Origin of the sequence: Salmonella sp. 32010601201800023SM (genome assembly GCF_017572235.1) — a bacterium.
In the GTDB taxonomy this organism is placed as follows: Bacteria; Pseudomonadota; Gammaproteobacteria; order Enterobacterales; family Enterobacteriaceae; genus Salmonella; species Salmonella enterica.
Genome location: NZ_JAGEQS010000004.1, coordinates 340,809 through 398,479, shown reverse-complemented (window position 1 = coordinate 398,479; position 57,671 = coordinate 340,809). Strand labels below are relative to the sequence as shown.

Annotated in this window: 45 protein-coding genes and 1 pseudogene (2 of these 46 cut by a window edge); 32 read left to right on the top strand and 14 right to left on the bottom strand. The window is 54.8% G+C overall.

Going from position 1 to position 57,671, the window contains the following annotated elements; translation table 11 throughout:
- Nucleotides 1-7 (bottom strand): annotated as a pseudogene (locus J4617_RS15120) (hypothetical protein) (it extends 224 nt beyond the left edge of the window).
- A 24-nt stretch (nt 8-31) separates the two neighbouring features.
- Here J4617_RS15120 and purL point away from each other — a divergent pair.
- The 5 genes from purL (at nt 32) to glnB (ending at nt 8,514) form a co-directional block, all read left to right on the top strand.
- The gene (purL, locus tag J4617_RS15115) at nt 32-3,919 is read left to right on the top strand and encodes a phosphoribosylformylglycinamidine synthase (RefSeq protein WP_017465858.1); all 3,888 of its coding nucleotides are present in this window, start codon (nt 32-34) and stop codon (nt 3,917-3,919) included.
- Between the two features lie 649 nt (nt 3,920-4,568).
- Entirely contained in the window at nt 4,569-5,999 is a 1,431-nt protein-coding gene (gene qseE, locus J4617_RS15110; RefSeq protein ID WP_001670672.1) for a two component system sensor histidine kinase QseE/GlrK, read from the top strand.
- Nucleotide 6,000: 1 nt separating this feature from the next.
- Nucleotides 6,001-6,765 carry a two-component system QseEF-associated lipoprotein QseG gene (qseG, locus tag J4617_RS15105; protein ID WP_001054239.1) on the top strand — a complete coding sequence of 255 codons (765 nt, stop codon included), beginning with the start codon at nt 6,001-6,003 and terminating at the stop codon, nt 6,763-6,765.
- Nucleotides 6,765-8,099: a two-component system response regulator GlrR gene (gene glrR, locus J4617_RS15100; RefSeq protein WP_024131115.1), complete on the top strand. Its 1,335-nt coding sequence runs from the start codon at nt 6,765-6,767 to the stop codon at nt 8,097-8,099. The genes qseG and glrR overlap by 1 nt, the downstream gene beginning before the upstream one ends.
- 76 nt (nt 8,100-8,175) lie before the next feature.
- Nucleotides 8,176-8,514 (top strand): nitrogen regulatory protein P-II, encoded by a 339-nt coding sequence (gene glnB / locus J4617_RS15095; protein WP_000717694.1) that lies wholly within the window; start codon nt 8,176-8,178, stop codon nt 8,512-8,514.
- A gap of 48 nt (nt 8,515-8,562) precedes the next feature.
- On the opposite strand, the gene dtpD is transcribed toward glnB, so the two are convergent.
- The 5 genes from dtpD to hmpA all read right to left on the bottom strand — a co-directional run bounded on the left by dtpD (nt 8,563) and on the right by hmpA (nt 16,914).
- Nucleotides 8,563-10,023, bottom strand: a complete 1,461-nt coding sequence (dtpD, locus tag J4617_RS15090; protein ID WP_000856793.1) for a dipeptide permease DtpD — start codon at nt 10,021-10,023, stop codon at nt 8,563-8,565.
- Between the two features lie 55 nt (nt 10,024-10,078).
- Nucleotides 10,079-12,223 (bottom strand): lysine decarboxylase CadA, encoded by a 2,145-nt coding sequence (gene cadA, locus J4617_RS15085; protein WP_001100652.1) that lies wholly within the window; start codon nt 12,221-12,223, stop codon nt 10,079-10,081.
- 82 nt (nt 12,224-12,305) lie between these two features.
- The gene (cadB, locus tag J4617_RS15080) at nt 12,306-13,637 is read right to left on the bottom strand and encodes a cadaverine/lysine antiporter (RefSeq protein ID WP_017465859.1); all 1,332 of its coding nucleotides are present in this window, start codon (nt 13,635-13,637) and stop codon (nt 12,306-12,308) included.
- A gap of 360 nt (nt 13,638-13,997) precedes the next feature.
- The gene (gene cadC, locus J4617_RS15075) at nt 13,998-15,542 is read right to left on the bottom strand and encodes a lysine decarboxylation/transport transcriptional activator CadC (protein WP_001187150.1); all 1,545 of its coding nucleotides are present in this window, start codon (nt 15,540-15,542) and stop codon (nt 13,998-14,000) included.
- A 181-nt stretch (nt 15,543-15,723) separates the two neighbouring features.
- On the bottom strand, nt 15,724-16,914 hold the full coding sequence (gene hmpA, locus J4617_RS15070; RefSeq protein ID WP_017465860.1) for an NO-inducible flavohemoprotein: 1,191 nt from the start codon (nt 16,912-16,914) through the stop codon (nt 15,724-15,726).
- A 324-nt stretch (nt 16,915-17,238) separates the two neighbouring features.
- Between hmpA and glyA the strand changes: the two genes are divergently transcribed.
- Nucleotides 17,239-18,492 (top strand): serine hydroxymethyltransferase, encoded by a 1,254-nt coding sequence (glyA, locus tag J4617_RS15065; RefSeq protein WP_000919178.1) that lies wholly within the window; start codon nt 17,239-17,241, stop codon nt 18,490-18,492.
- Nucleotides 18,493-18,687: 195 nt separating this feature from the next.
- Nucleotides 18,688-19,827: a 3-phenylpropionate MFS transporter gene (locus J4617_RS15060; RefSeq protein WP_001173729.1), complete on the top strand. Its 1,140-nt coding sequence runs from the start codon at nt 18,688-18,690 to the stop codon at nt 19,825-19,827.
- Here the strand turns inward: J4617_RS15060 and csiE are convergent.
- Nucleotides 19,822-21,099 carry a stationary phase inducible protein CsiE gene (gene csiE / locus J4617_RS15055; protein ID WP_000982964.1) on the bottom strand — a complete coding sequence of 426 codons (1,278 nt, stop codon included), beginning with the start codon at nt 21,097-21,099 and terminating at the stop codon, nt 19,822-19,824. The genes J4617_RS15060 and csiE overlap by 6 nt on opposite strands.
- A gap of 125 nt (nt 21,100-21,224) precedes the next feature.
- On the opposite strand from csiE, the gene J4617_RS15050 reads away from it, so the two are divergent.
- Both J4617_RS15050 and J4617_RS15045 read left to right on the top strand, forming a co-directional pair.
- Nucleotides 21,225-21,863: a DUF1007 family protein gene (locus J4617_RS15050; protein WP_000805728.1), complete on the top strand. Its 639-nt coding sequence runs from the start codon at nt 21,225-21,227 to the stop codon at nt 21,861-21,863.
- Nucleotides 21,854-22,840 (top strand): nickel/cobalt transporter, encoded by a 987-nt coding sequence (locus J4617_RS15045; protein ID WP_000111028.1) that lies wholly within the window; start codon nt 21,854-21,856, stop codon nt 22,838-22,840. Before J4617_RS15050 ends, J4617_RS15045 begins: the two co-directional genes overlap by 10 nt.
- Here the strand turns inward: J4617_RS15045 and asrC are convergent, their stop codons facing one another.
- The 5 genes from asrC to suhB all read right to left on the bottom strand — a co-directional run bounded on the left by asrC (nt 22,841) and on the right by suhB (nt 27,738).
- Complete coding sequence (gene asrC / locus J4617_RS15040; RefSeq protein WP_017465861.1) at nt 22,841-23,854, bottom strand: sulfite reductase subunit C; 1,014 nt, start codon at nt 23,852-23,854, stop codon at nt 22,841-22,843. It lies immediately after the preceding gene.
- Nucleotides 23,855-23,864: 10 nt separating this feature from the next.
- A complete protein-coding gene (asrB, locus tag J4617_RS15035; protein ID WP_000017587.1) occupies nt 23,865-24,683 on the bottom strand; it encodes an anaerobic sulfite reductase subunit AsrB in 819 nt (272 codons plus the stop codon).
- A 3-nt stretch (nt 24,684-24,686) separates the two neighbouring features.
- Nucleotides 24,687-25,730, bottom strand: coding sequence for an anaerobic sulfite reductase subunit AsrA (gene asrA, locus J4617_RS15030; protein ID WP_017465862.1), 1,044 nt, complete (start codon nt 25,728-25,730; stop codon nt 24,687-24,689).
- Nucleotides 25,731-25,911: 181 nt separating this feature from the next.
- A complete protein-coding gene (locus tag J4617_RS15025) occupies nt 25,912-26,790 on the bottom strand; it encodes an alpha/beta hydrolase (protein ID WP_000174944.1) in 879 nt (292 codons plus the stop codon).
- Between the two features lie 144 nt (nt 26,791-26,934).
- Nucleotides 26,935-27,738: an inositol-1-monophosphatase gene (suhB, locus tag J4617_RS15020; protein ID WP_000553467.1), complete on the bottom strand. Its 804-nt coding sequence runs from the start codon at nt 27,736-27,738 to the stop codon at nt 26,935-26,937.
- Between the two features lie 118 nt (nt 27,739-27,856).
- Here suhB and trmJ point away from each other — a divergent pair, with 118 nt between their 5' ends.
- The 11 genes from trmJ (at nt 27,857) to sseB (ending at nt 36,749) form a co-directional block, all read left to right on the top strand.
- Nucleotides 27,857-28,588: a tRNA (cytosine(32)/uridine(32)-2'-O)-methyltransferase TrmJ gene (gene trmJ, locus J4617_RS15015; RefSeq protein ID WP_000940035.1), complete on the top strand. Its 732-nt coding sequence runs from the start codon at nt 27,857-27,859 to the stop codon at nt 28,586-28,588.
- A gap of 159 nt (nt 28,589-28,747) precedes the next feature.
- The gene (iscR, locus tag J4617_RS15010; RefSeq protein ID WP_001241346.1) at nt 28,748-29,242 is read left to right on the top strand and encodes a Fe-S cluster assembly transcriptional regulator IscR; all 495 of its coding nucleotides are present in this window, start codon (nt 28,748-28,750) and stop codon (nt 29,240-29,242) included.
- Nucleotides 29,243-29,422: 180 nt separating this feature from the next.
- Nucleotides 29,423-30,637, top strand: coding sequence for a cysteine desulfurase (gene iscS / locus J4617_RS15005; RefSeq protein WP_000775263.1), 1,215 nt, complete (start codon nt 29,423-29,425; stop codon nt 30,635-30,637).
- Nucleotides 30,638-30,664: 27 nt separating this feature from the next.
- On the top strand, nt 30,665-31,051 hold the full coding sequence (gene iscU / locus J4617_RS15000) for a Fe-S cluster assembly scaffold IscU (protein WP_000331704.1): 387 nt from the start codon (nt 30,665-30,667) through the stop codon (nt 31,049-31,051).
- Nucleotides 31,052-31,079: 28 nt separating this feature from the next.
- The gene (gene iscA / locus J4617_RS14995; RefSeq protein WP_000028952.1) at nt 31,080-31,403 is read left to right on the top strand and encodes an iron-sulfur cluster assembly protein IscA; all 324 of its coding nucleotides are present in this window, start codon (nt 31,080-31,082) and stop codon (nt 31,401-31,403) included.
- A gap of 195 nt (nt 31,404-31,598) precedes the next feature.
- Nucleotides 31,599-32,114, top strand: a complete 516-nt coding sequence (gene hscB / locus J4617_RS14990; RefSeq protein WP_000384398.1) for a co-chaperone HscB — start codon at nt 31,599-31,601, stop codon at nt 32,112-32,114.
- A gap of 12 nt (nt 32,115-32,126) precedes the next feature.
- Entirely contained in the window at nt 32,127-33,977 is a 1,851-nt protein-coding gene (hscA, locus tag J4617_RS14985; protein ID WP_001196653.1) for a Fe-S protein assembly chaperone HscA, read from the top strand.
- A 1-nt stretch (nt 33,978) separates the two neighbouring features.
- Nucleotides 33,979-34,314: an ISC system 2Fe-2S type ferredoxin gene (gene fdx, locus J4617_RS14980; protein WP_001124466.1), complete on the top strand. Its 336-nt coding sequence runs from the start codon at nt 33,979-33,981 to the stop codon at nt 34,312-34,314.
- Nucleotides 34,315-34,325: 11 nt separating this feature from the next.
- Nucleotides 34,326-34,526 carry a Fe-S cluster assembly protein IscX gene (iscX, locus tag J4617_RS14975; RefSeq protein ID WP_000523621.1) on the top strand — a complete coding sequence of 67 codons (201 nt, stop codon included), beginning with the start codon at nt 34,326-34,328 and terminating at the stop codon, nt 34,524-34,526.
- Nucleotides 34,527-34,579: 53 nt separating this feature from the next.
- A complete protein-coding gene (pepB, locus tag J4617_RS14970) occupies nt 34,580-35,863 on the top strand; it encodes an aminopeptidase PepB (RefSeq protein WP_000133541.1) in 1,284 nt (427 codons plus the stop codon).
- A 109-nt stretch (nt 35,864-35,972) separates the two neighbouring features.
- Nucleotides 35,973-36,749, top strand: a complete 777-nt coding sequence (gene sseB, locus J4617_RS14965) for an enhanced serine sensitivity protein SseB (RefSeq protein ID WP_023198585.1) — start codon at nt 35,973-35,975, stop codon at nt 36,747-36,749.
- Between the two features lie 568 nt (nt 36,750-37,317).
- On the opposite strand, the gene J4617_RS14960 is transcribed toward sseB, so the two are convergent.
- Both J4617_RS14960 and sseA read right to left on the bottom strand, forming a co-directional pair.
- Nucleotides 37,318-37,986, bottom strand: a complete 669-nt coding sequence (locus tag J4617_RS14960) for a DUF5066 family protein (RefSeq protein WP_017466009.1) — start codon at nt 37,984-37,986, stop codon at nt 37,318-37,320.
- A gap of 246 nt (nt 37,987-38,232) precedes the next feature.
- Nucleotides 38,233-39,075, bottom strand: coding sequence for a 3-mercaptopyruvate sulfurtransferase (sseA, locus tag J4617_RS14955; protein ID WP_000205241.1), 843 nt, complete (start codon nt 39,073-39,075; stop codon nt 38,233-38,235).
- Nucleotides 39,076-39,283: 208 nt separating this feature from the next.
- On the opposite strand from sseA, the gene J4617_RS14950 reads away from it, so the two are divergent.
- The 12 genes from J4617_RS14950 to J4617_RS14895 form a co-directional block, all read left to right on the top strand.
- Complete coding sequence (locus J4617_RS14950) at nt 39,284-44,218, top strand: alpha-2-macroglobulin (RefSeq protein ID WP_017466007.1); 4,935 nt, start codon at nt 39,284-39,286, stop codon at nt 44,216-44,218.
- Nucleotides 44,219-46,534: a peptidoglycan glycosyltransferase PbpC gene (pbpC, locus tag J4617_RS14945; RefSeq protein ID WP_017466006.1), complete on the top strand. Its 2,316-nt coding sequence runs from the start codon at nt 44,219-44,221 to the stop codon at nt 46,532-46,534.
- A 155-nt stretch (nt 46,535-46,689) separates the two neighbouring features.
- Nucleotides 46,690-49,068: a DMSO/selenate family reductase complex A subunit gene (locus J4617_RS14940; protein ID WP_023198693.1), complete on the top strand. Its 2,379-nt coding sequence runs from the start codon at nt 46,690-46,692 to the stop codon at nt 49,066-49,068.
- Nucleotides 49,065-49,694, top strand: coding sequence for a DMSO/selenate family reductase complex B subunit (locus J4617_RS14935; RefSeq protein WP_017466004.1), 630 nt, complete (start codon nt 49,065-49,067; stop codon nt 49,692-49,694). The genes J4617_RS14940 and J4617_RS14935 overlap by 4 nt, the downstream gene beginning before the upstream one ends.
- Nucleotides 49,687-50,496 carry a dimethyl sulfoxide reductase anchor subunit family protein gene (locus J4617_RS14930; RefSeq protein WP_001748975.1) on the top strand — a complete coding sequence of 270 codons (810 nt, stop codon included), beginning with the start codon at nt 49,687-49,689 and terminating at the stop codon, nt 50,494-50,496. Before J4617_RS14935 ends, J4617_RS14930 begins: the two co-directional genes overlap by 8 nt.
- Nucleotides 50,496-51,359, top strand: coding sequence for a 4Fe-4S binding protein (locus J4617_RS14925; protein ID WP_017466003.1), 864 nt, complete (start codon nt 50,496-50,498; stop codon nt 51,357-51,359). The genes J4617_RS14930 and J4617_RS14925 overlap by 1 nt, the downstream gene beginning before the upstream one ends.
- 120 nt (nt 51,360-51,479) lie before the next feature.
- On the top strand, nt 51,480-51,911 hold the full coding sequence (ndk, locus tag J4617_RS14920) for a nucleoside-diphosphate kinase (RefSeq protein ID WP_000963846.1): 432 nt from the start codon (nt 51,480-51,482) through the stop codon (nt 51,909-51,911).
- Nucleotides 51,912-52,117: 206 nt separating this feature from the next.
- On the top strand, nt 52,118-53,284 hold the full coding sequence (locus J4617_RS14915; RefSeq protein WP_000003206.1) for a bifunctional tRNA (adenosine(37)-C2)-methyltransferase TrmG/ribosomal RNA large subunit methyltransferase RlmN: 1,167 nt from the start codon (nt 52,118-52,120) through the stop codon (nt 53,282-53,284).
- 291 nt (nt 53,285-53,575) lie between these two features.
- The gene (rodZ, locus tag J4617_RS14910; RefSeq protein WP_001090890.1) at nt 53,576-54,580 is read left to right on the top strand and encodes a cytoskeleton protein RodZ; all 1,005 of its coding nucleotides are present in this window, start codon (nt 53,576-53,578) and stop codon (nt 54,578-54,580) included.
- Between the two features lie 26 nt (nt 54,581-54,606).
- Nucleotides 54,607-55,725 carry a flavodoxin-dependent (E)-4-hydroxy-3-methylbut-2-enyl-diphosphate synthase gene (gene ispG, locus J4617_RS14905; RefSeq protein ID WP_000551804.1) on the top strand — a complete coding sequence of 373 codons (1,119 nt, stop codon included), beginning with the start codon at nt 54,607-54,609 and terminating at the stop codon, nt 55,723-55,725.
- A gap of 110 nt (nt 55,726-55,835) precedes the next feature.
- On the top strand, nt 55,836-57,110 hold the full coding sequence (gene hisS, locus J4617_RS14900) for a histidine--tRNA ligase (RefSeq protein ID WP_001107141.1): 1,275 nt from the start codon (nt 55,836-55,838) through the stop codon (nt 57,108-57,110).
- Nucleotides 57,111-57,123: 13 nt separating this feature from the next.
- Nucleotides 57,124-57,671: the 5' portion of a YfgM family protein gene (locus J4617_RS14895; RefSeq protein ID WP_000409190.1), read on the top strand. The gene runs 73 nt beyond the window's last position; the window shows 548 of its 621 coding nt (coding positions 1-548); the start codon lies at nt 57,124-57,126; the stop codon falls past the right edge of the window.

Here is a 57,671-nt window from a genome sequence, read left to right as displayed (position 1 = left end):
CGCACACCGAAGCTTAGAAGACGAGAGACTTATGATGGAAATTCTGCGTGGTTCGCCTGCACTGTCTGCATTCCGTATCAATAAACTGCTGGCGCGCTTTCAGGCTGCCAACCTCCAGGTCCACAATATATACGCTGAGTATGTCCATTTTGCTGACCTGAACGCCCCGTTAAATGATAGCGAGCAGGCGCAGCTTACCCGTCTGCTGCAATACGGCCCGGCGCTTAGCAGCCATACGCCGGCGGGTAAACTCCTGTTGGTCACACCGCGTCCTGGTACCATCTCCCCCTGGTCTTCAAAAGCAACGGATATCGCCCACAACTGCGGCCTGCAACAGGTTGATCGTCTGGAGCGCGGCGTAGCGTACTATATCGAGGCTTCGACGTTGACGGCGGAACAGTGGCGACAAGTGGCCGCAGAGCTGCACGACCGTATGATGGAGACGGTGTTCTCTTCTTTAACCGATGCGGAAAAACTGTTTATCCACCATCAGCCTGCGCCGGTTTCCAGTGTCGATCTGCTGGGAGAAGGCCGTCAGGCGTTAATTGACGCCAACCTGCGTCTCGGTCTGGCGCTGGCGGAAGATGAAATCGACTATTTGCAGGAGGCGTTTACCAAACTGGGACGCAACCCGAACGATATCGAACTGTACATGTTCGCCCAGGCGAACTCCGAGCACTGCCGCCACAAGATTTTTAACGCCGACTGGATTATCGACGGTAAACCGCAGCCGAAGTCGCTGTTTAAAATGATTAAAAACACCTTCGAAACCACGCCGGACTATGTGCTCTCTGCCTATAAAGACAATGCCGCGGTGATGGAAGGATCTGCGGTGGGGCGCTACTTCGCCGACCACAATACCGGCCGTTACGATTTTCATCAGGAGCCCGCGCACATTCTGATGAAGGTCGAAACGCATAACCACCCAACCGCCATCTCTCCGTGGCCGGGGGCGGCGACCGGTTCCGGCGGCGAAATTCGTGATGAAGGCGCCACCGGGCGTGGCGCGAAACCAAAAGCCGGGCTGGTGGGCTTCTCCGTTTCCAACCTGCGTATTCCGGGCTTTGAACAGCCGTGGGAAGAGGATTTTGGCAAGCCGGAACGTATTGTCACCGCGCTGGATATCATGACCGAAGGTCCGCTGGGCGGCGCGGCGTTTAACAACGAATTTGGTCGCCCGGCGCTGACCGGCTACTTCCGTACTTATGAAGAGAAAGTGAACAGCCACAATGGCGAAGAGCTGCGCGGCTATCACAAGCCGATCATGCTGGCGGGCGGGATCGGTAATATCCGCGCCGATCACGTGCAGAAAGGCGAGATCGTCGTCGGCGCGAAGCTGATCGTCCTTGGCGGCCCGGCGATGAATATCGGCCTCGGCGGCGGCGCGGCATCGTCAATGGCTTCCGGCCAGTCTGATGCGGATCTCGATTTTGCCTCTGTTCAGCGCGACAACCCGGAAATGGAACGCCGCTGCCAGGAAGTGATCGACCGCTGCTGGCAGTTGGGCGACGCCAACCCAATCCTGTTTATCCATGATGTGGGCGCGGGCGGTCTCTCCAACGCCATGCCGGAGCTGGTGAGCGACGGCGGGCGCGGCGGGAAATTCGAACTGCGCGACATTCTTAGCGACGAGCCGGGCATGAGCCCGCTGGAAATCTGGTGTAACGAATCCCAGGAGCGCTACGTACTGGCAGTCGCGGCTGACCAGTTGCCGCTGTTCGATGAACTGTGTAAGCGCGAACGCGCGCCGTATGCGGTCATTGGCGACGCTACCGAAGAACAGCATCTCTCGTTGCATGATAGCCATTTCGACAATCAGCCGATCGACCTGCCGCTGGATGTCCTGCTGGGCAAAACGCCGAAAATGACCCGCGATGTGCAAACATTGAAGGCGAAAGGCGATGCGCTGAACCGCGCGGATATCACGATTGCCGACGCGGTAAATCGTGTTCTGCATCTGCCGACCGTGGCGGAAAAAACCTTCCTTGTCACTATTGGCGACCGTACCGTCACCGGTATGGTGGCGCGTGACCAGATGGTTGGCCCGTGGCAGATCCCGGTAGCTGACTGCGCGGTCACTACCGCCAGCCTCGACAGCTACTACGGCGAAGCGATGTCGATTGGCGAGCGCGCGCCGGTGGCGCTGCTGGACTTTGCCGCCTCCGCCCGTCTGGCCGTCGGTGAGGCGTTGACTAACATTGCCGCGACGCAGATTGGCGATATCAAGCGCATTAAGCTTTCCGCTAACTGGATGGCGGCAGCCGGTCATCCTGGCGAAGATGCCGGTTTGTATGACGCGGTTAAAGCGGTGGGAGAGGAACTCTGTCCGCAGCTTGGCCTGACGATTCCGGTGGGCAAAGATTCGATGTCGATGAAAACCCGCTGGCAGGAAGGCAACGAACAGCGCGAAATGACCTCGCCGCTGTCGCTGGTGATTTCCGCGTTTGCCCGCGTGGAAGATGTGCGTCACACCCTTACGCCGCAGCTGTCAACGGAAGATAACGCCTTGTTGCTGATCGATCTTGGCAAGGGCCACAACGCGCTGGGCGCAACGGCGCTGGCGCAGGTCTATCGTCAGCTTGGCGACAAACCCGCGGACGTGCGTGACGTCGCGCAACTGAAAGGCTTCTATGACGCCATGCAGGCGCTGGTCGCTGCGCGTAAATTACTGGCCTGGCACGACCGTTCCGACGGCGGTCTGCTGGTGACGCTGGCCGAGATGGCCTTTGCCGGCCACTGCGGCGTGCAGGTCGATATCGCCGCGCTGGGCGATGACCATCTGGCCGCACTGTTCAACGAGGAGCTGGGCGGCGTGATTCAGGTACGCGCTGAAGACAGAGACGCGGTCGAAACGCTGTTGGCGCAGTACGGCCTTGCTGACTGCGTCCACTACCTTGGTCAGGCCCTGGCTGGCGATCGCTTTGTGATTACCGCTAATGACCAGACGGTATTCAGCGAAAGCCGCACTACGCTGCGTGTCTGGTGGGCGGAAACCACCTGGCAGATGCAGCGTCTGCGCGACAATCCGCAATGTGCCGACCAGGAACACGAGGCGAAAGCGAATGATGCCGATCCGGGCCTCAACGTGAAGCTGTCGTTTGATATTAATGAAGATATCGCCGCGCCGTACATTGCGACAGGCGCACGACCGAAAGTCGCTGTACTGCGCGAGCAGGGGGTGAACTCTCATGTGGAGATGGCGGCGGCGTTCCATCGTGCGGGCTTTGACGCGATTGACGTCCATATGAGCGACCTGCTGGGCGGTCGTATCGGTCTGGGCAACTTCCATGCGCTGGTGGCTTGCGGCGGCTTTTCCTACGGCGACGTGCTGGGGGCGGGCGAAGGCTGGGCGAAATCCATTCTGTTTAACCATCGGGTGCGCGACGAATTCGAAACCTTCTTCCATCGTCCGCAGACGCTGGCGCTGGGCGTGTGCAACGGTTGCCAGATGATGTCGAATCTGCGCGAGCTGATCCCGGGCAGCGAACTGTGGCCGCGTTTTGTACGTAACCATTCTGACCGCTTCGAAGCCCGCTTCAGCCTGGTAGAAGTGACGCAAAGCCCATCGCTGCTGCTGCAAGGAATGGTAGGCTCACAGATGCCGATTGCGGTTTCCCATGGGGAAGGGCGCGTTGAGGTGCGTGACGATGCGCATCTTGCCGCGCTTGAGAGCAAAGGCCTGGTCGCCCTGCGCTACGTTGATAACTTTGGTAAGGTGACCGAAACCTATCCGGCTAACCCGAACGGTTCGCCGAACGGCATCACGGCGGTGACGACCGAAAATGGTCGGGTGACGATTATGATGCCGCATCCGGAGCGCGTATTCCGCACCGTCGCCAACTCCTGGCACCCGGAAAACTGGGGCGAGGATAGCCCGTGGATGCGTATCTTCCGTAATGCGCGTAAGCAGCTTGGTTAATTAGCCCGATAGCCATTAAGCCCCTCTTCACGAGGGGCTTTTTTGTAGACGGCGCTTATCAGGCCCACGGGGAAGCGTGGTTGTAGCTACCGTCTTGAACGTCAAGCGGTAGGCCGGATAAGGCGTTTACGCCGCCATCCGGCAATAAACTAGTGCTTATGCCGCAAGATTAAAGTGTCGGGAAATCCCGACATGAGTGGGGGATAGGTTGTCGCCAAAAAGAGACATTTAACTATTTGATTTTAAATTGTTTTATTTTTAGGTGTTGCAGGTGTTGCTGATTGGCGACAGAAAGGGCAAAAAACAGACAGAGCCATTTTTAGCATGAATAACGATATTTTTCATATCTATCATTGTGTTAACAAAGTCTTTTGAATGTTGGCACAATTACTGCATAATGATAACCAGTGGCTCATTCACCTTCTTATGTCAGCCCCTTAGGGACGCGCTACATAAACTTCGAATGACGCACAACAAGGTGCCTGCCGTCCAACTTCTGATAATAGCGTAGCTTTATCAACCTCCGGGCGAAACGTCGAGTTAGGCACCGCCTTATTCCATAACAAAGCCGGGTTTAGCCCGGCTTTGTTGTATCTGGCGCTTCCCTCGGTTAGCATCTTTTTTATTCTTCTTTTATGTGAGCGACACGTTGAAGCGCTGGTCTGTTTTCCCCCGTTCTTTACGACAATTGGTCATGCTGGCCTTTTTGCTGATCCTGCTGCCGTTGCTGGTTCTGGCCTGGCAGGCGTGGCAAAGCCTTAACGCGTTAAGCGATCAGGCTGCGGTGACTAACCGCAGCACGCTTATTGACGCCCGGCGCAGCGAGGCGATGACCAACGTCGCGCTGGAGATGGAGCGAAGCTACCGACAGTATTGCGTGCTTGACGATCCGACGCTGGCAAAAGTGTATCAAAGCCAGCGTAAGCGCTATAGCGATATGCTGGATGCCCATGCCGGCGTATTGCCGGATGATAAGTTGTATCAGGCGTTACGCCAGGATTTAAACGCGCTGGCGCAATTGCAGTGTAAAGATAGCGGCCCGGAAGCGGCAGCGGCCGCGCGTCTGGAGGCCTTTGCCAACGCTAATACGGAAATGGTGCAGGCGACGCGTACTGTGGTTTACTCGCGCGGGCAGCAGTTACAACAAGAAATCGCCGAGCGCGGACAATTTTTCGGCTGGCAGGCGCTGGTGCTATTTCTGGTGAGTCTGGCGATGGTGCTACTTTTTACCCGCATGATTATCGGGCCGGTGAAAGGAATTGAACGGATGATTAATCGCCTAGGCGAAGGCCGTTCTTTGGGGAATACCGTCACCTTTACCGGTCCGCGTGAATTACGATCGGTGGGGCAGCGCATTATCTGGCTGAGTGAGCGTCTGGCGTGGCTGGAATCCCAACGCCATCAGTTTCTACGTCACTTGTCCCATGAGCTGAAAACTCCGCTGGCCAGTATGCGCGAGGGGACAGAGCTGCTGGCCGATCAGGTGGTTGGGCCGCTGACGCCGGAGCAAAAAGAGGTGGTCGATATTCTGGATGACAGCAGTCGTAATTTACAAAAATTGATTGAGCAATTGCTTGATTACAACCGGAAACTGGTAGACAGTGCCACAGAGCTGGAAGCGGTCGATATCGCGCCGCTTGTGGATATGGTGGTTTCCGCCCACAGTTTGCCTGCCCGCGCTAAAATGATGCATACCGATGTCGACCTGGAGGCCGAACGCTGCATAGCAGAGCCCATGTTGCTGATGAGCGTGCTGGATAATCTCTATTCCAACGCGGTGCACTATGGCGCTGAATCCGGTAACATTTGTATCCGTAGTCGCTCTCAGGGCTCCACGGTTTATATCGATGTGGTTAATAGCGGCGAACCGATTCCGCAAACCGAAAGAGAAATGATTTTTGAGCCTTTTTTCCAGGGAAGCCACCAGCGAAAAGGGGCGGTAAAAGGCAGTGGGTTAGGGCTGAGTATCGCCAGAGATTGTATTCGTCGAATGCAGGGAGAGATCCAACTGGTGGATGACAACGCGCAGGAAGTTTGTTTTCGCATCTCGCTGCCATTGCCTGCATCTGACAAACACTAATATGAATTTAAGCCTGGTGCGTATGTCACACGTTTTCGTCCAAACTATTAAACGATGCCTTTTGCGGTGGGGAATACCGGTGGGCATATCGTGTCTGGCGCTGACCGCATGTGTTCCCCATGCTTCACAGCAACTGCCCGGTAGCGCAGCGCAGGACACGCTCCCCCATTATCAACTGGCGGATTATCTCCCGACGGCGTGCGCGGATATCTGGTCGCTACGCGGGCAGGCGGTGGAGACGAATCCGCTGTACTGGCTACGCACGATTGACTGCGCCGATCGTCTGATGCCGGTTCAGTCGCGCGCAGAGGCGCGCGCGTTGACGGATGATAACTGGCAAAATGCCTTCAGGCGCGGGATCTTACTGGCGGATGCAAAAATTACGCCGCCGGAGCGGCGCGCCATAGTGACCCGTCTGGAGGCGTTAAGCGCGCAAATACCGGCTCAGGTACGGCCCGTCTACCAAATCTGGCATGACGGTCAGGCGCTGCAATTAGCACTTTCTGCCGAACGTCAGCGTTATAGCAAACTCCAGCAAACGTCAGATAGTGAGCTGGATGCGCTGCGCCAGCAGCAACAGGCCTTGCAAACGCAGCTCGATCTTACCACCCGTAAGCTGGAGAGTTTAACCGATATTGAGCGCCAGCTTTCGACACGAAAACCGGCAGGGAATTACAACGCCGATACGCCGCATACGAATGACAAACCCGCGACGTCTGAAGATGGCGCGGCGCCGTCGCCGTCACAAGATGAGGTAACGCCATGATAAGCCGTAAACCGGCGCACCTGCTGCTGGTCGATGACGATCCCGGATTACTGAAATTGCTCGGTATGCGCCTGACCAGTGAAGGATACAGCGTCGTGACCGCAGAGAGCGGCCAGGAAGGACTACGGGTACTACATCGGGAAAAAGTGGATCTGGTAATAAGCGACCTGCGCATGGACGAAATGGATGGTATGCAACTGTTCACAGAAATTCAGAAAGTACAGCCGGGAATGCCGGTTATCATTCTGACGGCGCATGGTTCTATTCCGGATGCGGTGGCCGCTACCCAGAAAGGCGTATTCAGCTTTTTGACGAAGCCGATCGACAGAGACGCGTTATATAAAGCGATAGATGAAGCGCTGGAGCAGTCCGCTCCCGCGACGGACGATAGCTGGCGCAACGCTATCGTTACCCGTAGCCCGCTGATGCTGCGACTGCTTGAACAGGCGCGCATGGTCGCGCAGTCGGATGTCAGCGTATTGATTAACGGACAAAGCGGCACCGGGAAAGAGATTTTCGCACAGGCGATTCATAATGCCAGCCCGCGCAGTAACAAGCCGTTTGTCGCCATTAACTGCGGCGCGTTACCGGAACAGTTGCTGGAGTCCGAATTATTCGGCCATGCGCGCGGCGCCTTTACCGGCGCAGTGAGCAATCGTGAAGGGTTGTTCCAGGCGGCGGAAGGCGGCACGCTGTTTCTGGATGAAATTGGCGATATGCCCGCGCCGTTACAGGTGAAGCTGCTGCGGGTGTTACAGGAGCGCAAAGTCAGGCCGCTGGGCAGCAATCGCGATATTGATATCGACGTGCGAATTATTTCCGCGACGCACCGCGATCTGCCGAAGGCGATGGCGCGGGGCGAATTTCGTGAAGATTTGTACTACCGGCTGAATGTCGTGAGCCTGAAAATTCCGGCGCTGGCGGAGCGTACCGAGGATATTCCGCTGCTGGCTAATCATCTGCTCAGACAGTCGGCACAGCGGCATAAACCGTTTGTTCGCGCCTTTTCTACTGATGCAATGAAACGGCTGATGACGGCAAGCTGGCCGGGCAACGTGCGCCAACTGGTCAACGTCATTGAACAATGCGTGGCGTTAACTTCTTCGCCGGTGATCAGCGATGCGTTGGTCGAGCAGGCGCTGGAAGGCGAAAACACCGCGCTGCCAACTTTTGCCGAAGCGCGAAACCAATTTGAACTGAACTATCTGCGCAAGTTACTGCAAATTACCAAAGGTAACGTGACGCACGCGGCAAGGATGGCGGGGCGCAACCGCACGGAATTCTATAAGCTACTCTCCCGTCACGAACTGGATGCGAATGATTTCAAAGAGTAGTTTTCATGCCGTAAAGTAGCGCGAAATATGTTACGTTTAACCGATCAAAACACAGGCGACCTTTTCAAGGAATAGCATGAAAAAGATTGATGCGATTATTAAACCCTTCAAGCTGGACGATGTCCGTGAAGCGCTGGCCGAGGTAGGTATTACCGGCATGACGGTCACTGAAGTCAAAGGTTTTGGCCGTCAAAAAGGCCACACCGAGCTGTATCGCGGCGCGGAATATATGGTGGATTTTCTGCCGAAGGTAAAAATTGAAATCGTTGTGCCTGACGACATCGTGGATACCTGTGTTGATACCATCATTCGTACCGCGCAGACGGGGAAAATCGGCGACGGTAAGATCTTTGTCTTTGATGTCGCCCGCGTTATTCGTATCCGTACTGGCGAAGAAGACGACGCGGCTATCTGATGTGCCGATTCGCTGCCCGTCTCCTCCTTGTGGGCAGCGAACCACCGTTTAATCGCCCTGCGGTAGCGCCGATGTAGTCCGGGTGCAAACCCATCTCAGGCCGACAATGGCGACGATCAGCGCCACGCAACTTAGCGTCCACTCGCCCATTTGCGAGAAAAAGTGTCCGTAGGCGGCTACCGCCGTATCACTAATTTGCGATTCCGTGGTTTGTTGCGCGACCACGCCAGCCAGCCAGTTAGCGACCGCGCCGGTCGCCAGCATATAAATACCGGTCAGTACGCCCGTGACGCCAGGCAGGTTGAGGCGGGTAATTTGCGCCATCGCGACCGGATCAATAAACAGTTCCGCAAAGCCCATCAGCGCCAGCCCTGCGATCATCATTCCCATTGATGCCTGCCCGTCTAACCGGGCCTGATGCGCGTTTAGCGCCAGCAGCATAAAACCGCCGCCCATCAATACCAGCCCCACGGCAAATTTAAGCCAGACGCGCAGCACCGAGCGGGCGCTCTCTTTCGGGCTGCTCAGCCACGCCAGCACCACGCCCGCCGCCATCACCGCAATCGCATTGACCGACTGGAACAATGCGGTGGGGACGGTCATGTTTAGCCAGTGGCGGTTGACAAAACGGTCGATGAATAAACTGATCGAACTTCCGCCCTGCTGCGCCAGAACCCAGAAGAGAGTGCCGGTGATCATTAACAGAACGATTTGCCACAAGGCGCGACGGTGTTCGGGAAATTTAACCATAATACGGGCGATAAGTTGCGCCGCGAAGACGCAGACAATGGCCAGCACATAGCCAGACCAGTTATTTTCCAGCAGGAGGGTGAAGAATACCGGTGCGATACACAGCATTAATACCAGCCAACCCCAGGTTGGAAGGGCGAATTTAACCGCCCGCAGCGCGGGGCGATTAACACCGCGCGTCTGCTGAAAGTGGCGATGACCGCTTAAAAAGATGAGCAGGCCGATGAACATTCCCACGCCCGCCAGCGCAAAGCCGACATGCCAGCCATACCACTGCGCCGCCAGACCACAGGCGATCGGCGCGGCTATCGATCCAATATTCCCGGCGGCGTAGAGCAGCGAGAATCCCCCGTCGCGGCGGTTGTCATCAGGGGCGTAAAGTTCGCCCAGCAGACAGCTAATATTGGATTTAAACAAGCCGTAGCCGCAGATAATAATGGCGAGCGCCGCATATAAACTCAGCGTTGAATCAGATTCTAAGCCCAATACCACATGACCCAGCGTCATCAATAAGGCGCCGGTGATAACCGCCACGCGGTTGCCAAGCAGGCGGTCGGCAAGCCAGCCGCCAAGAATAGGGGTAACGTAAACTAAAGAGGCGTAGGCGCTGAAGAGGTTGATCGCGTGGCTGTCATTAAAACCAAGCTGGTGGGTAAGATAAAGGATGAGTAAGGCACGCATGCCGTAAAAGCTGAAGTATTCCCAAATTTGAATCGCCACGATGTAAAAAATCGCGCGCGGTTGTGAGGGTGTTTTCATAAAGTCTCCTTGCTGCGTGAAAAAAGGGAAGTGGCAAGCCACTTCCCTTTGGTACTTATTTCGTATTTTCTTTCAGCACCTTAACGGTGTAACGTCCGTCTGCCTGACGATAGGCGCCGTGGATATCGGTTTCGAAGCCCGGATAGTGGGCGCCGATTTCGCACAGCATTTGCAGGAATTCCAGTACCGGACGGCTTTCCTCGGTGATCATTTCACCAGGCATCACCAGCGGCACTCCCGGAGGGTAAGGAAGGATCATGTTGGCGTTGACGCGTCCAACCATCTCTTCAAGATACACCTCTTCCGTTTCGCCATGCAGCTCTTTCTGGAACGCAGTATACGGCGTCATCACCATTTTCGGCAGCACTTCAAACGCACGGTACATTAAGTCCGGCAGATTATGATGTTCGACCAGTTTATGAATATTCTGCGCCAGTTCCTGGATGCGCATATTTTCATAAAACTCAGGCGCTTCGCGGTACAGTGCCGGCAGAATGTTTTTGACGCGCAGGTTCAGGTCAAAGGCGCGTTTAAATTCAGTGAGCGCGCGCAGCAGGCTCAGAGCTTTGGTTTTGTCGATACCAATGCTGAACAGGAACAGCAGGTTGTATGGACCGGTTTTTTCTACGATGATGCCGCGTTCATCGAGATATTTGGCGACCAGACTTGCCGGAATACCGAACTCATCCATCGTACCGTCTTTCTTCATCCCCGGCGTCAGGATAGTGACTTTGATCGGGTCGAGGTACATGTGTTCGTTATCGATATTTTTGAAGCCATGCCATGCGCTATCTGAACGCAGCGGCCAGCACTCAGCTCCATCGATATGTTCCGGCTGCCATACGTCAAAGAACCAGCCGTCAGATTCGCTTTTCAGGCGTTTAATTTCTTTACGGAATTTAATCGCACGTTCAATAGAGCCGTTAATCAGGCGTTTACCCGCATTACCTTTCATCATCGCCGCTGCGGTTTCAGTAGACGCTACGATACCGTAGTGCGGAGAAGTGGTGGTATGCATCATGTAGGCTTCGTTAAAGGTTTCTTCGTTAATGTCGCCTTTAACATGAATCATGGATGCCTGTGAAAACGCCGCCAGCAGTTTATGCGTGGACTGGGTTTCATAAATGATTTTGCCTTCCACACGGTCGCCGCTCATACCGCATTTACCCTGATAAATAGGGGAGAAATTGGTATAAGGCACCCAGGCGGAGTCAAAATGAATGGACTTCACATCCAGAGTTTTCTTGATGTAGTCAGTGTTATACAACAGACCGTCATAGGTTGAGTTAGTAATAACAGCATGGACCGGCCAGGTTGCGTTAGGCGTCTCTTTTACCCGTTTAGCGATAGTGGCGTGCTGGAACTCGCTTTGCGGAATACCGCCAAGAATACCGTAGGCGTTACGGGTTGGGCGGAAATAAATCGGCGTAATGTCGCTCATCATCATCAGATGGGTCAGCGATTTATGGCAGTTACGGTCAATCAGTACCGTGCTGCCTGCCGGCGCGGAGTACATACCGACGATTTTGTTCGCCGTAGAGGTGCCGTTCGTCACCATGTAGCTACGTTCGGCGTTAAAGACGCGGGCGATATACTCTTCCGCTTCTTTATGCGGGCCGGAGTGGTCCAGCAGCGAACCCAGTTCGGAAACGGAAATCGAAATATCGGATTTCATCGTGTTCGGGCCGAAGAAATCATAAAAGATGCTGCCGACGGGGCTTTTCTGGAAAGCGGTCCCGCCCATGTGGCCAGGCGTACAGAAAGTATATTTCCCTTCGCGCACATATTTGAACAACGCTTTTGTCAGCGGCGGCAGAATATTGTCGATGTATTCATCGGTATTCTGGCGAATTTTCGCCGCGATATCGGCTGCGGCGCCTAAAGCATATTCAAAGAAGCGAACCTGCATTCTCAGATCGTTGAGGCTGACGTCCAGCGTAGAGTAGCTGTTGGCGAAGGCGTACAGCGGCATATACTCGTTCAGCTTGCTAATCTCTTCGCAAAGCTCAAGGTTATATTTATCCCAGTCGAAAATGACGCCGCAAAGGCGGGAGTTATTTTCAATCAGCTTCAGCAGGTCTTCTCGGTCGTTTGGATAGACGATACGGAAATTTAAACCTTCCAGTGCACGATGCAGTTCACGAATAGGCTCTTCTTTAAAGTAGACGCCCATGTGGTTCATGATAGCAATAACGTTCATAGTCTTGTTCCTGGTAAAGTGGGCCCCTCCCGCTACGCTATAGCAGGTGACGAAAGGGGCTTTGAGAAAAAGGAGTTAGCGGTTAAAGCGCTTCAGCCGTATTGTTGTCGCTGTCGTTGTTCTGGCGCTGGTGCATTTTGCGACCGTAGAACATCAGGATGATCAGACTGACGATAAAGGTGCCGGAGAGTTCGAAGGAGCTGGCGCCCATCAGTGCGATGAAGCAAAATGCGCAGCCCAGTACAGAACAAATCAGGCTTACCGAGTTACGGATGTTGAACCCTTCGAAGCGAATCAGGTCAACACAGGAGTAGAAGTACGGCAGCATGGTAAGCAGTACGGCAATCCCGGTCAGTTCGCCGAACAGGTCGGACGCTTTACCGCCGCTGGAGTTCATGATGGTGATCAGAATCATCAGCGCCGTCATTTTCACCGCAGCCAACAGCAGACCTTTTTTCGGAATACTGTTTTTATCCATTTCACCGTAAATTTTCGGGAAGTTGCCGTCGTTGGCGGCGCGAACCCCAGCCTGGCCGACCAGCATCATCCAGGAGCCCAGAGACGTCAGGCAGGCGAAAGCGGTAAAGGCGGAAACCAGCGGCGCAGCCCAGCCACCCAGAATCGTGGAGGTACTGATAGCGAACGGCGCGCCGGAAGAGGCCATAACGGAAGCTGGGAACATCCCGGCGATAACCTGAGTCGCGGCGATATAGATGATGCCTGCCAGCGCGGTACCCAGCATGGTTGCCAGCGGTACGGTGCGTTTCGGGTTTTTCACCATGCCGGTGCTGACGGCGGCAGACTCAACGCCAACGAACGCCCACAGGCAGAGCAGAATACTTTTAACAATGGCGTGAGAGTCGGTCGTCGTAGACGTGTTCCAGTTCGCGTGATAGGTCGCGATATCGAACCAATGCCAGCCGGCGACTGCGGTCAAGACTACCGGGATCAGCACCAGGAATAGGCCAATCGTTGTCAAACGGCTGACCCAGGCCCCGCCCAGCATATTAATAAAGGTGAACAGCCAGACGATAGCAATACAGGCAATACCTGCCGGTATTGGATTATTTAACGCCGGGAAGAACGTAGAAAGATAAGAAACCGCGGTAATACCGATGGCTAAGTTACCAATCCAGTTTGCGTGATAATAAAGAACGCCGGTCTGGAAACCAAACGCCGGAGATATTTCCCCAGCATAAGCGATAGGACCACCCTGTTGAGGGTTTTTGGTTGCCAGCCTCGCATAAACATAAGCCAGCGACATTGCCCCAATAATAGAAATTACCCAGCCCCAGATGGCAATGCCACCAATACTGGCAAGGTTGGCGGGTAATAATGCAATCCCGCTCCCCATCATATTACCGGCAACGACGCCAGTACAGGCAAATAGCCCGATCTTTTTGACAGAACTCATGTTCATTTCTCCTGAGCTGTATTTTTAAGAACCGGGCTTATGCTTCATATATGCTGCGTGCCCGTTCAACTGTCGATAAGATTAACGATTGGGTTGAGATAAGTCCTAAAGAAAAAGTGAAATAAACACAAACATGAAAAAACTGATAGATTGATTTTTTTGAATTAACATATAAATATCATGAAAAATATCATGAAAGGATAAACATCGTTTAATTACAAAGAGTTATATTTACATATCTTTGCAATGAATATGTTGCCAAAATTAACATAAGCTATTTTTGGCAACATGTTTTTCACAAAATAAAAGCGAAAAATTTAATATCTTTTCGCTTTTATTTGTCATGGTTCAGCGTTAAATTTAATCTTCTGCCAGAAAACTATTCAGATAAGGGACAATTTTCTGAACGGATGTCTGAAATACGCCATTTTCGATCCAGTACAGCGTGTTTTCACCTGGACGTAAATTAAAGGCGGTCAGATAGGCATCAGCGGCCAGACGATTCTCACCTTTCATTTCGTAAACTTTCCCCAACAGGACATAGTTAAACCACGACATTTCAAGCTCGATGCTTTTATTGATTTCCTCATACGCTGCATCGATATCACCTTTGCCCAAAAGATCAACGGTCTTGATTTTATAATAAACAGACGTTTTCTCAACGCCCGGAATTTGATCTATTTTTTTAAACTCTTCGTTCAGTGCGGCCACTTGTTCTTTATCAAACGGCTGCTGTGATTGCCGTAATACATCTACCAGCACTTTATATTCATAGGCATAGTTGAAATCAGGCGTTTCCTTAATAATGCCATTCAGAATATCGCTGGCTTTACCTAGCGCCTGCGCATCGCCGCTCAGAATAAGCTGGCGCGCCTCATAAAAACGCATCAGCGCGGTATTTTGCGGCGTTCTGAACAGGGCCAGTTGTTCTCGCATACGATTAGGCCAGGGCTGTGTTAAAACGAAAGACAGGCTATTAAACAGATCATCCTGGATGGACAACTGGTTAGTATTGGTGACGAAATAACGCTTATCCAGCATGGTTGAACCATCGGCGTTATCAATGAGCACTACAGACATAAAGCACTGCTGCGCCCGATAGTGGCGCTGATTGACAAACTGAATGGTTAACGTCTTACCGGAGCTGCTTGGCTCATTGACCCGGTAATTGGTTTTATCGTGCACCATAAAAGTCGAGTAGGTGTTCAGCAGGTCGGTGATTAAGCCACCCAGACCGATGGCGTAGGACTCCTGCGAGACCCAGTTATTACAGGAATTGCCGCCTTCAAAACGAACATCTATATCTCGTGGGTTAAGTAATAACCGCGTTTTTGTTACCGCGGCATTATGATCTACCACCGACATCACGATAAACACCACCAGCGTCGCCAGCGAGAGCAGGAACATCACCCACGTCCAGAAAGCGGCAATACGCGGCTTTTTCGCCTTTTTAGTCGGCGTTTGCAAAGAGGCGGGCGGCACAGGCGTAGCGGCAGTAACCCCCTCCGTCGGTTCTGCATTCGTCGCTGCGATCGGCGGCGGCGGCGACGTTGATGAATTATCGATCTCATCGCTATTTTCTTCGCACCAGATAACCGGCGCCGTCAGCTTATAGCCGCGTTTAGGTACGGTAACGATGTATTCAGCATTGCTGTCTCCGCCATCTCTTAATGATTTGCGTAGTTCAGAAATGCTTTGGGTGACAACATGGTTGGTCACGATGGTGCGCATCCAGACATGATCAATAATGTTATCCCGGCTTAACACTTCATCCGGATGATGCGCAAAATACATCAGAAGATCGATCAGCCGTGGTTCAAGAGTAATCTGGCGTCCCTGACGACTGATCTGATTAACAGAAGGTGTAACCAGCCACTCTCCAATGCGTACAACAGGTTGCTGCATAAAAAGATGCCCTAACGAGCTAAGTCAAACGTTAATAATAACACGATTTGCACAGACTTTTTTTATTCCCCTTTTTTGTAAAAGAAAGGCATAAAAAGCAGCGCAATAAGCAGGGGAACGGGGAGGAAAACGGGCGTTCGCCTTAACGATAACGCCCGTTTTTTCAGAGGATTTCTTGCAATTACAGCACCTTATGCGGGCCGAAGCATTCGTAATGAATGTTTTCGTTATTCACGCCAAGTGAAACCAGTTGTTTTGCGGCAAACTGCATAAAGCCTACCGGGCCGCAAAGATAGAACTGCATTGCCGGATCGCTGATCGCGGCTTCCAGTTTGCTTAAATCCATCAGCCCTTCGTTGTCGAAGAGGCGTTGGGCGCGATCGGCCTCAGTCGGCTCGCGGTACCAGGTATGGGCAGTGAAACGCGGCAGTGTACGGCCCAGCTCGCTCACTTCGTCGGCAAACGCATGGACGTCGCCGTTCTCCGCCGCGTGGAACCAGTTCACCTGCGCGGTATGCTGTTCTTTCGCCAGCGTATCGAGCATCGCTAACATCGGCGTCTGGCCGACGCCAGCGGAAATCAGCGAAACGGGGGTATCAGCGGCGACATTCATAAAGAAGTCACCTGCCGGCGCAGCCAGATGTACCACATCGCCTACGCTGGCGTGATGGTGTAACCAGTTTGATACCTGGCCGCCGTCTTCACGCTTCACGGCAATACGGTACCCTTTGCCATCGGGTTTACGGGTCAGTGAATATTGGCGGATCTCCTGATGCGCAAAACCTTCCGGCTTCAGCCAGACGCCCAGATACTGCCCGGGACGGTATTCCGCCACCGTACCGCCGTCGACCGGTTCAAACTCAAAGCTGGTGATCAGTGCGCTACGCGGGGTTTTCGCAACGATGCGGAAGGGGCGCGTGCCTTCCCAGCCGCCGTCTTTGCTGGCGTTCTCGTGATAAATCTCGGCTTCCCGATGAATAAAGACGTTAGCCAGTACGCCATAGGCTTTGCCCCACGCGTCCAGCACTTCCTGGCCCGGGTTGAACATTTCGTCCAGCGTCGCCAGCAGATGCGTCCCGACGATGTTGTACTGCTCCGGCTTAATCTGGAAGCTGGTGTGCTTCTGCGCGATTTTTTCTACCGCCGGCAGCAACGCCGGTAAATTTTCGATATTGCTGGCGTAGGCCGCGATAGCATTAAACAGGGCTTCACGCTGATCGCCGTTACGCTGGTTGCTCATATTGAAGATTTCTTTGAGCTCCGGGTTATGCGTAAACATACGGTCGTAGAAGTGGGCGGTCAGTTTCGGTCCTGTTTCAACCAGCAGGGGAATGGTGGCCTTTACTGTAGCGATGGTTTGTGCGTCAAGCATACGTGCTTCCTTTATGTGAAAATCTAATGATGTATATCAAATGCATCTTATAAAAATACCCTTGCATTGTAAATGGATCTTCTCTGCTTTACGTTATGGAGGTAACAACGTGAAAAATCTGCATCACAAAGCTGAAAAGAAATCCGTTGAAATTCGTCAGGCTCTCGTTCAGGAAACCCTTATCTGACGCATAGGTAATCGTTTGCGTAAAAACCTTTGTCAAGACCTGTTATCGAAGAATGATTCGGTTATACTGTTGGCCGAAGTCCCACGGACTGCCTTTTCAGGCACAAATTTTATTGTTAGCTGAGTCAGGAGATGCGGATGTTAAAGCGTGAAATGAACATTGCCGATTATGATGCCGAATTGTGGCAGGCTATGGAGCAGGAAAAAGTACGTCAGGAAGAGCACATCGAACTGATCGCCTCCGAAAACTACACCAGCCCGCGCGTGATGCAGGCGCAGGGGTCTCAGCTGACCAACAAATACGCTGAAGGTTATCCGGGCAAGCGCTACTACGGCGGTTGCGAATACGTTGATGTCGTAGAGCAACTGGCTATCGACCGCGCGAAAGAACTGTTCGGCGCCGACTACGCTAACGTGCAGCCGCACTCCGGTTCTCAGGCTAACTTCGCTGTTTACACCGCGCTGCTGCAGCCGGGCGATACCGTTCTGGGTATGAACCTGGCGCAGGGCGGCCACCTGACTCACGGCTCCCCGGTTAACTTCTCCGGTAAACTGTACAACATCGTACCTTACGGAATCGATGAGTCCGGTAAAATTGACTATGACGAGATGGCGAAGCTGGCCAAAGAGCACAAGCCGAAGATGATTATCGGTGGCTTCTCTGCCTACTCCGGCGTGGTTGACTGGGCAAAAATGCGTGAAATCGCTGACAGCATCGGCGCATACCTGTTTGTCGACATGGCGCACGTGGCGGGCCTGATTGCCGCAGGCGTTTACCCGAACCCGGTTCCCCATGCTCACGTTGTCACCACCACCACCCACAAAACCCTGGCGGGTCCGCGCGGCGGCCTGATCCTGGCGAAGGGCGGCGATGAAGAGCTGTACAAAAAACTGAACTCCGCCGTGTTCCCAAGCGCGCAGGGCGGCCCGCTGATGCACGTGATCGCGGGTAAAGCGGTAGCACTGAAAGAAGCGATGGAGCCGGAGTTCAAAGTTTACCAGCAGCAGGTGGCGAAAAACGCCAAAGCGATGGTGGAAGTGTTCCTGAACCGCGGCTACAAAGTGGTGTCTGGCGGCACTGAGAACCACCTGTTCCTGCTGGACCTGGTGGATAAAAACCTGACCGGTAAAGAAGCTGACGCCGCGCTGGGCCGTGCTAACATCACCGTGAACAAAAACAGCGTGCCGAACGATCCTAAGAGCCCGTTCGTGACTTCCGGTATCCGCATCGGTTCTCCAGCGGTCACTCGTCGCGGCTTCAAAGAAGCGGAAGTGAAAGAGCTGGCTGGCTGGATGTGTGACGTGCTGGACAACATCAATGATGAAGCCACCATTGAACGCGTGAAAGCGAAAGTACTGGATATCTGCGCCCGCTTCCCGGTTTACGCGTAAGCGCTTATGCTGTGAAAATGGCCCGATGGCGCTGCGTCTGTCGGGCATTACTTATGCGCCATAACGTGACGCCGCCGGAAGTCATTATCCGGCGGCGTTGCCGTTTGAACTTCTCCCTCCGCTTGTTAATCTTATGTTACCCTTGCCAGCGCAACCGTTTACCGCCAGACTATCGCCTCCAAACGGGAGGGAATCATGGCATTGCATTCCACGCGCTGGCTGGCGCTCAGTTATTTCACCTACTTCTTTAGTTACGGTATTTTTCTGCCCTTCTGGAGCGTCTGGCTCAAAGGTCTTGGGCTAACGCCGGAAACCATCGGTCTTCTGCTGGGCGTGGGTCTGGTCGCGCGTTTTCTCGGTAGTCTGCTCATTGCGCCTCGCGTAAGCGATCCTTCGCGGTTGATCTCCGCGCTGCGCGTACTGGCATTGCTGACGCTGGTATTTGCGCTGGCATTTTGGGCAGGAACGCATGTCGCGTGGCTAATGGTGGTGATGGTTGGGTTTAACCTCTTCTTTTCACCACTGGTGCCGCTGACCGATGCGCTGGCCAATACCTGGCAAAAGCAAATTACCCTGGACTATGGTCGGGTGCGGCTGTGGGGGTCCATCGCCTTCGTGATAGGGTCGGCGCTGACCGGTAAGCTGGTGAGTTTATACGATTACCAAGCGATTCTGGCGCTACTGACGCTCGGCGTCGCCTCGATGTTGCTGGGTATGTTGTTACGTCCCAGCGTGCCGCCGCAAGGGGAAAGCCGTCAGCAGGAGAGCGCAGGCTGGCCCGCCTGGCGTACGCTGGTGGCACAAAGTTGGCGTTTTCTCGCCTGCGTCTGTTTGCTGCAAGGGGCGCACGCCGCCTACTACGGTTTTAGCGCCATCTACTGGCAGGGGGCTGGCTATTCAGCATCGGCGGTCGGCTATTTATGGTCGTTGGGCGTGGTGGCGGAAGTGATCATTTTCGCCCTGAGTAAAAAGCTATTTCGCCGGTTTAGCGCCCGCGACTTGCTGTTGCTTTCCGCTGTGTGCGGCGTGGTACGCTGGGGACTGATGGGCTGGAGTACGGCGTTGCCGTGGCTGATTGTGATACAAATCCTGCACTGTGGCACGTTTACCGTTTGCCATCTGGCCGCCATGCGCTATATCGCTGCGCGTCAGGGAAGCGAGGTGATTCGTTTGCAGGCCGTCTATTCCGCTGTGGCGATGGGCGGCAGCATCGCGATTATGACGGTATTTGCCGGTTTTCTGTATCAACATCTGGGCGGCGGCGTGTTCTGGATTATGGCGCTGGTGGCATTGCCCGCTATCTTCCTTCGGCCCAAAGTGGTTGCCGCGTCATGATTCCAGGATCTTGCGGATCTGCTGCTGTTGGTGCTCTGTGAGGGTGCGATCCGCATGAATTAATGGCGGTGAGAAGAGCGGTAGCGGCGTGGCGTAAGGGGTAACAATCAGCGCTACGCCGCGCGGGCATCCCTCTTTTTGAAATGCCTGGAGCGATAGCCGTCTGATATTCAGCGGCAACAGGGTCAGTTCACGCAGTTGCTGCTCAATATGCGTCTCCAGCGCATCATTTTTATCCGCTAACAATACGATCTGTCTCTCATGCAAATCGTTATCCTGCATTAGCCAGGCGCCGAAAATCACTGCCACCAGCCCCGTCTCTTCCTCGGAAAAGTGGATACCATATTCGGCTTCAAACCCGGCGAGCGCCTCACGTGTGGTGCGAACCAGACGCGGATAAAGACGGTTGAACTCTTCCGGAAGCGTATTATCGATGCCAATCGTGAATAAACTTCGGTTCAGCGCCTGGGCGAGATGGACATACAGCTGATCGTTAAGCCCTTGTTCGTCGCTGAAGCGTACGTTCCCTTTTTCTCGAAAGCGCAGCACCAGCCGCGCCACCTCCAGTCGCAGTTGCTGCGCCCGTTGATGCGTGTCGCGAATCGGGTCGGGGAGGCGAATCATTGAAAACAGTAACGCCATAAACAGCGCTTCATTGAGCGGTGCGGCCTGCATCACGTGGCGCTGCCAGTGACGACCAATTTCCTGGGCGAGTGGATATTCCGCGCACGACTGCGCCCAAATCTGCTGTACAGGGTTGAACTCCGGGGTGATGCCGGCATGGTGTTGTAGCAGACAATACTGTAAAAAGAGACGCAGGAACTGCACGTCGCGATGTTCAAATGGTTTTTGCAACCGGCGGGCGCACAGATTGATGAGCGCGTGCAGATTAATATCGTCATACAGCGGACGCGCGATACCGCGCTGCTTTAGCGCGTTTTTTAAGGCCGGGGTAAACTGTTGCGTGACGAAGGTCGGGCATAAACGCAGGCCGCGCCTGAGCCAGTGTAAAAGGCAAAGGCGCTGATCGAGTGCTGTACCTTCGATCCGATAGCAACCGTTCTGGCATGTTGTGATGGCAAGGCGATGATAGCGCTGGATCTCCAGGCTTGTCTCAGTGATATCCTCACGGGCAGTATCATCATCAACGCCATTAAGCGCGCTGAAGATTTCCACCGTGGCAATTGGCTCCGGCTGGAAAAGCGTCAGCAATACCTGACAGCGGCGCTGGGGAGCGGAAAGTACAGATGGTGGGGCAATTGTCGGCATCATCTGTCAGGTCTCCCGTTAGTTTGTCTGGTAAGGATAGCTAAAGTTTGCGTGTGAAAAATGTGATAAGCGTGCTTTTAGGCCAGGAATGCTGAGGAGTGTCACAGAATTTTTATCGCGAGGAACAGATGAAGCCAGTGAAACGCAGCGCCTTAACACTATTTCTTGCCGTTTTATCTTTCGTGGCGGCGGCGCATCCGCACAGCTTCATCCGTCTGCAAACGCAGGTGGTCAGTGAAAATGAGCAATTTGTGGCGTTAAAAATGCGCTGGACAATGGACGCGCTGACGTCCGCAGATCTGCTGTATGACGCCGGAAACGCGGCACCGGGGTCAGAAATATGGAAAAAGTTGGCGGCGGAAGTGATGGCTAACGTACTTGGGCAGCACTACTTTACAGAAGTGTGGCGCAATGGCGCGAAAGTGAAGTTTAAAAACAGGCCGACAGAATACGGTATGACGCGTGACGCGCATCAGGCGGTATTGACCTTTACGCTACCGCTGGCTGAACCGCAGCCGTTAAGCGGACAGACTTATACCTTTTCAACGTTTGATCCCTCTTATTATGTCGATATGCATTATGACCAGGACAGCGATATCACGATGCCGGAACCGCTGCGCGAAAAGTGTCGGATTCAGGTTTATACTCCTGCGCCCGGCGAAGAGACGCTACGTTTCGCCCAGTCGCTGGATAAAGAGGACGCGCCGCCGGAGGATATGGATTTAGGTAAACAGTTTGCCCAAACGGTGACCTTGCAATGTCAGTAATTTTTTCTCAACGCACTCCGGGGCGGCGCTGGCTCTCGCTGTGGCCATTGGCGTTATTCCTGCTGCTGATGCTGGTTGGCGGTCTGTGGATGTGGCAGGCCTGGCCGCAGGTGATGTTGAAAAGCGCTCTTTGGCAGCGGGACGTGAATCAGCAGTTGAGCGCGCTGCTTAACGCGGTGGCGACGCATCCTGAGCGGGCGGGCGGATCGTTGCTTCTGCTGAGTTTTATGTATGGCGTGCTTCATGCGCTGGGGCCGGGACACGGCAAAGTGGTGATCGCGACATGGCTGGCGACGCATCCTTCGAAGTTGAAATCGAGTATCGTGTTAACCCTCGCCGCCGCGTTATTACAGGGGCTCGTGGCTATCGGGTTGGTGGTGGGCGTGCTGACCGTATTGCAACTTCCGGCCAGGCAGCTCCATCTGAGCGGCTTCTGGCTGGAAAAGGGGAGCTATGCGTTAGTTGGCGGGCTGGGCATTTTGCTGTGCTGGCGGGCCATAAAAAGGTTACGCGCGCTGCTACGTAAACCTGTCTTTATCGCTTTTACGCCGCGCCATGTTCACCATGAAAAATGCGGCTGCGGACATCAGCATCTACCGACGCAGGAACAATTGCATAGCGGCGATGACTGGCGCGCGCGATTCATGATCGTACTGTCTATGGGGATGCGGCCCTGTTCCGGCGCGATAATGGTGCTGTTATTCAGTAAAGTGATTGGCGTTTTTAGCTGGGGAATGGCGTCGGTACTGGCGATGGCGGCGGGAACCTCGCTAACGATTACCTCGCTGGCGTTGCTGGTACACACTTTTCGTGCTCTGGCGGTGAAGCTCAGTGGAAACAAAGCGCCAGCGTTATGGCGGCAGGTAGGCTGGTCAACGCTGGCGCTGGCCGGAGGGGTCATACTGCTTGTCGCGGCGCTGGTCATGTGGTTTAGCGTGCCGCAGCCTGTGGGCGGGCTGCGGCCATGGCGTGGTTGATTAGTGCCCGGCGGGTTTGAGATGCATCCGCGCGACGGATTCGTCTTCTGCCCAGTAAATGCGTTCGGCGACCATCGCTTCCGGATTGAGCTGAACGCCGCGCAGTACCCGTTCTTTAAAACGCAGATAGCCGCCTTTGTCGATCAGATGGCCCATATGTAGATAGATCGGTTTTCCGCCGAGCATCTCTTTTTCAAATTCATACAGGTTAACGATCACCTGCTTTATCACATCTTCAGTCACCCAGTTGAGGAAGAGCTTGCCGACGCGCGGCGTCTTTTTACTGGTGCGTCCGCCCAGACGGACTTGCCAGAGCTGATCCGGCTTACGTTGCCAGGCCAGCGTCGGACAGGCCAGCACGCACTCGCCGCAGCCGATACAGGCGGACTCTTCTTTGACCGCTTTGCCGTTCTTCAGCGCCAGGCAGCCTACCGCGTGGTGACTACAGACCTTCACGCAGGCGCCGCAGCCGATACAGCGATCGGCAGTGAAGCGCATTTTCGCCACGCCAATAATTCCCAGATCGGCCATTGACGCCTTCGCGCAATCATTCGGGCAGCCAACAATGACCGTTTTGAGATGATAAGGGCTGGGATAGACCAGTTTTTCAAGACGACGGGACAGACCGGTCGTGTCAGTGTTGGCTTTCTGGCAAATGCGGTTCCCCTGACAGGCGACAATATTTCGCCCGCCAATAGCGAGATAGCCCGCTTTGGTATCCTCAACCTGGACGTCGCACAGTTCTATTTCAATCTCGCGAAGAAACGGCTCCAGCGCAGCGTTCACGTTGTCGATATCTTCGTAACGGATACCCGGCATCGCCAGCTTCTGGCGGGTAGTGAGGTGAATTTGTCCGTTGCCCCAGGTTTCGGCGATGTCACGCGCCACCGTTAGCAAATGCGCGGGCAAAATACCGCCGGGAATGCGGACGCTGATCATGGCTTCGCCGCGCACTTTTGACAGGCGATATTCGTTTTTCGCACGGGCTTTAATGATATCAATATCAATGCTCATGATGTTCTCCTTAATCGGCAAAACGTTGCGCGACGGCGTAGTTAAATATCGGACCGTCGGTGCAGACATACACTTCGCCCATACGGCAGTGGCCGCACTTCCCGACGGAGCAGGCCATCCGGCGTTCGTAGTCCACCCAGATTTGCTCCGGCTTGAGCCCTTTTTGCAGCAGCATTTTTACGGTAAAGGTAATCATTATTGGCGGCCCAACGACGATGGCCTGCATAGTGTCGATATCGCTAAGCGTCATGTCGGCAAGCCGATCGGTCACCCGGCCAATCTGGTAACGGTCATCAGCCTCGCCTTCATCCAGCGTGAGTACCAGATTATGTTTGCCGCGCCACGTCGCCATTTCTTCTTTGTACAGCACGCAATCGCGATTTTTATAGCCGAGAATCATATCCAGTTGACCAATTTCCTGGGGATTCTCAACGAAATAGCGCATTAAGCCTTTCACCGGCGCGACGCCCGTACCGCCTGCGACAACCAGTAAGGGCTTATGGCGCAGCGTATCGACCGGATAGCCATTGCCATAGCAGCCGCGTAGCCACACGTTGTCGCCTTCTTTCAGCGTAAAGAGGGCGCTGGTCACTTTTCCGACATTACGAATCAGCAGATCTATCCAGCCGTCGCCGTAGTCGGAAACGGAGATGGGCGCTTCGCCGACGCGCGGCAGCGACACCTCAACAAATTGCCCCCAGTGCGCGGGAAAATCGACGGCCACGCGGAAATTCCACTCCAGCGGCGTGTGGCGAGTAATACTGAGGATGCGGTACGCCGCAGGCAGCAAACTGTGCTGCGGTTTATCATGACAGGAACAATGTGACATGCGTTATGCCTCCTCTGCCAGCGCCTGCCGAACGGCAGCGGTCATTTTGTTGATAATCAAAGAAAATTTGATGTATTGCGGGCAGCGATCGTCGCAGCGGCCGCAGCCGACGCACATATGTTCAATGCCGTTGCGCGCTTTGTAGTCATTGACCTTATGCAGGGCGCGGTAGCGCAGACGCTCGCCGGGTTTTTCGCGAAAACCATGACCGCCGGCCATGTCGCTAAAGCCCGGCACCATGCAGCTTGCCCACTGGCGACGGCGTTCGCCGCGCTGCGGATTTTCATCATAGGCGACGTCAAAGACGCTATAGCAGGTACAGGTTGGGCACCCGGTAGTGCAGCGGCCACAACTGATGCAGCGGCTGTCGTAGGCGTCCCATAGCGGATGGTGGGTGAGAATGTCGCGAATTTTTTGCGGATCGTGGCAAACGCTGTCCGGCGTGACGACGGTTTCCCGGTTTTCGCTGACGAAAGAGGGGGTATAGTCAGCCTCCTGCCCCAGCCCTTGTATCGCCGCCTCGATAAAGGGATCGCGGATGCTGACAAGCGCGCCCTCATCGCTAAAACGCATGGCGGCGCTATAACAGTCAGTTTTATTAGTACCCATTGAGACGCAGAAACAATTTTCGAAGCTTTCTTCACACTCAATAAGGACGAAACGAATATGCTCCCGTAGCAGTTGATAACTGTAATCGGAATTATTCCCATTTGATAAATACATATAATCCAGCCGCGACATGGCGTTAATGTCGCAGGCGCGGGCAAAGATGATTATCGGGGAAATGTCTGTCTCGGCAATTTGAATGGTGTCTTTATCGAAATAAAAGAGCGTTTCGGTGATAGGGGCGATAATGGTATTCGGCGACATGTGCGATTTCTCGTGCCAGATGAGATCGCGCCAGCCGCTAATCCGTTGATAAATAATGTTGTCAGTGTCGGAAAAACGTCCGCCGCGAAACTCTGCGGACGGGGCAAACACGCGCCATTTTTTGTTTAATCGCTGGATAAGCAAACTAAACTCGTCAGGCGTAATTTTGATAGCCATCACATACTCCACAGTAATATTCAGGAAAAACAAATGAAAATAAATTGTTATAAAAATCAGTTGAATATTACTGTTACGCTAGCGCTAATCCATCGCCTTCGCTAACGGGAAAAAATGGTTTTTACTATCGGTATAATAAATATATTCTTAATCATAAAATATGCATATATACAGCGTCGCGCTATTTAGCGGATAGCGCGGTCTGAATAAATTTAATCATTGCATCACGGTAAAGGTTTGCATAACGTCCGGAAAAAGCATCAATGTGATCGCCGTCAGGAATGAAGATTTTTTGTTTGGGCTCCCGGGCGAGGGCATACAATTTCTCACTGTCCTGCCAGGGAATAACATGGTCTGCCGTGCCATGAAGAATCAATACCGGAATGGGGCTGACGCTGGCAATATTGCGATCCGCGCTATAGCGGTCATCAAGCAAATAGCCGCTGCCCGGGATCATCTGGTTGGCGATGGAGGAATAGGATAAAAACGTTGAGTCAAGGATAATCGCACGTATGCCCGCCTGGTCGGCGTAGCGCATATTTGCGCAGCCTACGCAGTGGCCTACGGCGGCCAGTACATTATTGCCGCCCAGGCTCTGCCCCAGCAGTACCAGGCGCTCGGGGTTAACGTCGGCGCGATGCCGCACATAATCTATCGCGCTTTTCGTATCGTCCAGTAGCCCCTCTTGTGATGGGGTACCCTCAGATTCGCCAAAACCACGGTAATCAAACATAAACAGGTTTACGTTGCGTTCTGGCAGCCAACTGACTAACGGCCAGTGCGCCGACATATTTCCGGCGTTGCCATGGACATGAATCACCGTCGCGACGGCGTTTTCCGGCCTGCCGAAAGCAGTGGGAATAAACCAGCCGTGCAGATGCGTGCCATCTTTGGCGGTAAAGGTAATGGATTCAGCTTCGGCAGGGGTTGGCCCATAGACTTTATTGTCCGGGTAATAAAAGGCATTGATCGCTACGCGGGGTAGCAGATAAATACAGACCACAATGATAAACAGAATAAAAAGGGATTTGACGATGCGTCGGGTATGTTGAAGGGTCATGTTCGCTTCCTTGCCGCTTTATGCCAATAGCGGAGCAGGGAGCGATCGTACAAAAACATGCAGGCAAGTAAAGCGATGAGGCTGTGTTTAGGAAAAACGCCTGAAAAGGCACGGCGGATGAGTGGCCCCATCCGCCGAAGAGACTTAGCGCTTCAGCGCATCGCTCAGTTCGTCGCGCATATTCGCCAGCATGGCTTTAACGACGCGCGGATTCCCCGCCACGATATTACCGGTCATCATGTAGTTATGACCGCCGGTGAAATCGCTGACGATACCGCCCGCTTCACGAACCAGCAGTTCGCCCGCGGCGAAATCCCACGGACGAAGGCCAATTTCAAAGAAACCATCGACACGACCTGCAGCCACATAGGCCAGATCCAGCGCGGCGGAACCGGTGCGGCGGAAATCGGCGCATTCGGTGAACAGCTTGCCGATAATATTAATGTAGGTGGTCGCGTATTGTTTGGCTTTGAACGGGAAGCCAGTAGCGAGGATAGTGCCGTCCAGATCGCGAGCGGTACTGCCGCGCAGACGGTAGCCGTTCAGCTGCGCGCCCTGACCGCGGGTGGCGGTGAACAGTTCGTTACGCATCGGATCGTACACGACAGCCACTTCAGTACGGCCTTTAATGCGTACAGCAATGGAAACAGCGAAGTGTGGCAGACGTTTGATGAAGTTGGTGGTGCCATCCAGCGGATCGATAACCCATTGAACATCCTGATCTGTGCCAACGTGCTCACCGCTTTCTTCGGTGATAATAGTGTGTTGCGGGTAAGATTTGCGAATGGTGTCGATAATCACCGCTTCAGCGGCCTTATCTACATTGGTCACAAAATCGTTACTGCCTTTTTGGCTCGCTTCTACAGCGTCCGGAGTTTCATAGTTTTTGGCAATTACATTACCCGCCTTGCGCGCTGCGCGCACGGCGATGGTCAGCATCGGATGCATCGGTCTCTCTCACTGGATGTTAAAGAACGGGAAAACGGCGCAGAGTATAGCAGCGAGATCGGAATCTGTCTTGGTTTTATGGTAAGATGTCAGAATAATCTTTAGCTGAAGAAAGACAATGCTGCAAAACATTCGAATTGTGCTGGTGGAAACCTCCCACACCGGCAATATGGGCTCCGTGGCTCGCGCTATGAAAACCATGGGCTTAACTAACCTGTGGCTGGTAAACCCGTTGGTGAAACCGGACTCCCAGGCCATCGCCCTGGCGGCAGGCGCCAGCGATGTGATCGGTAATGCGCAGATCGTCGATACGCTGGATGAAGCGTTGGCTGGCTGTAGCCTGGTGGTCGGCACCAGCGCCCGTTCCCGCACTTTGCCGTGGCCGATGCTTGATCCGCGCGAGTGCGGCTTAAAAAGCGTGGCGGAAGCGGCAAATACGCCGGTTGCGCTGGTTTTTGGTCGTGAGCGTGTCGGGCTGACTAACGATGAGTTGCAAAAATGCCATTATCACGTCGCTATTGCCGCTAACCCGGAGTACAGCTCATTGAATCTGGCGATGGCGGTACAGGTCATCGCGTATGAAGTCCGCATGGCCTGGCTGGCGACGCAGGAAAACGGCGACGTGGCAGATCATGAAGAGACGCCGTATCCGCTGGTGGACGATCTTGAACGCTTCTACGGCCATCTGGAGCAGACGTTGCTCTCCACTGGCTTTATTCGCGAAAACCATCCGGGGCAGGTGATGAATAAATTGCGCCGTCTGTTTACCCGCGCCCGCCCGGAAAGCCAGGAGTTGAATATTCTGCGTGGGATTCTGGCGTCTATTGAGCAGCAGAATAAAGGCAAGTAACCGCATCAATATCGCACGGAACGCTAAATACCTGACTAATTTACTCAAGTAAATAGTTGACCAAATTACTCGGGAATGTCAGACTTGTCCCTGCTATGCAATACCCCCATTTTACAATAAAAAACCCCGGGCAGGGGCGAGTTTGAGGTTAAGTAAGACATGAGACTGACATCTAAAGGGCGTTATGCCGTGACCGCAATGTTAGACGTTGCGCTCAACTCCGAAGCGGGCCCGGTACCGTTGGCTGATATTTCTGAACGTCAGGGGATTTCCCTTTCTTATCTGGAACAGCTATTTTCCCGTTTACGTAAAAACGGTCTGGTTTCCAGCGTACGCGGGCCGGGCGGCGGTTATCTGTTGGGTAAAGATGCTGGCAGTATCGCGGTCGGCGAAGTGATCAGCGCGGTTGATGAATCCGTTGACGCGACCCGTTGCCAGGGGAAAGGCGGCTGTCAGGGCGGCGATAAATGCCTGACCCATGCGCTGTGGCGTGATTTAAGCGATCGCCTGACCGGCTTTCTCAACAATATTACCTTAGGCGAGCTGGTGAATAACCAGGAAGTTCTGGATGTGTCTGGTCGCCAGCACACGCATGACGCGCCGCGCGCCAGCGGTCGTGCGCAGGACGCTATCGACGTTAAATTACGCGCTTAATTAAAATATTACGCCATCTCTTCTGGCGGCCTCATGCGGTGAATGCCGCGGTCGTCTGAAGGATGAAGTGTAAAAAAGAATTCAGAATCAGGCCGGGACGCGGACGTCCCGTCAACACGGTCGTACATCCAGCCGGTTGCCTGATTCCTTGCATTGAGTGATGTACGGAGTTTAAGAGCAATGAAATTACCGATTTATCTCGACTACTCCGCAACCACGCCGGTGGACCCGCGTGTTGCCGAGAAAATGATGCAGTTTCTGACCCTGGACGGAACCTTTGGGAACCCGGCGTCTCGTTCACACCGTTTCGGCTGGCAGGCTGAAGAAGCCGTCGATATCGCCCGCAACCAGATTGCTGAACTGGTCGGCGCCGACCCGCGTGAAATCGTCTTTACCTCAGGGGCGACGGAGTCCGATAACCTGGCGATCAAAGGCGCTGCCAACTTTTATCAGAAAAAAGGCAAGCACATCATCACCAGCAAGACCGAGCACAAAGCGGTGCTGGACACCTGCCGTCAGCTTGAGCGCGAAGGGTTTGAAGTGACCTACCTGGCGCCGCAGCGCAACGGCATCATCGATCTCAACGAGCTCGAAGCAGCGATGCGTGACGACACCATTCTGGTTTCCATCATGCACGTGAACAACGAAATCGGCGTGGTGCAGGATATCGCGACCATCGGCGAAATGTGCCGCGCGCGCGGTATCATCTACCACGTTGACGCCACCCAGAGCGTGGGCAAACTGCCTATCGACCTGAGCCAACTGAAAGTGGATCTGATGTCCTTCTCCGGTCATAAAATTTATGGTCCGAAAGGCATTGGCGCGCTGTATGTGCGTCGTAAGCCGCGTATTCGCATTGAAGCGCAGATGCATGGCGGCGGGCACGAGCGCGGTATGCGCTCTGGTACTCTGCCTGTCCACCAGATTGTCGGCATGGGCGAAGCTTACCGTATCGCGAAAGAAGAGATGGAGACCGAAATGGCCCGTCTGCGCGGTCTGCGTAACCGTCTGTGGAACGGCATCAAAGATATTGAAGAAGTTTACCTGAACGGCGACCTTGAGCAGGGCGCGCCAAACATTCTCAACGTGAGCTTTAACTACGTTGAAGGCGAGTCGCTGATCATGGCGCTGAAAGACCTGGCGGTCTCTTCCGGTTCCGCCTGCACCTCCGCCAGTCTGGAACCGTCCTACGTGCTGCGCGCGTTGGGCATGAATGACGAGCTGGCGCATAGCTCTATCCGTTTCTCTTTAGGTCGTTTTACCACTGAAGAAGAGATCGACTACACCATTGATCTGGTTCGTAAATCCATTGGCCGTCTGCGTGACCTTTCTCCACTGTGGGAAATGTACAAGCAGGGTGTGGATCTGAACAGCATCGAATGGGCACATCATTAATCGGTATCGGAATCAGGAGAATTTATAATGGCTTACAGCGAAAAAGTAATCGATCACTATGAGAACCCGCGTAACGTAGGGTCGTTTGACAACAACGACGATAACGTGGGAAGCGGCATGGTTGGCGCTCCGGCCTGCGGCGACGTTATGAAGTTGCAGATTAAAGTTAACGATGAAGGTATCATTGAAGACGCGCGCTTCAAGACTTACGGTTGCGGTTCCGCTATCGCCTCCAGTTCTCTGGTAACGGAGTGGGTGAAAGGAAAATCCCTGGACGAAGCGCAGGCGATTAAAAACACCGACATTGCAGACGAACTGGAGCTGCCGCCGGTGAAAATTCACTGCTCTATTCTGGCGGAAGACGCGATTAAAGCCGCTATTGCGGATTACAAAAGCAAACGCGAAGCGAAATAAAATAGAACGTTAACATTGAGGTTTTGTTATGTCGATTACACTTAGCGACAGTGCAGCAGCGCGAGTTAATACCTTCCTGGCCAACCGTGGTAAAGGGTTTGGTCTGCGTCTGGGCGTGAGAACCTCCGGCTGCTCAGGTATGGCTTATGTACTGGAATTTGTTGACGAGCCAACGGCGGAAGACACCGTGTTTGAAGACAAAGGCGTTAAGGTAGTGGTTGACGGCAAGAGCCTGCAATTTCTGGACGGTACACAGCTGGACTTCGTAAAAGAAGGTCTGAACGAAGGGTTTAAATTCTCCAACCCGAATGTGAAAGATGAGTGTGGTTGCGGCGAAAGCTTCCACGTGTAACCGTGTTCCGCTGTTATACCGAGCATTCGTGCTGCAGAAAAGCGGCAAGCGAGTGAATCCCCAGGCGCTTACTTGAGTAAATGACTGGGGGAACCCGCGCAGACAACGCATCTGCGGCGCGAAGTAAGAAGGTATAACCCCACCGTGGTCGCCTGCGTGTGGGGTTTGTTCTGACAGGCTATCCCTGAGAATGTTATGGATTACTTCACCCTCTTTGGCTTACCAGCCCGTTATCAGATTGACACCCAGGCGCTGAGCCTTCGTTTTCAGGATCTGCAACGCCAGTATCACCCTGACAAATTTGCCAACGGCACCCAGGCGCAGCAGCTTGCCGCCGTCCAGCAATCCGCCACGATCAACCAGGCCTGGCAAACGCTGCGTCACCCTTTGACGCGCGCGGAGTATCTGCTCTCCTTACACGGGTTCGATCTGGCCAGCGAGCAGCATACGGTACGCGACACCGCGTTTCTGATGGAACAACTCACGCTTCGCGAAGAGCTGGACGATATCGAACAATCAAAAGACGACGTGCGGCTGGAAAGCTTCATCAAACGCGTACAAAAGATGTTTGACGCTCGCCTTCAGCAAATGGTGGAACAGTTGGACAACGCCGCGTGGGACGCGGCGGCGGATACGGTGCGCAAACTGCGGTTTCTCGATAAACTGCGAAGCAGCGCAGAACAACTCGAAGAAAAGCTGCTCGATTTTTAACTGGAATCTAACATGGCCTTATTACAAATTAGTGAGCCTGGTCTGAGCGCCGCGCCGCATCAGCGTCGTCTGGCGGCGGGCATCGACTTAGGCACTACCAACTCTCTGGTTGCGACGGTTCGCAGCGGCCAGGCGGAAACTCTGCCTGACCACGAAGGGCGCCACCTGTTGCCTTCAGTGGTTCACTATCAGCAGCAGGGCCATACGGTCGGTTACGCTGCGCGCGACAATGCCGCGCAGGATACGGCCAACACTATCAGCTCTGTGAAACGCATGATGGGACGCTCGCTGGCGGATATCCAGGCGCGCTATCCGCATCTGCCTTACCGGTTTAAGGCAAGCGTTAATGGGCTGCCGATGATTGACACGGCGGCTGGATTGCTCAATCCGGTACGCGTATCGGCTGATATTCTCAAAGCGCTGGCCGCGCGGGCTAGCGAATCGCTCTCCGGCGAGCTGGATGGCGTGGTGATTACCGTTCCCGCCTATTTCGATGATGCCCAACGTCAGGGGACGAAAGACGCCGCGCGGCTGGCAGGCCTGCATGTGCTGCGCCTGCTCAACGAACCGACGGCGGCGGCGATTGCCTACGGTCTGGACTCAGGCAAAGAAGGCGTTATTGCTGTTTACGATCTCGGCGGCGGTACCTTCGATATCTCTATTTTACGCCTGAGCCGCGGGGTGTTTGAAGTGCTGGCGACGGGCGGTGATTCTGCGCTCGGCGGCGACGACTTTGACCATCTGCTGGCGGACTATATTCGCGAGCAGGCGGGAATTGCCGATCGTAGCGACAATCGCGTTCAGCGCGAACTGCTGGATGCCGCGATTGCGGCGAAAATCGCCTTAAGCGATGCCGATACCGTTCGCGTTAACGTTGCGGGCTGGCAGGGGGAGATCACTCGCGAGCAATTTAACGATCTCATTTCCGCGCTGGTTAAGCGCACGCTATTGGCCTGCCGTCGCGCATTGAAAGATGCCGGCGTGGAGCCCCAGGACGTTCTGGAAGTGGTCATGGTCGGCGGTTCGACCCGTGTACCGCTGGTGCGTGAGCGGGTGGGCGAATTTTTTGGCCGCACGCCGTTAACCGCTATCGACCCGGATAAAGTGGTCGCTATCGGCGCAGCGATTCAGGCCGATATTCTGGTCGGCAACAAGCCGGACAGCGAAATGCTGCTGCTGGACGTGATTCCACTCTCTCTTGGGCTGGAAACGATGGGCGGCCTGGTGGAAAAAGTCATTCCGCGCAACACCACTATCCCGGTGGCGCGCGCGCAGGATTTCACCACCTTCAAAGACGGCCAGACCGCGATGTCTATCCATGTGATGCAGGGCGAACGCGAACTGGTGCAGGACTGCCGCTCGCTGGCGCGCTTTGCGCTGCGCGGGATTCCGCCGCTGCCGGCGGGCGGGGCGCATATTCGTGTGACCTTCCAGGTAGACGCCGATGGCCTGTTGAGCGTCACCGCAATGGAAAAATCCACCGGCGTCGAGGCCTCCATTCAGGTCAAACCTTCCTATGGTCTGACCGATGGCGAAATCGCCTCGATGATCAAGGATTCCATGAGTTTTGCCGAGCAGGACGTGAAAGCGCGTATGCTGGCGGAGCAAAAAGTCGAAGCCGCGCGCGTGCTGGAAAGTTTGACCGGCGCGCTAACTGCCGACGCCGCGCTGTTAAGCGCCGCAGAACGTCAATGCATTGATGATGCCGCCGCACATTTAAGCGCGGTCGCACAAGGCGATGATGTTGACGCCATAGAACAAGCCATTAAAAACGTAGATAAACAAACCCAGGAATTTGCCGCTCGCCGCATGGACCAGTCGGTTCGTCGCGCGTTGAAAGGCCATTCCGTAGACGAGGTTTAACATGCCGAAGATTGTTATTCTGCCTCATCAGGATCTTTGTCCGGATGGCGCAGTTCTGGAAGCTGAGACCGGTGAAACCATTCTTGACGTTGCGCTGCGCAACGGCATCGAGATTGAACACGCCTGTGAGAAATCGTGCGCCTGCACCACCTGTCACTGTATTGTACGTGAAGGCTTCGACTCCTTGCCGGAAAGTTCGGAAGAAGAAGACGATATGCTGGATAAAGCGTGGGGGCTGGAGCCGGAAAGTCGACTGAGCTGCCAGGCCCGCGTTACCGACGACGATCTGGTTATCGAAATTCCACGTTACACAATCAACCATGCGCGTGAGCATTAACAGAGGGTAGTATGGGACTCAAGTGGACCGATAGCCGCGAGATCGGCGAAGCGTTATACGACGCATATCCTGATGTCGATCCTAAAACCGTTCGTTTCACCGATCTGCATCAGTGGATCTGCGAACTGGACGATTTTGACGACGACCCTAACGCATCCAATGAAAAAATTCTGGAGGCGATTCTGCTAGTCTGGTTGGATGAAGCAGAGTAAGTCAAATAACGGGCTGCCCTACGGCGGCCCGTTTGCTAATAAGGAAAATAACAATGACAGAAGCCATGAAAATTACGCTTTCCACGCAGCCTGCCGATGCGCGCTGGGGCGATAAAGCCACTTACAGTATTAATAACGACGGTATTACCTTGCATCTTAACGGTAAAGACGATCTGGGATTGATCCAGCGTGCGGCGCGTAAAATCGACGGCCTGGGAATAAAACAGGTCGCGCTGACAGGCGAAGGATGGGATACCGAGCGTTGTTGGGCATTCTGGGCGGGTTACAAAGGACCAAAAGGCGTCCGTACCGTAATGTGGCCGGATTTAGACGATGCCCAACGTCAGGAACTGGATAACCGCCTGACCATTATTGACTGGGTGCGCGACACCATTAATGCTCCGGCGGAAGAGCTTGGGCCGGAGCAACTGGCGCAGCGCGCGGTGGATCTGCTGTGCAGCGTCGCGTGCGATAGCGTCACTTACCGTATCACCAAAGGCGAAGATCTGCGCGAGCAGAACTATATGGGGCTGCATACCGTAGGCCGTGGTTCTGAGCGTCCGCCGGTGCTGCTGGCGCTGGATTACAACCCGACGGGAGACAAAGATGCGCCGGTTTACGCCTGCCTGGTCGGTAAAGGTATCACCTTTGACTCCGGCGGTTACAGTATCAAACAAAGCGCTTTTATGGACTCAATGAAATCCGATATGGGCGGCGCGGCGACAGTAACGGGCGCGCTGGCGTTCGCCATTACCCGTGGGCTGAATAAACGCGTAAAACTGTTCCTGTGCTGCGCCGATAATCTGATCAGCGGCAATGCGTTTAAACTGGGCGATATTATTCGCTACCGTAATGGCAAGAATGTCGAAGTCATGAATACCGATGCGGAAGGGCGACTGGTGCTGGCGGATGGCCTGATTGACGCCAGCGCGCAACACCCGCAGCTAATCATTGATATGGCGACGTTAACCGGCGCGGCGAAAACGGCGCTGGGTAACGACTATCATGCGCTATTCAGTTTTGACGATACGCTGGCGGGGCGCTTGCTGACCAGCGCGGCGCAAGAGAATGAACCGTTCTGGCGTCTGCCGCTGGCGGAGTTCCACCGTAACCAGCTGCCGTCTAACTTTGCGGAACTGAACAACACCGGCAGCGCGGCGTATCCCGCTGGGGCAAGCACCGCCGCGGGTTTTCTGTCGCACTTTGTTGAAAATTACCGCGAAGGCTGGCTGCACATTGACTGTTCCGCCACTTATCGCAAAGCGCCGGTTGAGCAGTGGGCTGCCGGGGCAACCGGTCTGGGTGTGCGCACCATCGCGAATCTGCTGACCGCCTGAACGGTGTTTTTGTAGGCCGGGTAAGCGAAGCGCCACCCGGCATTTTGCCTGATGGCGACGCCGTGCGTCTTATCAGGCCTACAACCCATATACATAATTTGTGATTCCTATGTCCGAAACTAAAAATGAATTAGAAATCTTGATGGAGAAAGCGGCGACTGAGCCCGCGCATCGTCCGGCATTTTTCCGTACCTTACTGGAGTCCACCGTCTGGGTGCCGGGCAGCGCTGCCGAAGGCGAGGCGATTGTGGAAGACAGTGCTCTGGATTTGCAGCACTGGGAAAAAGAAGACGGCACGACCGTCATTCCCTTCTTTACTTCTCTGGAGGCGCTGCAGCAGGCCGTGGAAGACGAACAGGCATTTGTGGTGATGCCGGCGCGCACGCTGTTTGAAATGACGCTTGGCGAAACGCTATTCCTCAACGCTAAATTGCCGACCGGCAAAGAGTTTATGCCGCGTGAAATCAGCCTGCTTCTCGCTGGGGAAGGCAGTCCGTTAAGTACGCAGGAAGTGCTGGAAGGTGGCGAGTCGCTTATTTTATCCGAAGTGGCCGAGCCGCCGTCGCAGATGATTGATTCCCTCACTACGCTGTTTAAAACCATCAAACCGGTGAAACGCGCATTTCTCTGCGCGATTAAAGAACATGCGGACGCCCAACCCAATCTGCTGATTGGCATTGAGGCTGACGGCGAAATTGAAGAGATCATTCACGCAGCGGGCAATGTGGCGACCGACACGTTACCGGGTGACGAACCGATCGATATTTGTCAGGTGAGGAAGGGCGAGCAGGGTATCAGCCACTTTATCACCGAGCATATCGCGCCGTTCTACGAGCGCCGCTGGGGCGGGTTCCTGCGCGATTTTAAACAGAACCGCATCATCTGAAGAAAAGAAAGCCGCCCAACAGGGCGGCCTCCTGGCTTACCTGCTCTGGACGTTGAGCGTTACGGGAACAGAGCTACCTGGGTGGCTTCTGTCTGCGTGAAGACACAACGTGCCAGAAACAAGAAGCACGACACAAAAGTATCGTACCTTCATGTTGCGGTCCTTGCGAAGACCGCATCACGGCAGTACCGCTGGCGATAATGCCGTGATAGCAGGCACTACGGTGTGCCTGCGCTTACGGCCATGGGTTATCCTCTCCTGAAGCCAGCGCCCGTTTGCGAGACGGCGGAAAGGGCCGGGAAAGATAATACCTCAAATGTTGAATAGTTTCCTGATAAATTATATTGACATTTGCTCCCTTAAAAGGGAGTATTAATCCCCTACGGTGTGCCTGCGTTGCTATGGCAACAAAGCCTGCTGGAAAGGCCGCGAACCGGACCAGCACAAAAAAACCGCTCAATTGAGCGGTTTTTTTGTGGCCTGCTTAAACCGAATTTATGTAGATTCGTTTTAAATCAGCCTGAACGGTAGGCCGGATAAGCGTGAGCGCCACCCGACATCATGTCGATTAATCGACGAGCGCATCCAGTTTTGCCCAAAACGCCTCATGATAATCCTCCAGGTCAAGTAAAGCGGCATCGCGTTGTTCATTCATTTTTTGCTGTGCCTTCCATTGCGGAAGATGTAAATCCTCTTCGGTAAAGCCAATGTCTTTAGCGCCCGAAATAATATTATAGAGATATTCCACCAGAGAAGACTCCGCCAGCCAGAATTCATTACGTTCCATGCGGGCAATAGGGTATTCGCCGTTGGCATCCCGTTCTGTGATATAGATAAAAATGGCCTGATCGCCGACATGATCGATACGAATTAATGCCGGAAGACGGGGATCGTTACTCCAGACAGGCATCAGATCTTCAATATCAATACCTGAGCTATCCATGCCAACGCCGTAATACGCCTCTTCATCAGGGGAGTAAGAATGAATTACTCCCTCTTTATCAATAGATCTTTGTAATGTTTCAATCACAGGCATATTATAATTGCTAAGTAGATCGCGGTCGTAGGCCAGTAGCGCCTTCAGGCTTTCAGGTAACTCAGTGGTTTCCGTATTTTGCGGATCGCGATACTTACGCACTCGCAGACGACTTATTTCCTCGGCAGACATAGGAGTAGGTACCTTATTACGGTTAACCTTTTTAACCAACTCAATTAAATTAGCGAGTGAAATATCCATTTTCCATCCTTAAAAAATTATATTTACAGGAGTTATTTTCCGGTGAAAACAAAAACAGCGGTAATGATACTCCTTATACCGGACGTAAAGTATTTACCGATAAAAAATAGGATTTTATTAAGAGAAAATAATGCCCGTTTGCAGGACAGCGGAAAAGAGCGGAATAAAAACAATGTCTGTAGATCGTTTTACATCAGCCTGAACGGTAGGCCGGATAAGCGTGAGCGCCATCCGGCATGGCGGATATTAAGCGGGTTCAACCGGTAAATCGGTACGCGCGCCCCATTCGCTCCACGCGCCATCGTAAAGCGTGACGTCAGGCACATCCAGCGTGGCGAGCGCCAGCACCACGACCGCGGCCGTCACGCCGGAACCGCAGCTGGCGATAATCGGTCTGTCGAAACTCACGCCGTGGCTGAAAAAAACCTCATTCAGTTCGTCAGTGGTCTTTAATTCGCCTTCATACACCAGTTCCGTCCACGGGACGTTTAGCGCGCCAGGAATGTGTCCGCGCCTCAGTCCCGGACGCGGTTCATCAGCCTGAGCGTTAAAACGCGCCGCCGGACGCGCGTCAACGATTTGCGCGGTTTTTTCATGGCTTGCCAGCAATACGTCGGTGAGACGCACCACGGCTTGCGGCGCGAATTTCGCCTCAAACTCGCCTCCTTCATGCGCTTCTTCGCCTTCGCGCAATAGCCATTCGTCGCGCTGCCAGCCCGCCAGTCCGCCCGCCAGAATGGACACTTTCTCGGCACCGAACGTGCGCAGCATCCACCATGCCCGCGGAGCGGAGAACAGATTGCCTTCATCGTATATGACCAGGTGTTTATCCTGGCGAACACCCAGTTCACGCATGGCCACCGCAAACGCTTCCGGGCGCGGCATCATATGCGGCAACGGCGATGCGCGATCGGAGAGCGCTTCAATATCAAAAAACAGCGCGCCGGGAATATGTCCGGCGCGATATTCGCCCGCCATATCACGATGTTCTTGTCCTGGCGGCGCCATACGGGCGTCAAGAATCTGTATTTCCGGATCATCAATATGTTCGGCAAGCCAGTCGGCGGCGACAAAAAAGGCGGTGGTCATGGGCATCTCCATTGTTACCTGGTTATGGTCAAATTGTCGGACGTTTCCCGAAAAGGGACAAGTAGAAGAGGCTGTTTTGGCTGGCGAAACCACATTTCTGCGTAAAATTTTCGCATCATCACAGTAATACGGACTTACACAATAAAATTTCTCGCGCATAATATCTCATCAACCGTTGCTGACAGGCCGTTAAGGCCAGGGATGAAAGATGAAACATTTACGCGTGGTGGCCTGCATGATCATGCTGGCGCTGGCGGGATGCGATAACAACGATAAAACTGCCCCGACGACTAAAAGCGAAGCGCCAGCCGTAGCGCAGCCCTCGCCCGCGCAAGACCCGGCACAGCTACAAAAGCTGGCGCAGCAAAGCCAGGGCAAAGCGCTCACGCTATTAGACGCCTCCGAAGCGCAGCTCGACGGCGCGGCGACGCTGGTGCTGACGTTTTCAATTCCTTTAGATCCTGAACAGGATTTCTCCCGTGTGGTTCACGTGGTTGATAAGAAAAGCGGCAGCGTTGACGGCGCATGGGAGCTGGCGCCAAATTTAAAAGAGCTAAGGTTACGTCATCTGGAACCTGAACGCGTGCTGGTGGTCACGGTTGATCCCGCCGTTAAAGCGCTGAATAACGCCACCTTCGGCAAGTCTTATGAAAAAACGATTACCACGCGTGATGTCCAGCCCAGCGTCGGATTTGCCAGCCGGGGATCGCTGCTACCGGGGAAAATCGCGGAAGGACTGCCGGTCATGGCGCTTAACGTCAACCACGTTGATGTGAACTTTTTCCGCGTTAAGCCCGGATCGCTGGCGTCATTTGTCAGCCAGTGGGAGTACCGTAGTTCTCTCTCTAACTGGGAGTCCGACAATCTGCTGAAAATGGCGGATCTGGTTTATACCGGTCGTTTTGATCTTAATCCGGCGCGCAATACGCGTGAGAAACTGCTGCTGCCATTAAGCGATATTAAGCCGCTGCAACAGGCGGGCGTATATGTGGCGGTAATGAATCAGGCTGGACACTACAACTATAGTAATGCCGCTACGTTGTTTACCCTTAGCGATATCGGCGTGTCCGCGCACCGTTACCATAATCGGCTGGATATCTTTACGCAAAGCCTGGAAAACGGCGCGGCGCAGTCGGGAATTGAGATCGTTCTTCTGAATGATAAAGGGCAGACGCTGGCGCAGGCGACGAGCGACGCGCAGGGGCATGTGCAACTGGAGGCTGATAAAGCGGCGGCGCTATTACTGGCGCGTAAAGAGGGGCAGACCACGCTGCTCGATCTCACGCTTCCGGCTCTGGATCTGTCGGAATTTAATGTCGCTGGCGCGCCCGGCTACAGCAAGCAGTTCTTTATGTTCGGCCCACGCGATCTCTACCGACCGGGCGAAACGGTTATCCTCAACGGATTACTGCGCGATAGCGACGGTAAAACGCTGCCCGATCAACCCGTTAAGCTGGAAGTGGTAAAACCAGACGGACAGGTGATGCGTACCGTTGTCAGCCAGCCGGAAAACGGGCTATACCGTTTGAATTATCCGCTGGATATCAACGCGCCGACCGGCTTGTGGCATGTCCGCGCCAACACCGGCGATAATTTGCTGCGGAGTTGGGATTTCCATGTGGAAGACTTTATGCCGGAGCGGATGGCGCTCAACCTGACGGCGCAAAAAACACCTCTGGCGCCTGCGGATGAGGTGAAATTCTCCGTTGTCGGCTATTACTTGTATGGCGCGCCTGCTAACGGCAATACCCTGCAAGGGCAACTTTTCCTGCGTCCGCTGCGCGACGCTGTCGCGGCATTGCCTGGCTTCCAGTTCGGCAATATTGCTGAAGAGAATCTTTCGCGCAGCCTGGACGAAGTTCAACTGACGTTGGATAAAGGCGGACGTGGTGAAGTGAGTGCTGCCAGCCAGTGGCAAGAAGCGCATTCGCCGCTGCAGGTAATTCTACAGGCCAGCCTGCTGGAGTCTGGCGGTCGTCCGGTCACTCGTCGCGTAGAGCAGCCGATTTGGCCTGCCGATACGTTACCGGGAATTCGTCCACAGTTCACCGCCAAAGCGGTATACGACTACCGTACGGATACCACCGTTAATCAACCGATTGTCGACGAAGACAGCAACGCCGCATTCGATATTGTTTACGCCAACGCGCAGGGCGAGAAAAAAGCGGTGTCCGGTTTACAGGTGCGGCTCATCCGCGAGCGTCGCGACTATTACTGGAACTGGTCGGAAAGCGAAGGCTGGCAGTCGCAGTTTGATCAAAAAGATCTGGTGGAGGGTGAGCAGACGCTGGATCTGAACGCGGATGAAACCGGAAAAGTCAGCTTCCCGGTGGAATGGGGCGCGTACCGTCTGGAGGTCAAAGCGCCGAATGAGATGGTCAGCAGCGTTCGTTTCTGGGCCGGCTATAGCTGGCAGGATAACAGCGACGGTAGCGGCGCGGCGCGTCCGGATCGCGTCACCCTCAAACTGGATAAAGCGAATTATCGTCCAGGCGACACCATGAAATTGCATATCGCCGCGCCGGTCGCCGGTAAAGGTTATGCGATGGTGGAATCCAGCGACGGTCCGCTGTGGTGGCAGGCGATCGACGTGCCGGCGCAGGGGCTGGAGCTCACGATTCCGGTGGATAAAACCTGGAATCGCCACGATCTCTATCTCAGTACGCTGGTGGTGCGTCCCGGTGATAAATCTCGTTCCGCGACGCCAAAACGTGCCGTGGGGTTACTACACCTACCGCTGGGGGATGAAAATCGCCGCCTCGATCTGGCGCTGGAAAGCCCGGCTAAAATGCGCCCGAATCAGCCGCTCACCGTCAGGGTGAAAGCCAGCGTTAAACACGGCGAAATGCCAAAACAGATCAACGTGCTGGTCTCCGCGGTCGATAGCGGCGTATTGAATATCACCGATTACGCGACGCCGGACCCGTGGCAGGCGTTCTTCGGTCAAAAACGCTACGGTGCGGATATCTACGATATTTACGGCCAGGTCATTGAAGGGCAGGGGCGGCTGGCGGCGTTGCGTTTTGGCGGCGATGGCGACGACCTTAAGCGCGGCGGAAAACCGCCGGTAAACCATGTCAATATCATCGCGCAGCAGGCGCAGCCGATCACGCTCAATGAGCAGGGCGAAGGGGTCGTAACGCTGCCGATTGGCGACTTTAACGGCGAACTGCGGGTTATGGCGCAGGCATGGACAGCGGACGATTTTGGTCGCGGCGAAAGCAAAGTCGTTGTCGCCGCGCCAGTGATTGCCGAGCTGAATATGCCGCGTTTTCTGGCGGGAGGGGATGTTTCGCGACTGGTGCTGGACGTCACCAATCTGACCGACCGTCCGCAGACGCTGAATATTGCGCTCGCCGCCAGTGGGTTACTGGAACTGCTTAGCCAGCAGCCGCAACCGGTCAACCTGGCGCCGGGCGTGCGCACTACCTTATTCGTTCCGGTACGCGCGCTGGAAGGTTTTGGCGAAGGCGAAATCCAGGCGACCATTAGCGGTCTGAATCTGCCGGGAGAAACCCTCGACGCGCAGCATAAGCAGTGGCAAATCGGCGTGCGTCCGGCCTGGCCTGCCCAAACGGTAAATAGCGGCATTGCGCTGGCGCCGGGAGAGAGCTGGCATGTACCAGAGCAGCATCTGGCAAACCTCTCGCCAGCCACGTTACAGGGACAACTGCTGTTAAGCGGAAAACCGCCGCTCAATCTGGCGCGCTACATTCGCGAGCTGAAAGCATATCCGTACGGGTGCCTGGAACAAACCACCAGCGGGTTATTCCCGGCGCTGTATACCAATGCCGCTCAATTGCAGTCGCTCGGTATTACCGGCGATAGCGATGAAAAACGGCGCGCCGCGGTGGATATCGGCATCTCCCGCATACTACAGATGCAGCGTGATAACGGCGGTTTTGCGCTATGGGATGAAAATGGGGCGGAAGAGCCCTGGCTAACGGCCTACGCGATGGATTTCCTCATTCGCGCGGGCGAGCAGGGATATAGCGTCCCGCCGGAGGCCATTAACCGGGGCAATGAGCGACTGCTGCGCTATCTGCAGGATCCCGGCACGATGCTGATTCGTTATAGCGATAATACCCAGGCCAGTACTTTTGCCGCTCAGGCTTACGCCTCGCTGGTACTGGCGCGTCAGCAGAAAGCGCCGCTCGGCGCGCTGCGCGAAATCTGGGAGCGTCGTAGTCAGGCGGCTTCAGGACTGCCGCTGATGCAATTGGGCATCGCGTTAAAAACGATGGGTGATGCCAGACGCGGCGAAGAGGCCATTACGCTGGCTCTGAATACGCCGCGTCAGGACGAACGGCAATGGATAGCGGATTACGGCAGTTCTCTGCGCGATAACGCTCTGATGTTGTCGCTACTGGAAGAGAACAACCTCAGACCGGACGCGCAAAACGCGCTATTAAGCTCGCTTTCTGAGCAGGCCTTCGGTCAGCGCTGGCTCTCTACCCAGGAGAACAGTGCCTTGTTCCTCGCCGCGCATTCGCGACAGGCCAGCGCGGGCGCCTGGCAGGCGCAGACCTCGTTAGAGGCGCAGCCGCTGTCGGGCGACAAGGCGTTGACCCGTAATCTGGGTGCTGACCAGCTGGCCGCCCTTGAGGTGACGAACACCGGTAGCCAGCCGCTATGGCTGCGTCTGGATAGCAGCGGCTATCCCTCATCTGCGCCTGAGCCTGCCAGCAACGTTTTGCAGATTGAACGACAAATACTGGGGACCGATGGTCAGCGCAAATCGCTGTCCTCGTTGCGTAGCGGCGAACTGGTGCTGGTCTGGTTAACGGTAGTGGCCGATCGCAATGTGCCGGATGCGCTGGTGGTGGACCTGCTCCCGGCCGGGCTGGAGCTGGAAAACCAGAATCTGGCTGACAGCAGCGCCAGCCTGCCGGAAAGCGGTAGCGAAGTGCAAAATCTGCTTAATCAGATGCAGCAGGCGGATATTCAGTATATGGAATTCCGCGACGATCGATTTGTGGCTGCCGTCGTCGTCAATGAGGGCCAGCCCGTGACGCTGGTCTACCTGGCGCGCGCGGTAACGCCGGGGACGTACCAGCTTGCGCAACCGCAGGTGGAATCGATGTACGTGCCTCAGTGGCGGGCAACCGGCGCGAGCGAGGGGCTGCTGATAGTGACGCCTTAAATGAACGGTTGGCGTGGTAAACGTGGCCGCTGGCTGTGGCTGGCGGGCGCGCCGCTTTTTATTTTCCTGGCGTTATGGGCGGCGGATAAACTCTGGCCGCTGCCGCTCAATGAGGTCCATCCTGCGCGGGTCGTGGTAGCCCATGACGGTACGCCGCTGTGGCGCTTTGCCGACGCCGGGGGGATCTGGCGTTATCCGGTGACGATTGAAGAGGTCTCTCCCCGCTACCTGGAGGCCTTAATCAATTACGAAGATCGCTGGTTCTGGCGGCACCCTGGCGTTAACCCTTTCTCCGTCGCGCGCGCGGCATGGCAGGATCTTACCGCCGGGCGCGTTATTTCCGGCGGCAGTACGCTGACTATGCAGGTGGCGAGACTGCTGGACCCGCATTCGCGCACGTTCGGCGGTAAAATCCGCCAGCTTTGGCGCGCCCTCCAGCTTGAATGGCATTTGTCCAAGCGCGATATCCTGACGCTGTACCTGAACCGCGCGCCGTTCGGCGGCACGCTACAGGGTATTGGCGCTGCAAGCTGGGCCTACTTCGGCAAGCCGCCCGCGCGCCTGAGCTACGCTGACGCGGCGCTGCTGGCCGTATTGCCGCAGGCGCCGAGCCGGTTACGCCCCGACCGCTGGCCTGCGAGAGCCGAAGCGGCACGAAATAAAGTGCTGGATCGGATGGCGGCGCAGGGCGTCTGGCCTGCCGAAACGGTACGCGAGTCGCGTGAAGAGCCGGTCTGGCTGGCGCCGCGTCAAATGCCGCAACTGGCGCCGCTTTTTGCCCGAATGATGTTGAGTAAAAGCCGGAGCGACAAAATTGTGACCACGCTGGACGCCGGGTTGCAGCGGCAACTGGAAGATCTGGCGCGGGCATGGAAAGGGCGGCTGCCTGCACGCAGTTCATTGGCGATGATCGTCGTCGATCATACCGATATGAGCGTGCGCGGCTGGGTAGGATCGGTAGACCTTAATGACGACAGCCGTTTTGGTCATGTCGACATGGTAACGGCGATCCGATCGCCGGGATCGGTACTCAAACCCTTTGTGTACGGTCTGGCGCTGGATGACGGCTTGATCCATCCCGCATCATTATTACAGGACGTTCCGCGCCGCACCGGAGATTACCGCCCGGGAAACTTCGACAGCGGATTTCACGGCCCGGTCAGCATGAGCGACGCGCTGGTACGCTCGCTGAATCTGCCTGCCGTTCAGGTGCTTGAAGCCTATGGGCCGAAACGATTTGCGGCAAAACTGCGTAACGTCGGCCTGCCGCTATATTTGCCTGCTGGCGCGGCGCCCAATCTTTCGCTGATTCTGGGCGGCGCGGGCGCGCGGCTTGACGAGATGGCGGCGGCATACAGCGCGTTCGCTCGTCATGGGAAAGCGGCGAAACTACGGTTACAGCCGGACGATCCGCTGTCGGAAAGACCATTAATGTCGCCGGGAGCGGCGTGGATCATTCGACGGATTATGGCGGATGAAGCGCAACCCTTGCCGGATAACGCGCTGCCGCGCATTGTGCCGTTGGCGTGGAAAACCGGCACCAGCTACGGCTATCGCGATGCGTGGGCTATTGGCGTTAACGCGCGCTATATCATCGGCATCTGGACAGGCAGACCCGACGGCACGCCTGTGGTGGGGCAATTTGGTTTTGCCAGCGCGGTGCCATTGCTTAACCAGGTCAATAATCTGTTACTGGCGCATACGGGACGCCTGCCGGAAGATCCGCGTCCGCAGACGGTAAGCCGCGGCGTCATTTGCTGGCCGGGCGGACAGACTCTGCCTGCCGGAGACAGCAACTGTCGCCGCCGACTGGCGACATGGCTTCTCGATGACAGCCAGCCGCCCACGCTGCTGTTACCTGAGCAGGAAGACATCAACGGTATTCGTTTCCCGGTCTGGCTGGATGATACGGGGCGGCGTGTCGCTGCCGACTGTCCGCAGGCGCGTGCGCATACGTTTATCGTCTGGCCGCGGCCGCTGGAGCCGTGGCTGCCGCCTGCGGAAAGACGTAGCGCCCGCTTGCCCGCGGCGTCCGACCACTGTCCGCCGCTACAGGGCAATGATGCCGCGCCGTTAATGCTGTCAGGAGTGAGGGATGGCGCGGTGATCAGGCAATTGCCAGGCCAGGAAAACGTTACGCTGCCCGTCTCGACTACCGGCGGTAAAGGGCGTCGCTGGTGGTTTTTAAATGGCGAACCTGTTAATGGCGAAAATAATCGCTTTTCTTTATTACTCAATATCGCTGGACGTTATCAACTTGTCGTAATGGATGAGTCCGGTCAGGTTGCAGCGGTTAATTTTGAATTAATACGTTAACAACTCTTCAGAATAAATTATGAATTTCATTTAATTTAAAGTTAATGAGAATTATTAATTTTTCCGGAATTACCCTTAATGAGGGAGCTTGATAAATATCAAGAGAACCAGCGCATAAAAACGTGAGAATGGGTTTTTATTTGACGAGTCGGATCATGAAAAATATAAAAAGCCAGGGAAATGGCGAACAGCCCGCTATTTCTCGCCGCCACTTTATCCAGGCCAGCTCCGCGCTTATTGCGTTACCGTTTGTCTCCTCGCCAGCTACCGCTCAGGCGCGCGCTGTGACGGCAACTGAAAACAGGCCTGCGGAAAAAGTCGTTCAGACATGCAGCACTTTTGACTGCGGGGGCAAATGCGATATTCGGGCGCATGTTAGTGACGGTATCGTGACGCGAATTTCAACGCGACCGGATAATGCGCTGGATGCGCAAATGCCGGTGATGCGTGCCTGTGTTCGTGGACGCGCATACCGTAAATTTGTTTATCATCCTGACAGACTTAAATATCCCATGAAGCGCGTAGGAAAACGCGGTGAAGGAAAATTCGAGCGAATTTCCTGGGATGAAGCGACAACCTTAATCGCCGATAATTTAAAATCGATTACTGAAAAATATGGCCCGGCTTCGCGCTATGTTCATGTTGGTACCGCCGTTTCCGGCGGCACCTTTTCCGGCGATAAAATGGCGCGTCGCCTGTTGAATCTGACCGGCGGCTATCTCGAAAGCTACCATTCGGTGAGTATGGGCAACACGGCGGCCGCGACGCCTTATACTTACGGCATTGCCGCCAGCGGCAGTTCGCTGGATACGCTTTTGGAGACCAAACTGGTGATTCTGTGGGGCCATAACCCGACGGAGACCATTTTTGGTCATACCAACTATTTCTTGCAGAAGATGAAGCAGAACGGTACGCGGTTTATCGTGGTCGATCCGCGCTATTCCGACACCGTTTCGTCGCTGGCGGATCAGTGGATCCCGCTACTGCCCACTACCGACAATGCGCTGATGGACGCGATGATGTACGTCATCATCAGCGAGAATCTGCACGATCGCGCATTTATTGCGCGCTACGCTATCGGTTTTGACGAAGACTCAATGCCGGAAGGCGTACCGGCTAACGAATCGCTGGTGGCGTATCTGACTGGCGTCAAAGACGGTGTCGTTAAGTCCCCCGAGTGGGCAGAAAAGATCACCCATGTGCCGGCGCAAACCATTCGCCAGTTAGCGCGTGATTACGCAAATACCAAACCTGCCGCGTTGATTCAGGGGTGGGGGCCACAGCGCCACAACTGCGGCGAGCGCACCGCGCGCGGCTCGACCCTGCTGGCAACCATTACCGGTAATGTCGGCATCAAAGGCGGTTGGGCTGCGGGTTACGGCGGCTGCGCTAACCGTAAATTCGCCGCGGGTCCGGAGATGCCGGATAACCCGGTAAAAGCCAAAATTTCGGTGATGAACTGGGTGCAGGCCGCAGACGACGCCAGCAAAGTGACGCCGGATATGGGGCTGAAAGATGCCGATAAGCTGGACAGTAACATCCGTATTCTGTTCTCGCTGGCCGGGAACTATCTGGCGAATCAGAACCCCGATCTGCACCAGGCGGTACGCGTACTGGAGGATGAATCAAAGATCCAGTTTATTGTCGCCAGCGATCTGTTTATGACGCCGAGCGCGAAATACGCTGATCTACTGCTGCCGGAAACCAGCTTTATGGAACGCTGGAACATCGGTGAAACCTGGGGCACGGCAAGCTACCTGATACTCTCTGAAAAACTGATCGAGCCTGAATTTGAGCGTCGCTCCGACTACGACTGGCTACGTGAGGTGGCGGCGAAATTAGGCATTGAGAATGAATTTAGCCAGGGGCGCGATGAGAAAGCGTGGATTGAACACATCTGGGAACAGACGCGCCTGGCGATGCCGGACGAAAATCTGCCGGATTTCGCCACGCTGCAAAAGACCCGTCAGCATCTGTTCAAAAGCGCGCCATTTATCGCCTTTGAAGACAATATTCGCGATCCGGAAAATCATCCGTTCCCGACGCCGTCAGGGAAAATAGAGATCTTCTCGAAGCGCCTGTACGACATGCAGCATCCGGAAATCCCGGCGTTATCGCACTACGTTCCCGCGCATGAAGGCCCGGAGGATGCGCTGGCGAAAGATTTTCCGCTCCAGTTAATTACGTGGAAAGGAAAAAACCGCGCCAACTCAACGCAATACGCTAACCCGTGGCTGATTGAAGTGCAGCAGCAGACATTGTGGATCAACCCGCAGGACGCGCAAACGCGCGGCATTGCGCATGGCGACATGGTGCGTATTCATAACTCACGCGGGATTTGCGAAATCCCGGCGGAAGTGACGCCGCGCATTATTCCCGGCGTTGTCGCGATGCAGGCCGGCGCCTGGTGGCAGCCGGATGAGAACGGTATTGATAAAGGCGGCTGTGCGAACGTCCTCAGCTCGGCCCGTATTACCGCCCTGGCGAAGGGGAATTCACATCAAACCATGCTGGTGGAGGTGGCTAAAGCATGAGTCAGTTTACACATTACCCGCCGGTGAGCGATAAACAACTGGGATTTTTCATCGACTCCTCACGCTGCTCCGGTTGTAAAGCCTGCCAGGTGGCCTGCAAAGACAAAAATAATCTGGAAGTAGGCCGTCGTTTCCGCCGCGTCTATGAAGTCAAGGGCGGAAGTTTCATCCCGACCGGGCAGGGCGGGGTCAGCAATAACGTATTTGCTTATACGCTTTCTATTTCCTGCAACCACTGTGAGGACCCTGTCTGCACCAAAAATTGCCCGACTACCGCTATGCATAAACGCCCGGGCGACGGCATTGTGCGCGTTGATACCGACAAATGCGTCGGCTGTGGCTATTGCGCCTGGTCCTGCCCTTATGGCGCGCCGCAGCTTAACGAGCAGACCGGCCAAATGTCCAAGTGCGACATGTGCGTTGATTTACTGGCGAAAGGTGAACCGCCCGTCTGTGTCGCGACCTGTCCGCTGGAGGCCATCAAGTTTGGCCCGATTGATGAACTGCGCGCGAAGTACGGTAGCGTATGCGACGTTAACGGGCTGCCAGATTCATCCATAACCAAACCTAATCTGGTTGTCAAAGCGCATCAGGGCGCAGAAAAAGAGGGTAAACGCCATGCATGAGTTACCGCTGCTGATTTTTACGCTCTGTTTGCAAGGGTCTGTGGGTGTGACTCTGTGGCTGGCGTTGGGCCGCCAGTACGCCGTAGAGGGACGGGTGCCTGCACACGGCGCGCTTCCCGCGATGGCGGGGGCGTTTGTACTGGCCTGCGTAGGGCTACTTGCTTCAGCGCTACACATGGGCTATCCCCTGAATGCGCTAAATGCGTTACGTCATGTCGCCAGTTCGTGGCTGAGTCGCGAAATCGTCTTTGCCAGCCTTTATCTGGCGGCGCTGGGGCTAGGGGTTGTGCTGCTGTTTTTCCGAAAGCCAGGCTGGCAGCCGCTGCTGGCGCTGGCGGCAGCGTTCGGGCTGGTGGATGTATTCTGCATGGCGCAGGTTTATATCCATGCCTCGGTGGCGACCTGGCAGCATAGCAACACGCTGGCGCTGTTCTTTGGCACGTCAGGCATTATCGGCTCGGTAGTCATTGCGCTGGCTTATCTGCGCAACGCTGGCGCCGCAATGCGCTGCGCTGTGGTGGTGGTCGCACTGATGGTGCTGATTCGCCTGATCATGCAGCCGCTATGGTTGGCGGATATTAATGCAGTGGATACGACGGTCGTCACTTTCCCGCATCATCCGCTACAGGCGCTGGCGCAGTTGCGCGACATCTATCTTCTCGGCTGGTGTGTCTCAGCGGCGGGAATGCTCTGCTTTGCCGCAGGCGGTCTGCGAAACGCCAGAGGGACTCTGGTGGCGGGCAGCGTATTGCTGCTTCTCGGCGAGATTATGCTGCGCTACGTCTTCTTTAGTATTGGCTGATGGTTAACCTGACGATCGATCCGGCGGTAGACGTGACGCAGGCCTGCGTCCGTCGTCGCTTTCGTTTTTCTTCCTGCCGCGCTTGCGCCGATGTTTGTCCGGCGCAGGCGTTTTCGCTGGCGCAGGGGCAGGTCAGCATAGATACGACACGCTGCATAGCCTGTGGCGACTGTCTGTTTGTCTGTCCTGTTGACGCCATTACCGGTATCAAACCGGTTAAACGCTTTGTGCAGGGGGATACGTTGGTGGGGCCGTTTTCGCTACAGGCGCCAACGGTCGATGAACTGCTTCTCTGGCACAGCCAGTACGGTATTCGCTTTATTGATATTGCGGTGGAGCGATCGGCGCAGTGGCTGATGGCGCTGGCGGGGCTAAATTTAGCGCTGCGCCGCTACGGCGAGCCGGGCTGGTCTTTCAAACACGTTGTCGGCGCGGAGATTAACGCCTCGCGGCGCACTCTGTTTCATGTTCCGCGCGACGCCATTACCCCGTGCGCCGTCGAGCCGGGGAAACGGCGTCTCAGACAGGCGTTTTCCGCGTTCAGCGAATGCGTACCCGAAATCAGTCCGCAAGAGTGCAGGATGTGCGGCGCCTGCTGGCGAAGCTGCCCGGAGAACGTTATCCAGTTTGACGACAATACCCTGACGATAGCGGCGGCGCGTTGTACGGGATGCGGCGGCTGTGCGGCGGTATGTCCGCATCAGGCGCTGCGGCTGCGGTTTGACGTGGAACCCGCCTTAACGCGGCATAGTGCGGCGTATACGCTCACCTGCGAAAGCTGCAAACGTACTTTCCATGCTCTCACGCCTGAACACACGCACTGCGTGCTGTGTCAGTCCCCTGAGTTTGCTGTGCGCCTTTAACTTTTGTTGCTAATGCTCATTTTATTTTAAAAAAATGTTACCTGCATCCATAGGCAATTGATGGGATGCTCTTTATAATCCGCGCCTGACATAACAACAGAACATATTTCAGAGGTAAACATGGCTATTGAACGGACTTTTTCCATCATTAAACCCAACGCGGTGGCAAAAAACGTTATTGGCAGCATCTTTGCGCGCTTTGAAGCTGCAGGGTTCAAAATTGTTGGCACTAAAATGCTGCACCTGACCGTTGAGCAGGCGCGCGGCTTCTATGCTGAGCACGACGGCAAACCGTTCTTTGACGGTCTGGTGGAGTTCATGACCTCTGGCCCTATCGTGGTATCCGTGCTGGAAAGTGAAAATGCGGTGCAGCGTCACCGCGATCTGCTTGGCGCCACCAATCCGGCGAACGCGTTGGCGGGTACGCTGCGCGCCGACTACGCTGATAGCTTAACTGAAAACGGCACCCACGGTTCGGATTCGCTGGAATCCGCGCAGCGCGAAATCGCCTTTTTCTTCGGTGAAGGCGAAGTGTGCCCGCGCACCCGTTAATCTCCTTCGTCTTTCACGCTGCAAATGCGTTGGCGATAAATTATCGGTTCAAATATTATTTTTGCTAATGCCGCGTGCAGACGTGGCATCCTTACGCCAGAATTTGTACAATGCAGCGCCCCCGGACGAGCAGTAAGCTTACCGGGGCGTTTCTTTTTTCAACCCTCCAGGGGCCATAACGTGTAATAACGAGGCCGGAATAGCATATGTCTGAACAAATTGTCACACCTGAAAGCAGTACCCCGGTAGTTCTTAACAACGAAACAAAAATCAACCTGCTGGATCTCAACCGTCAGCAGATGCGCGAGTTTTTTAAAAACTTAGGTGAAAAGCCTTTCCGCGCCGATCAGGTGATGAAATGGATGTATCACTATTGCTGCGATAATTTTGATGAGATGACCGACATCAACAAAGTGTTGCGCGGCAAATTAAAAGAGGTCGCGGAAATCCGCGCGCCGGAGGTCGTTGAAGAGCAGCGTTCCTCAGACGGCACCATTAAGTGGGCGATTGCTGTCGGCGATCAGCGCGTTGAAACGGTCTACATCCCGGAGGATGACCGCGCTACGCTGTGTGTCTCTTCACAGGTAGGATGCGCGCTGGAGTGCAAGTTTTGTTCAACTGCGCAGCAGGGCTTTAACCGCAACCTGCGCGTATCGGAAATTATCGGTCAGGTCTGGCGTGCGGCGAAAATCGTCGGCGCGGCCAAAGTCACCGGCCAGCGTCCGATCACCAACGTGGTCATGATGGGGATGGGCGAGCCATTGCTTAACCTGACCAATGTCGTACCGGCGATGGAAATTATGCTCGATGACTTTGGTTTCGGCCTGTCCAAACGTCGTGTCACGCTCTCAACGTCAGGCGTGGTGCCTGCGCTGGATAAACTGGGCGATATGATAGATGTCGCGCTGGCTATCTCCTTACATGCGCCGAATGACACTATTCGCGACGAAATCGTCCCGATCAACAAAAAATACAATATCGAAACGTTCCTGGGCGCGGTTCGCCGCTATCTGGAGAAATCCAACGCCAATCAGGGGCGCGTGACGATTGAATACGTAATGCTTGACCACGTTAACGACGGCACTGAACACGCGCATCAACTGGCGGAGCTACTAAAAGAGACGCCTTGTAAGATTAATCTGATTCCGTGGAACCCGTTCCCTGGCGCGCCGTATGGCCGCAGCTCTAACAGCCGTATCGATCGCTTTTCTAAAGTTTTGATGAGTTATGGTTTCACGACCATCGTACGCAAGACGCGTGGCGATGACATTGATGCGGCATGCGGACAGTTGGCAGGCGATGTGATTGACCGTACTAAACGTACCCTGCGTAAGCGTATGCAGGGAGAGGTGATTGACATCAAGGCTATTTGATAGCAGTTGTGCCACGGGGCATTCATTATACCGTGGCGCAATGTCAGTTGAATAATGTCTGGCGTTGTACTTGTCTGGTCAATAATAACGGTGCGTTTTTGTCGACTTTAAGGCAGTATGTAATGGTGCAACAAGAGTTTAGCCTTGTGTCTTAGCGGTTTTGTCATCTGCGGCCTGACAGGCTTATACTGTCTGACTAAGGTTAACTAACCTGATGTTTCGCGGTGTGGGCGGGCATTACGGCTCGTCGGCGCCTGAATCCTAATTTACACGTACCTGTAGCTGTAGCGAATGAATACTGAAGCCACGCACGACCAAAATGAAGCACAAACCACCGGCGTTCGTCTGCGCAATGCCCGTGAACAACTCGGACTCAGCCAGCAGGCTGTCGCTGAGCGACTTTGCCTGAAGGTTTCTACGGTACGCGATATTGAAGAAGATAAGGCGCCGTCCGATCTTGCTTCAACCTTCCTGCGCGGATATATCCGCTCATATGCGCGTCTGGTGCATGTTCCAGAAGAGGAACTGCTGCCGGGGCTGGAAAAGCAGGCCCCGCTGCGCGCCGCCAAAGTCGCCCCGATGCAGAGTTTCTCATTAGGAAAGCGTCGTAAAAAACGCGACGGCTGGTTAATGTCTTTTACCTGGCTGGTACTGTTTGTGGTCGTAGGGCTGACCGGCGCCTGGTGGTGGCAGAACCACAAGGCGCAGCAGGAAGAGATCACAACAATGGCCGATCAAAGCACGGCTGAACTGAACGCAGATAAAGACAGCGGCCAAAGCGTACCGCTGGACACCGGTGCCGCGACAAGCCAGGATACGACGCCAGCGCAAACGGCTCCGGCTCCTGCGACGCCGGTTGATTCGACGGCGGCGACGCAAACGCCAGCGCCAACGGCGGCGGCAACGCAAAATACGGTAGTCGCGCCTTCGCAGGCGAATGTCGATACGGCTGCGACATCTGCCGCGCCAGCGGCAACGGAAACGCCGTCCGCGCTGCCGACCAGTCAGGCTGGCGTAGCGGCGCCTGCTGCCGATCCGAACGCGCTGGTGATGAATTTTACCGCTGACTGCTGGCTCGAAGTCACTGACGCCACGGGTAAGAAGCTGTTTAGCGGTATGCAGCGTAAAGATGGTAATTTAAACCTAACCGGTCAGGCGCCTTATAAACTTAAAATTGGCGCGCCGGCCGCGGTGCAGATCCAGTATCAAGGAAAACCTGTCGATCTGAGCCGCTTTATCAGAACTAATCAGGTTGCGCGTCTGACCCTTAATGCCGAACCGACACCGGCGCAGTAACAGACGGGTAACGCGGGAGGTTTTTCATGCATAACCAGGCTCCGATTCAACGTAGAAAATCGACACGTATTTACGTTGGGAATGTGCCGATTGGCGATGGCGCCCCTATCGCCGTCCAGTCGATGACTAACACGCGTACCACTGACGTGGAAGCGACGGTTAATCAGATCAAAGCGCTGGAGCGCGTTGGCGCAGATATTGTTCGTGTTTCTGTACCGACAATGGACGCCGCCGAAGCGTTCAAGCTTATCAAACAGCAGGTTAACGTCCCGCTGGTTGCCGATATTCACTTCGACTACCGCATTGCGCTGAAAGTAGCGGAATACGGCGTTGACTGCTTGCGTATCAACCCCGGCAATATCGGTAACGAAGAACGTATTCGTATGGTGGTGGACTGCGCGCGCGACAAAAACATCCCTATTCGTATCGGCGTAAACGCCGGATCGCTGGAAAAAGATCTGCAGGAAAAATACGGTGAGCCGACGCCGCAGGCGTTGCTGGAATCAGCCATGCGCCATGTCGATCATCTCGATCGTCTCAACTTTGATCAGTTCAAAGTGAGCGTAAAAGCGTCCGATGTATTCCTTGCCGTTGAGTCTTATCGTTTGTTGGCTAAACAGATCGATCAGCCGCTGCATCTGGGGATCACCGAAGCGGGCGGCGCGCGTAGCGGGGCGGTCAAGTCGGCGATCGGTTTAGGTCTGCTGTTATCGGAAGGCATCGGCGACACGCTGCGCGTATCGTTGGCCGCCGACCCGGTGGAAGAGATCAAAGTCGGTTTTGATATCCTGAAGTCGCTGCGCATTCGCGCGCGCGGCATCAATTTCATCGCCTGCCCGACCTGTTCTCGTCAGGAGTTCGACGTTATCGGCACGGTGAACGCGCTGGAGCAGCGTCTGGAAGATATCATCACCCCGATGGACGTCTCGATCATCGGTTGCGTAGTGAACGGGCCGGGCGAAGCGCTGGTATCGACGCTGGGCGTGACGGGCGGCAATAAGAAAAGCGGCCTGTATGAAGACGGCGTGCGTAAGGACAGACTCGATAACGACGATATGATCGCGCAGCTTGAATCCCGTATTCGCGCGAAAGCAAGTCAACTTGATGAAGCGCGTCGGATTGACGTGTTGCAGGTTGAAAAATAAGAACGTGATGGGAAGCGGCGCGCTTCCCGTGTATGATTGAACCCGCATGGCTCCCGGTTCGTTCGGGGAAGCGCTGAGGGTTCATTTTTATATTCAGAAAGAGAATAAACGTGGCAAAAAACATTCAAGCCATTCGCGGCATGAACGATTATCTGCCTGGCGAAACCGCCATCTGGCAGCGCATTGAAGGCACACTCAAAAACGTGCTCGGCAGCTACGGTTACAGTGAAATCCGCTTGCCGATTGTAGAGCAGACTCCGTTATTCAAACGCGCGATCGGTGAAGTTACTGACGTGGTTGAAAAAGAGATGTACACCTTTGAGGATCGCAACGGCGATAGCCTGACATTGCGCCCTGAAGGTACGGCGGGCTGTGTACGCGCCGGCATCGAACATGGTCTCCTGTACAATCAGGAACAGCGTTTGTGGTATATCGGGCCGATGTTCCGTCATGAGCGTCCGCAAAAAGGCCGCTACCGTCAGTTCCACCAGCTAGGTGCCGAAGTCTTTGGCTTACAAGGCCCGGATATCGACGCGGAACTGATTATGCTGACCGCACGCTGGTGGCGCGCGCTGGGCATCGCTGAACACGTTAGCCTGGAGCTGAACTCTATTGGTTCCTTAGAGGCGCGTGCGAACTATCGCGATGCGCTGGTCGCGTTCCTCGAACAGCATCAAGAGACGCTGGACGAAGACTGCAAACGCCGTATGTATACCAATCCGCTGCGCGTGCTGGATTCAAAAAATCCGGACGTGCAGGCGCTGCTCAACGACGCGCCCGCTCTCGGCGACTATCTCGATGACGATTCACGCGAGCACTTTGCCGGCCTGTGTAAATTGTTGGACGCGGCGGGGATTGCCTACACCGTCAACCAGCGTCTGGTACGCGGTCTGGATTACTACAACCGCACCGTATTTGAATGGGTAACAAACAGTCTGGGGTCACAGGGTACCGTCTGTGCGGGTGGTCGTTATGATGGTCTGGTGGAACAACTGGGCGGTCGCGCTACCCCGGCAGTGGGCTTTGCGATGGGCCTGGAACGACTTGTTTTGTTAGTTCAGGCAGTTAATCCGGAATTTATTGCCTCTCCTGTTGTCGATATATACCTGGTAGCTGCCGGCGCACAAACGCAGTCTGCGGCAATGACGCTGGCGGAGCGGCTGCGCGATGAAATGCCAGGCGTGAAGCTAATGACAAACCACGGCGGCGGCAACTTTAAGAAACAGTTTGCCCGCGCCGATAAGTGGGGCGCCCGTATTGCACTGGTTCTTGGCGAATCTGAAGTCGCCGATGGGACTGTTGTAGTGAAGGATTTGCGCTCCGGTGAGCAAACGGCAGTGGCGCAGGACAGCGTCGCCGCGCATTTGCGCACTTTATTGGGCTAAGGAGAAGGACAGCGTGGAAATTTACGAGAACGAACACGACCAGGTGGATGCGATTAAACGCTTCTTTGCCGAAAACGGCAAAGCGCTGGCTGTCGGAGTGATTTTAGGGGTTGGCGCGCTGGTTGGCTGGCGTTACTGGAGCAGCCATCAGACGGAGTCCGCGCGTGCTGCTTCTCTGGCGTATCAAAATGCGGTGACGGCGGTAAGCGCCGATAAGCCGGATAGCATTCCCGCCGCTGAAAAATTCGCGGCTGAGAATAAAAATACCTATGGTGCGCTGGCGTCTATGGAACTGGCGCAGCAGTTTGTGGATAAGAATGAACTTAAAAAAGCCGAAGCCCAGTTGCAGCAGGGGTTGGCGGCCACCAGCGATGAAAATCTCAAAGCGGTGATTAATCTGCGTCTCGCTCGCGTTCAGTTGCAGCTTAAGCAAGCCGACGCCGCGCTGAAAACTCTGGATGCCGTTAAAGGCGAAGGATGGACAGCCATTGTCGCTGATTTGCGCGGCGAAGCGTTGCTGAGTAAGGGTGATAAAAAAGGCGCGCGCAGCGCATGGGAAGC

What these genes read in the sequence shown, in the direction of transcription:
- J4617_RS14940 (WP_023198693.1), top strand. Translation starts at nt 46,690, where the DNA reads ATGAAAAATATAAAAAGCCAGGGAAATGGCGAACAGCCCGCTATTTCT.
- J4617_RS14935 (WP_017466004.1), top strand. Translation starts at nt 49,065, where the DNA reads ATGAGTCAGTTTACACATTACCCGCCGGTGAGCGATAAACAACTGGGA.
- cadA (WP_001100652.1), bottom strand. Translation starts at nt 12,223, where the DNA reads ATGAACGTTATTGCTATCATGAACCACATGGGCGTCTACTTTAAAGAA.
- pepB (WP_000133541.1), top strand. Translation starts at nt 34,580, where the DNA reads ATGACAGAAGCCATGAAAATTACGCTTTCCACGCAGCCTGCCGATGCG.
- qseG (WP_001054239.1), top strand. Translation starts at nt 6,001, where the DNA reads ATGAATTTAAGCCTGGTGCGTATGTCACACGTTTTCGTCCAAACTATT.
- csiE (WP_000982964.1), bottom strand. Translation starts at nt 21,099, where the DNA reads ATGATGCCGACAATTGCCCCACCATCTGTACTTTCCGCTCCCCAGCGC.
- ispG (WP_000551804.1), top strand. Translation starts at nt 54,607, where the DNA reads ATGCATAACCAGGCTCCGATTCAACGTAGAAAATCGACACGTATTTAC.
- suhB (WP_000553467.1), bottom strand. Translation starts at nt 27,738, where the DNA reads ATGCATCCGATGCTGACCATCGCCGTGCGCGCAGCGCGCAAGGCGGGT.
- iscU (WP_000331704.1), top strand. Translation starts at nt 30,665, where the DNA reads ATGGCTTACAGCGAAAAAGTAATCGATCACTATGAGAACCCGCGTAAC.
- iscA (WP_000028952.1), top strand. Translation starts at nt 31,080, where the DNA reads ATGTCGATTACACTTAGCGACAGTGCAGCAGCGCGAGTTAATACCTTC.
- sseA (WP_000205241.1), bottom strand. Translation starts at nt 39,075, where the DNA reads ATGACCACCGCCTTTTTTGTCGCCGCCGACTGGCTTGCCGAACATATT.
- glyA (WP_000919178.1), top strand. Translation starts at nt 17,239, where the DNA reads ATGTTAAAGCGTGAAATGAACATTGCCGATTATGATGCCGAATTGTGG.
- J4617_RS15025 (WP_000174944.1), bottom strand. Translation starts at nt 26,790, where the DNA reads ATGACCCTTCAACATACCCGACGCATCGTCAAATCCCTTTTTATTCTG.
- pbpC (WP_017466006.1), top strand. Translation starts at nt 44,219, where the DNA reads ATGAACGGTTGGCGTGGTAAACGTGGCCGCTGGCTGTGGCTGGCGGGC.
- fdx (WP_001124466.1), top strand. Translation starts at nt 33,979, where the DNA reads ATGCCGAAGATTGTTATTCTGCCTCATCAGGATCTTTGTCCGGATGGC.
- J4617_RS14930 (WP_001748975.1), top strand. Translation starts at nt 49,687, where the DNA reads ATGCATGAGTTACCGCTGCTGATTTTTACGCTCTGTTTGCAAGGGTCT.
- hscA (WP_001196653.1), top strand. Translation starts at nt 32,127, where the DNA reads ATGGCCTTATTACAAATTAGTGAGCCTGGTCTGAGCGCCGCGCCGCAT.
- iscS (WP_000775263.1), top strand. Translation starts at nt 29,423, where the DNA reads ATGAAATTACCGATTTATCTCGACTACTCCGCAACCACGCCGGTGGAC.
- J4617_RS14960 (WP_017466009.1), bottom strand. Translation starts at nt 37,986, where the DNA reads ATGGATATTTCACTCGCTAATTTAATTGAGTTGGTTAAAAAGGTTAAC.
- J4617_RS15060 (WP_001173729.1), top strand. Translation starts at nt 18,688, where the DNA reads ATGGCATTGCATTCCACGCGCTGGCTGGCGCTCAGTTATTTCACCTAC.
- J4617_RS15050 (WP_000805728.1), top strand. Translation starts at nt 21,225, where the DNA reads ATGAAGCCAGTGAAACGCAGCGCCTTAACACTATTTCTTGCCGTTTTA.
- ndk (WP_000963846.1), top strand. Translation starts at nt 51,480, where the DNA reads ATGGCTATTGAACGGACTTTTTCCATCATTAAACCCAACGCGGTGGCA.
- J4617_RS14950 (WP_017466007.1), top strand. Translation starts at nt 39,284, where the DNA reads ATGAAACATTTACGCGTGGTGGCCTGCATGATCATGCTGGCGCTGGCG.
- J4617_RS15045 (WP_000111028.1), top strand. Translation starts at nt 21,854, where the DNA reads ATGTCAGTAATTTTTTCTCAACGCACTCCGGGGCGGCGCTGGCTCTCG.
- hscB (WP_000384398.1), top strand. Translation starts at nt 31,599, where the DNA reads ATGGATTACTTCACCCTCTTTGGCTTACCAGCCCGTTATCAGATTGAC.
- rodZ (WP_001090890.1), top strand. Translation starts at nt 53,576, where the DNA reads ATGAATACTGAAGCCACGCACGACCAAAATGAAGCACAAACCACCGGC.
- cadB (WP_017465859.1), bottom strand. Translation starts at nt 13,637, where the DNA reads ATGAGTTCTGTCAAAAAGATCGGGCTATTTGCCTGTACTGGCGTCGTT.
- purL (WP_017465858.1), top strand. Translation starts at nt 32, where the DNA reads ATGATGGAAATTCTGCGTGGTTCGCCTGCACTGTCTGCATTCCGTATC.
- dtpD (WP_000856793.1), bottom strand. Translation starts at nt 10,023, where the DNA reads ATGAAAACACCCTCACAACCGCGCGCGATTTTTTACATCGTGGCGATT.
- cadC (WP_001187150.1), bottom strand. Translation starts at nt 15,542, where the DNA reads ATGCAGCAACCTGTTGTACGCATTGGAGAGTGGCTGGTTACACCTTCT.
- J4617_RS14915 (WP_000003206.1), top strand. Translation starts at nt 52,118, where the DNA reads ATGTCTGAACAAATTGTCACACCTGAAAGCAGTACCCCGGTAGTTCTT.
- asrC (WP_017465861.1), bottom strand. Translation starts at nt 23,854, where the DNA reads ATGAGCATTGATATTGATATCATTAAAGCCCGTGCGAAAAACGAATAT.
- hmpA (WP_017465860.1), bottom strand. Translation starts at nt 16,914, where the DNA reads ATGCTTGACGCACAAACCATCGCTACAGTAAAGGCCACCATTCCCCTG.
- iscR (WP_001241346.1), top strand. Translation starts at nt 28,748, where the DNA reads ATGAGACTGACATCTAAAGGGCGTTATGCCGTGACCGCAATGTTAGAC.
- asrA (WP_017465862.1), bottom strand. Translation starts at nt 25,730, where the DNA reads ATGGCTATCAAAATTACGCCTGACGAGTTTAGTTTGCTTATCCAGCGA.
- glnB (WP_000717694.1), top strand. Translation starts at nt 8,176, where the DNA reads ATGAAAAAGATTGATGCGATTATTAAACCCTTCAAGCTGGACGATGTC.
- J4617_RS14925 (WP_017466003.1), top strand. Translation starts at nt 50,496, where the DNA reads ATGGTTAACCTGACGATCGATCCGGCGGTAGACGTGACGCAGGCCTGC.
- sseB (WP_023198585.1), top strand. Translation starts at nt 35,973, where the DNA reads ATGTCCGAAACTAAAAATGAATTAGAAATCTTGATGGAGAAAGCGGCG.
- asrB (WP_000017587.1), bottom strand. Translation starts at nt 24,683, where the DNA reads ATGTCACATTGTTCCTGTCATGATAAACCGCAGCACAGTTTGCTGCCT.
- iscX (WP_000523621.1), top strand. Translation starts at nt 34,326, where the DNA reads ATGGGACTCAAGTGGACCGATAGCCGCGAGATCGGCGAAGCGTTATAC.
- trmJ (WP_000940035.1), top strand. Translation starts at nt 27,857, where the DNA reads ATGCTGCAAAACATTCGAATTGTGCTGGTGGAAACCTCCCACACCGGC.